This window comes from Streptosporangium pseudovulgare, assembly GCF_014648055.1.
Classification (GTDB): Bacteria; Actinomycetota; Actinomycetes; order Streptosporangiales; family Streptosporangiaceae; genus Streptosporangium; species Streptosporangium pseudovulgare.
The window spans coordinates 1-55,141 of the sequence record NZ_BMQJ01000029.1 but is presented as its reverse complement, the minus strand read 5'-3'; the positions used below and the strand labels follow the sequence as shown (position 1 = coordinate 55,141).

Annotated in this window: 52 protein-coding genes and 3 pseudogenes; 28 read left to right on the top strand and 27 right to left on the bottom strand. The window is 72.9% G+C overall.

The genetic code is table 11. From position 1 onward, the window contains the following. From IEZ10_RS35440 to IEZ10_RS35425, 4 genes and pseudogenes are all read right to left on the bottom strand, one after another. A pseudogene (locus tag IEZ10_RS35440) lies at positions 1 to 455 on the bottom strand (IS5 family transposase); the annotation flags it as partial. A gap of 45 nt (positions 456 to 500) precedes the next feature. Then, complete coding sequence (locus IEZ10_RS35435) at positions 501 to 1,001, bottom strand: pentapeptide repeat-containing protein (RefSeq protein ID WP_189250883.1); 501 nt, start codon at positions 999 to 1,001, stop codon at positions 501 to 503. A 136-nt stretch (positions 1,002 to 1,137) separates the two neighbouring features. After that, entirely contained in the window at positions 1,138 to 2,772 is a 1,635-nt protein-coding gene (gene ltrA, locus IEZ10_RS35430) for a group II intron reverse transcriptase/maturase (protein ID WP_189250882.1), read from the bottom strand. A 67-nt stretch (positions 2,773 to 2,839) separates the two neighbouring features. Continuing rightward, the gene (locus IEZ10_RS35425; RefSeq protein WP_189250881.1) at positions 2,840 to 4,309 is read right to left on the bottom strand and encodes a VCBS repeat-containing protein; all 1,470 of its coding nucleotides are present in this window, start codon (positions 4,307 to 4,309) and stop codon (positions 2,840 to 2,842) included. 3 nt (positions 4,310 to 4,312) lie between these two features. Between IEZ10_RS35425 and IEZ10_RS39575 the strand changes: the two genes are divergently transcribed. The 6 genes and pseudogenes from IEZ10_RS39575 to IEZ10_RS35410 all read left to right on the top strand — a co-directional run bounded on the left by IEZ10_RS39575 (position 4,313) and on the right by IEZ10_RS35410 (position 8,759). Continuing rightward, positions 4,313 to 4,573, top strand: coding sequence for a DUF6223 family protein (locus IEZ10_RS39575; protein WP_229811975.1), 261 nt, complete (start codon positions 4,313 to 4,315; stop codon positions 4,571 to 4,573). A gap of 238 nt (positions 4,574 to 4,811) precedes the next feature. Beyond that, positions 4,812 to 5,342 (top strand): hypothetical protein, encoded by a 531-nt coding sequence (locus tag IEZ10_RS35420; protein ID WP_189250880.1) that lies wholly within the window; start codon positions 4,812 to 4,814, stop codon positions 5,340 to 5,342. 115 nt (positions 5,343 to 5,457) lie between these two features. Beyond that, positions 5,458 to 6,561: a DUF4158 domain-containing protein gene (locus tag IEZ10_RS39570; RefSeq protein WP_229811974.1), complete on the top strand. Its 1,104-nt coding sequence runs from the start codon at positions 5,458 to 5,460 to the stop codon at positions 6,559 to 6,561. Positions 6,562 to 6,721: 160 nt separating this feature from the next. Continuing rightward, a pseudogene (locus tag IEZ10_RS39565) lies at positions 6,722 to 7,606 on the top strand (Tn3 family transposase); the annotation flags it as partial. A gap of 16 nt (positions 7,607 to 7,622) precedes the next feature. Further along, complete coding sequence (locus IEZ10_RS39560) at positions 7,623 to 8,114, top strand: Tn3 family transposase (protein WP_308426335.1); 492 nt, start codon at positions 7,623 to 7,625, stop codon at positions 8,112 to 8,114. Between the two features lie 78 nt (positions 8,115 to 8,192). After that, a complete protein-coding gene (locus tag IEZ10_RS35410) occupies positions 8,193 to 8,759 on the top strand; it encodes a hypothetical protein (RefSeq protein ID WP_189250879.1) in 567 nt (188 codons plus the stop codon). A gap of 90 nt (positions 8,760 to 8,849) precedes the next feature. Here IEZ10_RS35410 and IEZ10_RS35405 read toward each other — a convergent pair whose 3' ends face one another. The 4 genes from IEZ10_RS35405 to IEZ10_RS35390 form a co-directional block, all read right to left on the bottom strand. Next, a complete protein-coding gene (locus IEZ10_RS35405) occupies positions 8,850 to 9,995 on the bottom strand; it encodes a hypothetical protein (protein ID WP_189250878.1) in 1,146 nt (381 codons plus the stop codon). Between the two features lie 308 nt (positions 9,996 to 10,303). Continuing rightward, positions 10,304 to 11,482, bottom strand: a complete 1,179-nt coding sequence (locus IEZ10_RS35400) for a carboxylate-amine ligase (RefSeq protein WP_229811973.1) — start codon at positions 11,480 to 11,482, stop codon at positions 10,304 to 10,306. A 367-nt stretch (positions 11,483 to 11,849) separates the two neighbouring features. Next, positions 11,850 to 12,623, bottom strand: a complete 774-nt coding sequence (locus IEZ10_RS35395) for an SDR family NAD(P)-dependent oxidoreductase (RefSeq protein ID WP_189250877.1) — start codon at positions 12,621 to 12,623, stop codon at positions 11,850 to 11,852. Positions 12,624 to 12,727: 104 nt separating this feature from the next. Then, a complete protein-coding gene (locus tag IEZ10_RS35390) occupies positions 12,728 to 13,186 on the bottom strand; it encodes a MarR family winged helix-turn-helix transcriptional regulator (RefSeq protein WP_189250876.1) in 459 nt (152 codons plus the stop codon). A 114-nt stretch (positions 13,187 to 13,300) separates the two neighbouring features. Here IEZ10_RS35390 and IEZ10_RS35385 point away from each other — a divergent pair, with 114 nt between their 5' ends. The 5 genes from IEZ10_RS35385 (at position 13,301) to IEZ10_RS35365 (ending at position 20,833) form a co-directional block, all read left to right on the top strand. Beyond that, on the top strand, positions 13,301 to 16,561 hold the full coding sequence (locus IEZ10_RS35385) for an efflux RND transporter permease subunit (protein WP_189250875.1): 3,261 nt from the start codon (positions 13,301 to 13,303) through the stop codon (positions 16,559 to 16,561). Positions 16,562 to 16,757: 196 nt separating this feature from the next. Then, on the top strand, positions 16,758 to 18,188 hold the full coding sequence (purB, locus tag IEZ10_RS35380; protein ID WP_189250874.1) for an adenylosuccinate lyase: 1,431 nt from the start codon (positions 16,758 to 16,760) through the stop codon (positions 18,186 to 18,188). Continuing rightward, the gene (locus IEZ10_RS35375) at positions 18,185 to 18,967 is read left to right on the top strand and encodes a GNAT family N-acetyltransferase (protein WP_229811972.1); all 783 of its coding nucleotides are present in this window, start codon (positions 18,185 to 18,187) and stop codon (positions 18,965 to 18,967) included. Before purB ends, IEZ10_RS35375 begins: the two co-directional genes overlap by 4 nt. A 254-nt stretch (positions 18,968 to 19,221) precedes the next feature. Continuing rightward, positions 19,222 to 20,247, top strand: coding sequence for a DUF4037 domain-containing protein (locus tag IEZ10_RS35370; protein ID WP_229811971.1), 1,026 nt, complete (start codon positions 19,222 to 19,224; stop codon positions 20,245 to 20,247). Positions 20,248 to 20,485: 238 nt separating this feature from the next. Beyond that, positions 20,486 to 20,833 (top strand): hypothetical protein, encoded by a 348-nt coding sequence (locus tag IEZ10_RS35365; protein WP_189250873.1) that lies wholly within the window; start codon positions 20,486 to 20,488, stop codon positions 20,831 to 20,833. 146 nt (positions 20,834 to 20,979) lie between these two features. On the opposite strand, the gene IEZ10_RS35360 is transcribed toward IEZ10_RS35365, so the two are convergent. Then, positions 20,980 to 22,095: a tyrosine-type recombinase/integrase gene (locus IEZ10_RS35360; RefSeq protein WP_229811970.1), complete on the bottom strand. Its 1,116-nt coding sequence runs from the start codon at positions 22,093 to 22,095 to the stop codon at positions 20,980 to 20,982. Positions 22,096 to 22,411: 316 nt separating this feature from the next. Between IEZ10_RS35360 and IEZ10_RS35355 the strand changes: the two genes are divergently transcribed. Continuing rightward, on the top strand, positions 22,412 to 22,879 hold the full coding sequence (locus IEZ10_RS35355) for a hypothetical protein (RefSeq protein WP_189250872.1): 468 nt from the start codon (positions 22,412 to 22,414) through the stop codon (positions 22,877 to 22,879). A 72-nt stretch (positions 22,880 to 22,951) separates the two neighbouring features. Here the strand turns inward: IEZ10_RS35355 and IEZ10_RS35350 are convergent, their stop codons facing one another. From IEZ10_RS35350 to IEZ10_RS35340, 3 genes are all read right to left on the bottom strand, one after another. Beyond that, positions 22,952 to 23,425, bottom strand: a complete 474-nt coding sequence (locus tag IEZ10_RS35350; protein WP_189250871.1) for a hypothetical protein — start codon at positions 23,423 to 23,425, stop codon at positions 22,952 to 22,954. 181 nt (positions 23,426 to 23,606) lie between these two features. Continuing rightward, entirely contained in the window at positions 23,607 to 24,536 is a 930-nt protein-coding gene (locus IEZ10_RS35345) for a glycoside hydrolase family protein (RefSeq protein ID WP_189250870.1), read from the bottom strand. 286 nt (positions 24,537 to 24,822) lie between these two features. Continuing rightward, complete coding sequence (locus IEZ10_RS35340) at positions 24,823 to 25,776, bottom strand: helix-turn-helix domain-containing protein (protein WP_444545405.1); 954 nt, start codon at positions 25,774 to 25,776, stop codon at positions 24,823 to 24,825. Positions 25,777 to 26,691: 915 nt separating this feature from the next. On the opposite strand from IEZ10_RS35340, the gene IEZ10_RS35335 reads away from it, so the two are divergent. After that, positions 26,692 to 27,684 (top strand): tyrosine-type recombinase/integrase, encoded by a 993-nt coding sequence (locus IEZ10_RS35335; protein ID WP_229811969.1) that lies wholly within the window; start codon positions 26,692 to 26,694, stop codon positions 27,682 to 27,684. Between the two features lie 170 nt (positions 27,685 to 27,854). On the opposite strand, the gene IEZ10_RS35330 is transcribed toward IEZ10_RS35335, so the two are convergent. From IEZ10_RS35330 to IEZ10_RS39550, 4 genes are all read right to left on the bottom strand, one after another. Beyond that, complete coding sequence (locus IEZ10_RS35330) at positions 27,855 to 28,145, bottom strand: hypothetical protein (RefSeq protein WP_189250867.1); 291 nt, start codon at positions 28,143 to 28,145, stop codon at positions 27,855 to 27,857. Positions 28,146 to 28,713: 568 nt separating this feature from the next. Continuing rightward, a complete protein-coding gene (locus IEZ10_RS35325; RefSeq protein WP_189250866.1) occupies positions 28,714 to 29,031 on the bottom strand; it encodes a DUF952 domain-containing protein in 318 nt (105 codons plus the stop codon). Further along, positions 29,028 to 29,606 (bottom strand): GNAT family N-acetyltransferase, encoded by a 579-nt coding sequence (locus tag IEZ10_RS35320; RefSeq protein ID WP_189250865.1) that lies wholly within the window; start codon positions 29,604 to 29,606, stop codon positions 29,028 to 29,030. The genes IEZ10_RS35325 and IEZ10_RS35320 overlap by 4 nt, the downstream gene beginning before the upstream one ends. Before the next feature lie 85 nt (positions 29,607 to 29,691). Further along, positions 29,692 to 30,147 (bottom strand): MmyB family transcriptional regulator, encoded by a 456-nt coding sequence (locus IEZ10_RS39550; protein ID WP_229811968.1) that lies wholly within the window; start codon positions 30,145 to 30,147, stop codon positions 29,692 to 29,694. On the opposite strand from IEZ10_RS39550, the gene IEZ10_RS35310 reads away from it, so the two are divergent. After that, the gene (locus IEZ10_RS35310) at positions 30,140 to 31,195 is read left to right on the top strand and encodes an MFS transporter (RefSeq protein WP_229811967.1); all 1,056 of its coding nucleotides are present in this window, start codon (positions 30,140 to 30,142) and stop codon (positions 31,193 to 31,195) included. The two genes, IEZ10_RS39550 and IEZ10_RS35310, sit on opposite strands and share 8 nt — an antisense overlap. 148 nt (positions 31,196 to 31,343) lie before the next feature. After that, positions 31,344 to 32,195 (top strand): radical SAM protein, encoded by an 852-nt coding sequence (locus tag IEZ10_RS40160; RefSeq protein WP_373287451.1) that lies wholly within the window; start codon positions 31,344 to 31,346, stop codon positions 32,193 to 32,195. 108 nt (positions 32,196 to 32,303) lie between these two features. Here the strand turns inward: IEZ10_RS40160 and IEZ10_RS35300 are convergent, their stop codons facing one another. Both IEZ10_RS35300 and IEZ10_RS35295 read right to left on the bottom strand, forming a co-directional pair. Next, positions 32,304 to 33,833: a S9 family peptidase gene (locus tag IEZ10_RS35300; RefSeq protein WP_229811966.1), complete on the bottom strand. Its 1,530-nt coding sequence runs from the start codon at positions 33,831 to 33,833 to the stop codon at positions 32,304 to 32,306. A gap of 491 nt (positions 33,834 to 34,324) precedes the next feature. Beyond that, positions 34,325 to 35,548, bottom strand: a complete 1,224-nt coding sequence (locus IEZ10_RS35295) for a L,D-transpeptidase (RefSeq protein WP_189250860.1) — start codon at positions 35,546 to 35,548, stop codon at positions 34,325 to 34,327. Between the two features lie 256 nt (positions 35,549 to 35,804). Between IEZ10_RS35295 and IEZ10_RS35290 the strand changes: the two genes are divergently transcribed. The 3 genes from IEZ10_RS35290 to IEZ10_RS35280 are packed head-to-tail and all read left to right on the top strand — an operon-like array spanning position 35,805 to position 38,929. Further along, the gene (locus tag IEZ10_RS35290) at positions 35,805 to 37,544 is read left to right on the top strand and encodes a PP2C family protein-serine/threonine phosphatase (RefSeq protein ID WP_189250859.1); all 1,740 of its coding nucleotides are present in this window, start codon (positions 35,805 to 35,807) and stop codon (positions 37,542 to 37,544) included. After that, on the top strand, positions 37,541 to 38,596 hold the full coding sequence (locus IEZ10_RS35285; protein WP_189250858.1) for a cobalamin B12-binding domain-containing protein: 1,056 nt from the start codon (positions 37,541 to 37,543) through the stop codon (positions 38,594 to 38,596). The genes IEZ10_RS35290 and IEZ10_RS35285 overlap by 4 nt, the downstream gene beginning before the upstream one ends. Before the next feature lie 6 nt (positions 38,597 to 38,602). Then, a complete protein-coding gene (locus IEZ10_RS35280; RefSeq protein ID WP_189250857.1) occupies positions 38,603 to 38,929 on the top strand; it encodes an STAS domain-containing protein in 327 nt (108 codons plus the stop codon). A 108-nt stretch (positions 38,930 to 39,037) separates the two neighbouring features. Here the strand turns inward: IEZ10_RS35280 and IEZ10_RS35275 are convergent, their stop codons facing one another. After that, positions 39,038 to 39,568, bottom strand: a complete 531-nt coding sequence (locus IEZ10_RS35275; protein ID WP_189250856.1) for a hypothetical protein — start codon at positions 39,566 to 39,568, stop codon at positions 39,038 to 39,040. Positions 39,569 to 39,631: 63 nt separating this feature from the next. Between IEZ10_RS35275 and IEZ10_RS35270 the strand changes: the two genes are divergently transcribed. Next, positions 39,632 to 40,072 carry a MarR family winged helix-turn-helix transcriptional regulator gene (locus IEZ10_RS35270; protein ID WP_189250855.1) on the top strand — a complete coding sequence of 147 codons (441 nt, stop codon included), beginning with the start codon at positions 39,632 to 39,634 and terminating at the stop codon, positions 40,070 to 40,072. 90 nt (positions 40,073 to 40,162) lie between these two features. On the opposite strand, the gene IEZ10_RS35265 is transcribed toward IEZ10_RS35270, so the two are convergent. Next, positions 40,163 to 40,909 carry a MerR family transcriptional regulator gene (locus tag IEZ10_RS35265; RefSeq protein WP_189250854.1) on the bottom strand — a complete coding sequence of 249 codons (747 nt, stop codon included), beginning with the start codon at positions 40,907 to 40,909 and terminating at the stop codon, positions 40,163 to 40,165. Positions 40,910 to 40,995: 86 nt separating this feature from the next. On the opposite strand from IEZ10_RS35265, the gene IEZ10_RS35260 reads away from it, so the two are divergent. The 3 genes from IEZ10_RS35260 (at position 40,996) to IEZ10_RS35250 (ending at position 43,221) form a co-directional block, all read left to right on the top strand. Continuing rightward, complete coding sequence (locus tag IEZ10_RS35260) at positions 40,996 to 41,487, top strand: DUF6194 family protein (protein ID WP_189250853.1); 492 nt, start codon at positions 40,996 to 40,998, stop codon at positions 41,485 to 41,487. A gap of 140 nt (positions 41,488 to 41,627) precedes the next feature. Next, a complete protein-coding gene (locus tag IEZ10_RS35255) occupies positions 41,628 to 42,392 on the top strand; it encodes a GNAT family N-acetyltransferase (protein ID WP_189250852.1) in 765 nt (254 codons plus the stop codon). Positions 42,393 to 42,453: 61 nt separating this feature from the next. Beyond that, the gene (locus tag IEZ10_RS35250; RefSeq protein ID WP_373287452.1) at positions 42,454 to 43,221 is read left to right on the top strand and encodes an ArsR/SmtB family transcription factor; all 768 of its coding nucleotides are present in this window, start codon (positions 42,454 to 42,456) and stop codon (positions 43,219 to 43,221) included. A 108-nt stretch (positions 43,222 to 43,329) separates the two neighbouring features. On the opposite strand, the gene IEZ10_RS35245 is transcribed toward IEZ10_RS35250, so the two are convergent. Next, positions 43,330 to 44,337, bottom strand: coding sequence for an NAD(P)/FAD-dependent oxidoreductase (locus IEZ10_RS35245; RefSeq protein ID WP_189250850.1), 1,008 nt, complete (start codon positions 44,335 to 44,337; stop codon positions 43,330 to 43,332). A gap of 97 nt (positions 44,338 to 44,434) precedes the next feature. Between IEZ10_RS35245 and IEZ10_RS35240 the strand changes: the two genes are divergently transcribed. After that, a complete protein-coding gene (locus IEZ10_RS35240; RefSeq protein WP_189250849.1) occupies positions 44,435 to 45,076 on the top strand; it encodes a helix-turn-helix domain-containing protein in 642 nt (213 codons plus the stop codon). A gap of 62 nt (positions 45,077 to 45,138) precedes the next feature. Beyond that, a complete protein-coding gene (locus IEZ10_RS35235; RefSeq protein WP_189250848.1) occupies positions 45,139 to 45,441 on the top strand; it encodes a YciI family protein in 303 nt (100 codons plus the stop codon). Positions 45,442 to 45,545: 104 nt separating this feature from the next. Here IEZ10_RS35235 and IEZ10_RS35230 read toward each other — a convergent pair whose 3' ends face one another. Continuing rightward, positions 45,546 to 46,511, bottom strand: coding sequence for an MFS transporter (locus tag IEZ10_RS35230; protein ID WP_229811964.1), 966 nt, complete (start codon positions 46,509 to 46,511; stop codon positions 45,546 to 45,548). After that, on the bottom strand, positions 46,403 to 46,753 hold the full coding sequence (locus IEZ10_RS39540) for a hypothetical protein (protein ID WP_229811963.1): 351 nt from the start codon (positions 46,751 to 46,753) through the stop codon (positions 46,403 to 46,405). Before IEZ10_RS39540 ends, IEZ10_RS35230 begins: the two co-directional genes overlap by 109 nt. 62 nt (positions 46,754 to 46,815) lie before the next feature. On the opposite strand from IEZ10_RS39540, the gene IEZ10_RS35225 reads away from it, so the two are divergent. Then, positions 46,816 to 47,712, top strand: a complete 897-nt coding sequence (locus IEZ10_RS35225) for a LysR family transcriptional regulator (RefSeq protein ID WP_308426334.1) — start codon at positions 46,816 to 46,818, stop codon at positions 47,710 to 47,712. A gap of 130 nt (positions 47,713 to 47,842) precedes the next feature. Then, complete coding sequence (locus IEZ10_RS35220) at positions 47,843 to 48,229, top strand: YybH family protein (RefSeq protein ID WP_189250847.1); 387 nt, start codon at positions 47,843 to 47,845, stop codon at positions 48,227 to 48,229. Positions 48,230 to 48,232: 3 nt separating this feature from the next. On the opposite strand, the gene recD2 is transcribed toward IEZ10_RS35220, so the two are convergent. Together recD2 and IEZ10_RS35210 are read right to left on the bottom strand one after the other, a co-directional pair. Next, on the bottom strand, positions 48,233 to 50,452 hold the full coding sequence (recD2, locus tag IEZ10_RS35215) for an SF1B family DNA helicase RecD2 (protein WP_189250846.1): 2,220 nt from the start codon (positions 50,450 to 50,452) through the stop codon (positions 48,233 to 48,235). A 188-nt stretch (positions 50,453 to 50,640) separates the two neighbouring features. Continuing rightward, positions 50,641 to 51,309: a TetR/AcrR family transcriptional regulator gene (locus tag IEZ10_RS35210; protein ID WP_189250845.1), complete on the bottom strand. Its 669-nt coding sequence runs from the start codon at positions 51,307 to 51,309 to the stop codon at positions 50,641 to 50,643. A 219-nt stretch (positions 51,310 to 51,528) separates the two neighbouring features. Between IEZ10_RS35210 and IEZ10_RS35205 the strand changes: the two genes are divergently transcribed. Further along, positions 51,529 to 52,179, top strand: coding sequence for a CatB-related O-acetyltransferase (locus tag IEZ10_RS35205; protein ID WP_189250844.1), 651 nt, complete (start codon positions 51,529 to 51,531; stop codon positions 52,177 to 52,179). A gap of 181 nt (positions 52,180 to 52,360) precedes the next feature. Continuing rightward, the gene (locus tag IEZ10_RS35200) at positions 52,361 to 53,665 is read left to right on the top strand and encodes an erythromycin esterase family protein (protein ID WP_189250843.1); all 1,305 of its coding nucleotides are present in this window, start codon (positions 52,361 to 52,363) and stop codon (positions 53,663 to 53,665) included. Positions 53,666 to 53,733: 68 nt separating this feature from the next. Here the strand turns inward: IEZ10_RS35200 and IEZ10_RS35195 are convergent, their stop codons facing one another. Together IEZ10_RS35195 and IEZ10_RS35190 are read right to left on the bottom strand one after the other, a co-directional pair. Next, positions 53,734 to 54,462 (bottom strand): hypothetical protein, encoded by a 729-nt coding sequence (locus IEZ10_RS35195; RefSeq protein WP_189250842.1) that lies wholly within the window; start codon positions 54,460 to 54,462, stop codon positions 53,734 to 53,736. 217 nt (positions 54,463 to 54,679) lie between these two features. Next, positions 54,680 to 55,141 (bottom strand): annotated as a pseudogene (locus IEZ10_RS35190) (hypothetical protein); the annotation flags it as partial.

Here is a 55,141-nt window from a genome sequence, read left to right as displayed (position 1 = left end):
GGTTGCCGCCGGTCAGGATCACCGCCAAAGGGATGCCGGTGGCATCGACGATCAGATGGTGCCTGCTGCCGGATCGTCCCCGGTCGACCGGGGACGGCCCGGTCCGCGCCCCCCCCTTTTAGGGCTCTGATGTGGGAGGAGTCCGCCGAGGCCCGGGAGAGGTCGATCGCGTCCGCCGCCCTGAGCCTGGCCAGGAGCACCTCGTGCAGGCGCTGCCAGGCCCCGGCCTTGTGCCACTCGTTCAGCCGCCGCCGGCACGTCATGCCCGAGCCGTACCCCGGTTCCTGCGGCGGATGCTCCCACGCGATGCCGGTGTGCAGCACGAACAGGATGCCCTGCAGCGCCAGGCGGTCATCCGGACGCTTTCGCCCTGGCCGGCGGGCTCGCCGCTGGTGTTTGGGCAACAGCGGCTCGATGATCGCCCACAGTTCGTCACCGACCTCCCACGGCTTCAGCCGCGCCAACCCGCTCACCCCTCCCGCTGCCGTTACAGCGAGAGATCAAACCACAACGGAGATCATTCTGTTAGGAGCTATTAGCCGCCACCCGTCCGGCCACGCATGATTGGCTGCTGGATCGACCACCACAGCCGCGCCGAGCTGGGCAGTCTTGTGGAAGGTCGCCCCGGTGAACCAGGCGCTCTCGAAGGTCGCCTTGTTGAACCAGGCATTCTCGGTGAAGGTTGCCTCGGCGAGCCAGGCGCTCCCGCTGAAGGTCGCCTTATTGAAGATGGCCTCGGTGACATGGCCATTCGTCATGGAGAAGTCGATGAGGGTGGCGCCGCTCAGATTCAGGCCCATCCCCTCCCAGAAGGTCGGTGCGGCCGGGAGGGTGGAGCGCTGGTCCGCGGGGCGGTCGTCGCGCAGGCGGGCGGTCAGGATGCTCTGAGCGGTCAACCGCACCTGCAACTCGCCCTCCCGGTCGCCGTCCTTCTGCTGCGGCACAGGTTCGGAGGGCAGGGGGATGCCGACGCGGGCGGCCCGGTAGCGGCGCCGGGCCACCTGCAACGCCTCCTTGCGGTTCTGTCCGGGATCGGGGGTAGGTGCTGGTTCGGGCGGAGCGTGTCGGGTAGCCGGGACGCATTACTGCGCCCCGGCCCCCTCAGAACCGGACGTGCGGCTTGGCACCGCATCCGGCTCAAGCAAGCCGCGAGGGCGTTGCGGGTTGACGTGAAATTTCTCTGCGATGTCGGGCGTGTAGCCGTTGGTTGCAGGAGGTGTGCACCAAGCGGGTTCTGTCACCGTCCTGGCCGCTGCGGCCCTGGTGTGTCAGGTAGTCAGCGGCAATGGCCCTGCGCGCCGTGCCCAACCACCATCTCTCCCACTCGTGCGGGGATTGGGGTGGTTGGTCTGTGGTGAGCAGGTGGTCTCCGTAGAGCGGGCAGCGTCCCTTCTGCCTGTCGAGCAGGCGGAGGTTATAGCTGTCCAGCGGCGGTGTGACCCGCCGCCTGCGGGAGACCCAGTAGTCGATCAGGTCGGGGTCATCCGGAGATGATCGTCCCGTGACCACCTGGTGCCGAACGATGTCGGTCCAGCAGAACTTGACCAGGTAGAACGGTCGGCCGGTCCGGTCGAGCCGGTCGCGGGCGCCGAACACCCAGCGGTCGTTCCTGAACTTGTTGAACCTGCCGAAGTAGCGGCGGATGATCCATCTCTTCGACTTGGTGGGGTGGCTGCGCTTGGCCCATTTGTAGAGCAGTTTCCAGGCGTAGTGGTCCAGCGAGGCGAAGATCTCGCTGGACACCACCCCTCGGTAGTAGGCGGCCCAGCCACGGGTGATGGGGCTGAGCTTGGTTATCACCCTGGCGGCGTTGCCTCCGCGCAATGCGCGGACCTCGGCCGCCAGCCGTTCCCGGATCCGCTTGACGGCCGCTGGGCTGGGTTTGATCAGCAGCTTGCCGTTCGGGTAACGGCGGACATTGAACCCCAGAAAATCGAATCCCTCGGTGAGGTGGACGATCTGGGTCTTGTCCTCGTTGAAGGCCAGCCCCCGAGGAGCCAGCCAGCGCGCGAGGTTGTCCTTGACCTGCTGGGCCTGCCGCTGGCTGTGGCAGCACACCACCAGGTCGTCTGCGTATCTCACCAGCACCGGGGAAGTGCGCCGCGTCTTGCCCGCCCAAGAGACGGACTCGTAGTAGCGCACTCCTGCGGCTGTCTCCAGTCCATGAAGGGCGACGTTCATCAGCAACGGGCTGATCACCCCACCTTGAGGAGTGCCCTCCTCGGCGGAGGCGAATGACCCGTTCTCGATCACGCCAGCCCTCAGCCAGTCCCGGATCATCCCCTTCGCGGGGAACGACCCGAGCGCGGCCAGCAGGGCGTCGTGAGAGATCCTGTCGAAGGCCGCCGACAGGTCGGCGTCCAGGATCCACACTCGCCTGTTGGCTCCTCTGAGGGTGACGTGTAACGCGCCGATCGCGTCCGCGCAGCTCCGGCCCGGTCGAAATCCATACGGCTTCGGCTCGAACCGGGCCTCCCATTCAGGTTCCAGCGCGTTGCGAACCCTTGCCTGATGGCAGCGGTCCATGATCACTGGAATGCCGAGCGGACGCTGCCGCCCGTTGGACTTGGGGACATACACCCGTCGGACGGGCAGGGGATCCCAGGTGGCCCGGCTGTGGTGGACCTGCCGTGCCGTCTTCATCCGCTCGATCGAGGTCAGCGCGACCTCGCCGTCGATCCCCGCCGTCCGACGTCCCACGTTGCGCTGCGCGACCTGCCGCACGCTGATCAGCGTGTTCGACCAGGACGGGCCCCACTCGGGTCCGTGCAACCAGCCCCAGAGTAACTCTCTGCAATAAGAGTTTACGTTCCATCCCCGGCGCCGCTCTTACAGGGCGTTAGTTCAACGGGTAGCCGAAGTCGTCGCCTCGTTGCTCGGGGGTGACGTGGACGGGGGCGCTGCGTCCAGATGGTGAGTACACGGACACGGCCCCGTAAGCGGCGGCGAGGAGTTCGGCGGCGGCGTCGCCGTCGAGGTCTATCAGGGACACGGCCTGGCCGAATCCCGCCGTGTTGGGGTCGGAGATGCCGACGGTCTCGGGGACGAGCACCTGGGCATCCCGGGCCGACAGGCCGCCGCGTCGGCCACGCAGGATGTAGACGGCCCCGGTATCTCCACCGCCGCCGACAGCGACGTCGCTGTACCCGTCGGCGTCGACATCGCCGACGGCAACGGATGAGCCGAAGCCGCCAGCGACATCCGTGGTCTTGGGCATGCCCGGAGAGCCTGGCCCCAGCAACCGCCGCTCGGCCAGCCCGCCAGCCGAGCCTCTGCTGATGTAGATCTGGCCTCCCGAGTCCTCGGCGTCTGCGTAGGAATTGCCCGCGATCACGTCGCCGAAGCCGTCGCCGTCGATGTCGCCGATCGCCACGGCGCCCACGCCCCAGCCGGGGAAAATGCCGGGCACACGGCCCGCCAGGCCGGTCGGCGAGCCACGGTACACCACGCCCGTTCCCTCTTCGGCTGGATCGCCCACCGAATAGGCCACAGCGAGGTCGACGAAGCCGTCGCCGGTGACGTCTCCGGTCGCGAACGAGCCGACGTAGGCGGCCTCTGACAGGACGGTCTTCCAGCTTGCCCGTCCCTTCCTGATGCCGTGGCCGCCATAGGTCACCCACACCCTGGTGTCGTCCGTCACGACCAGATCCTGGTATCCGTCCTTGTTGAAGTCTCCGGCGGCCGTCAGGAGGTTGAGCCACCCGGCCGCCGGCGGCTGCGTCACGGTGACCGGTGTGCCGGAGAGCCCATCGGCGGTGCCGAAGACGATGGTCAGCTGGTGGTTGGTGCGAAGTTCCTGCGGGGCGGCGGGGTCATTCGCCACCGGTACAACGATCGCCAGGTCGGCGTATCCATCTCGGTCGAAGTCGCCGGAGGCGAGACTCAGGGTTTCGTCATCTGTGCGGGGTGCCACGACGCCGGTGGAAACGATCTCGCGTTTGGTGGTGGTGAGGCCGTCGGCGGAGCCGTACAGCACCTCGGCCCGCAGGATCAGCGCTTTGCCGTCCGCCGTGGCCTGAGGGGCTCCGACGACCAGATCGGGGTAGCCATCGCCGTTGTAGTCATGCGCGGCCCGAACCTTGCGGGCAGCCGCGACGACGCTCGCCGCGGGAGGGACGACGGCGGTGAAGGGCGTGACGCTCGGTGGCGGAGCCGAGGTGGCAGCATCCGCCGGCGTCGGGGTCGTGACCGGGGGTGGCGTTGTGACCGGGGGCGGCGTCGGGGCGGGCGTGGGCATCGCGCTGCATGCCACGGCGGCGAATCCGGCGAGGAGGCAGATTGCGAGTTTTCCCGAAACGGGGGAACGCATCCGATGATCATAGTTCGGCCCGAGCCAGGGGACGTCATCCGGTGCGTTGCCGGGTATCTCAGAGAGGCGGCGGCGACTGACGGTGGTCTCGGCACCGGCAACGGAGTATTCGAGGGGCCTTGGTCCTGGTGCTTGGGCCTCATCGGTGCGGTCCTCGGCGGGCTGGCTCTGACCCGCTCCCGCCGCACTCAGCCGGAGCGGCTGACCGCCGCGCACACAAGCGCGCGATCGAGGCCTCATGACCTCCGACCGCGTGTTTCATAAGCGGCCGCCTGTAAAACGGCCGCCATCGCCCAGCGCGTGCTGGGCTTCCTCTGTTTCATAGGTCGGTGCAAAACGCTGGATGTGTGAAACGTACCCATGAAACGATCTCGGGGTGAGCGACGACGACTTCGCGCGTGTGGAGGCCCACGCCAAGACCAGCACCGATCCCGATGCGGCGGGCGCGGCGGCTCGATGACTTCGCCCGTTGCCCCGGCCCGCCCACTCCAGGCAGGCAAAGATGGGATACATGCCGGAGCCGAGCGAGTCGATCCAGCCGGTGTATGAGCCGGTGTATGAAGTGGTGAAGGTCGTCCGCCTGCCCGTGCCCAACGAGATCCGCGAACCGGACTGCATGATCGGCCCGAAGGTCTGGGTCAGGCGGCGGATCCGCCGCCTGGCTCCCTGGCTCGTGCCCCGCCAGGCCCCACGTGCGTGCTGCTGGCACCACCAGGTGGACTGGCGCCAGGCCGCAGGGGCGGCCATTCGTCTGGTCCGCCAGGCCCAAGCCGCCGGCCTGCACGGCGAACGCATCAGCGACTACGCCGTCGAACGCCTTGACGAGCAAGGTCTCGGCAACCGGGAACAGGACGCGGTCCTCGCCCTGGCCTGCACCGGAGGAATCGAGCCGAACACCGAACCCAACGCCGAATGGCGCTACTTCGAGGGGCAACACCGCGTGGCGGCCCAGCTCGACCAGGGGGTGCGACAGACCGTCGTGCAACGGCGGGAGCCGTTCGCCCCCGCCACCGGCCTGCCGATCCGGCAGTAGCGATCCGGCAGTACACCGGGTGCCGTTAACGAACGTGTCACCAGCCGCCACAAGCTCGCGGAGGCTTCGTCGTTCCGACTTCGTGTCCTGCTCATGTCCGGCATGATGCCTGGCCATGAGCCGCGAGCCGACGGGCATGGACGAGCTGGTCGATCACTGGACGGTCCTCGACGATGAGCGGGACCTGGTGCTGGAGAAGCGCGGTGGAGCCCAGCGGCTCGGATTCGCGCTGGTGCTGAAGTTCTACACGCGGCACGGCCGGTTCCCGCGCGGCCGGGCGGAGTTCTCCGACGAGGTGGTCGAGTTCGTCGCCCGTCAGGTCAAGGTGTCCGGGGCGGAGTTCGGCCTGTACGAGTGGGCAGGCCGGACGATCGAGCGGCACCGCGGTCAGATACGCGCCCACCTGGGGTTTCGTGAGTGCTCGGTGGCGGACGCGGACAAGTTCACGGTCTGGCTGACCACCGACATCGCCCACGCGGAGCGCAATGCGGATCGGGTCCGCGAAGAGCTGCTGAAGCGGCTGCGGGAGGAGTCCGTCGAGCCGCCGACTGCGGACCGGGTGACGCGGATGGTGCGCTCGGCCCTGCACAACGCGGAGGAGAACTGGTTCCTCACCGTCTGGGAACGCGTACCGGACGCCGTCCGCGGCCGGGTCCTGGCCCTGGTCGGGGAGGAGTCTGAGATGGCCGCCGCACCGGGGGACGAGGAGGACGGCGACGAGGAGTCGGTGCTGGCGCTGGTGAAGTCGCTGCCGGGGAACGTGAGTCTGGAGTCGATGCTGAGAGAGATCCGCAAGCTGCGGGCGATTCGCGCGGTGGGCCTTCCTACGGGGCTGTTCGCGGACACCGCGCCGAAGGTGCTGGCCGGCTGGCGGCAGCAGGCTGTGGTCGAGTCCCCGTCGCATCTGCGCCGCAGATCCCCGCAGTCGCGGTTGACGCTGCTGGCCGCGCTGCTCGTGGAGCGGGAGCGGGAGGTGACCGACACGCTGGTGGATCTGCTCCGGCAACACCGCCCATCAGCCGGTGATCGACGCGCTGGCGCTGATCAACCGGTATGCGCGGGCGGGGAACACCACCTACTACCCCCTCGGCGAGCAGGTCCCGGAGCATCAGGGCACGACGGGGCAGTGGGCGGAGGTGGTGTTCAAGGAGGACACCCGGGGCCGGCGGCGGGTGGTGCGGGTGGTCTTCGAGGTCGTGACCTTCCAGGCTCTGCGTGAGCAGTTGCGGTGCAAGGAGATCTGGGTGGCGAGCGCAGGCCGGTGGCGCGACCCGGACGAGGATCTGCCGAGGGATTTCGAGGCCCGTCGCGCCGAGCACTACGGCGAGCTGCGCAAGCCGCTGAATCCGCGCGAGTTCGTGGACCAGCTGCGCGAGGAGATGACCGCCGAGCTGATGGTGCTCGACGAGGAGATCGGCGGGCTGGATTGGGTGGACATCACCGAGCGCAAGACGGGCGCGATCCGCTTCAGCGCCCCCGGACCGCAGGAGGAGCCGCGGAACTTGCGCAAGGTCAAGGCGGGGGTGGGCCGACGCTGGCAGGCCGTGCCGCTGATCGACATCCTCAAGGAGGCGATTTTGCGCACGGGCTGCCTGCACAAGGTCGCCGCCCTGTCCGGGGGTGGGACGCTGGACGCCCAGGTGCTGGCCGAGCGGCTGATGCTGGCGATCTACGCCTACGGCATGAACACAGGGATCCGCCAGGTCATCGGCGTGGACAGCGGCCACAGCGAGGAGGAGGTGCGCTACGCGCGCCGGCGCTACCTGACATTGGATGCCGCACGGCTGATCGCTACCGAGATCGCCAACGCCACCTTCGCCGCCCGCGACGCCGGATTGTGGGGCCAGAGCTCGACGGCGGTGGCGTCGGATTCGACGCACTTCCGCTCCTGGGACCAGAACCTGTTCACCGAGTGGCACTCGCGCTACGGCGGGCGGGGGATCCTGGTCTACTGGCACGTGGAGCTGGGCTCGGTCGTGGTGCACTGCCAGACGCTGAAGGCCTCCGCCTCCGAGGTCGCGGCGATGGTGGAGGGCGCGATCCGGCACGGCACCACGATGAGGTTGGAAGGCAACTATGTGGATTCGCACGGCCAGTCGGAGATCGGGTTCGGCATCACCCGTTTGTTGAACATCGAACTGCTACCGCGGATCAAGCAGATCAACCACGTGCGCCTGTACCGGCCGGTCGCCGGGGACGCCGACCGGTTCCCGAACCTGCGCGCGGCCATGACCCGGCCGATCCGCTGGGACGTGATCGAGAACAACTACGACCAAGGTCATCAAGTACGCCACCGCGATCCGCACCGGCAGCGCCTCCACCGAGGCGATCCTTTCCCGCTTCACCCGCGCGGCCTCTCACCCCGCCTACCAGGCCATGCTGGAGATCGGCCGCGCCCAGCGCACCCGGTTCGTCGCCCGCTACCTGCGAGATCGGGACCTGCAGCGCGAGATCGAGGAGGGCCTGAACGTGGTGGAGGCGTGGAACCGCGCCAACGCGGTGATCTACTACGGCAAGGGCGGGGAGATCTCCACGAACAACCGGGAGGAGGTCGAGATGGCCGCCATGTGCCTGCGCATCCTCCAGGCATCGATCGTCTACCTGAACACCCTGATGCTCCAGGACGTCCTGGCGGAGCCCCGCTGGTCCGAGGTGCTCGCCCCCGCCGACCGCCGCGGCTTGACCCCGCTCTTCTGGAGTCACATTCGCCCCTACGGTGAGGTTCGCCTCGATCTCGCCTCGCGCCTGGTCATCGGCGACGGTCCCAGCTGACGCCCCGTGAGCGTCCTGCCCGTCCCGACCCGCGAAATCCGCTCGCCCAGGTCGGAGTGCCACTGCCAGGATGCCCCGGTGAGTACCGCGTCGCTCCTGACCTCCGACAGCTACGAACGACTCGTCGTCGGCCTGCGTGGACGAACCATCGTCGCGGTCGACTACTTCGTGCTGATGGGCGGCGACGAGGGCGCCGATCCCGACGAGTGGGACTACGACGCGTGGCACGAGCCCACGATGGGCGTCGAGCTGACCATGGACGACGGCGGAGCCTACTCGGCGGTGTGGGGCAGCACGTTCGACTACTACGGGGTCGAGCTCTACCCGGCGCCCATGCGCGGCTTCCTCTGCCGCATCGACGAACCGGGCGGGTCGGCGCGAGTCGCGGTCGCGGAGCACCCCCTCTGGGCCGGGATTCTCTCCGCCCCGATCGAGTCGTGCCGCGTCCAGTGGTGCGGCGAGGAGCACGGCGCCCCGACTCCGGTGCCGGAGGCCATCCACGTGCGGACCGCCGCTGGTCAGGTGTGGATCGCTGTCGGCCGCTCGGCTACGTACGAGCCTGACGGGCCGTTCCACCTGGGCACCGACGATGTGCTCGTCATCTTCGACACGGACGTCGCCGAGCGCGCCGGGCTCGGAGTCTGATCAAGGCCCCAGAGCGGGCTCGCGGGGCCGAATCCGAGCTGACGGGCCGTGGGACGATGATCCGGGCACGTTGCTTGGACCGTCGGTGGCTCAGCCGTCGAATTTGGTCCAGGGGATTCCGAGCCGCCCCAGCGGCCGCAGAACACTGCGATGTACCGCGCCGACCCACACTGAGGTGTTCCCGTGGCACTGGTCCGTCGTCTCGGCGATCACGCCGGATGCGACGTAGAAGCGTGTGGAGTCGTTCGGCCAGCGCCAGGGCTCCCACAGCACCGGAGTCAGCGCGGCTGCCAGCGTGTCGACGTACTCAGCGGCCAAATCGGTGCGCAGGGCCTTGTAGGGGGCGTTCATCATGGCCTCATACAAAGCGAACTGGAGCAGGAAGCCGCTCATCGGCTGGTGCTCGCGGCGCGGCTCGTACCCGTCCTGGTCGATCCATACCTCAGGGTCGGGGCGCGATGGATCGAACAACCAGGTGAAGCCGCCCTGGTTCTCGTCTCCGAAGGCGATCAGGCCGTCGTGCGCCTCCCGCCAAGCGTGTGGAGGCCGCAGCCGGTTCTGAACGCCGAGCAGCGCAGGACGGTGTCGGGCCAGCCGGTAGAACACGGCAAGCGGTTCAGGAACATCCCATGGTGCCGCGGCGAAGTCGCCGAGGTCCTGGCCGGCCTCGGGGATCCAACCCTCGACGAACCGCGTCAGCGCTTCGAGCGGGCTGGCGGTCATACACGTGAGCCAGTCCAGGTTCGGCAATGTCTCGGGTTCGGCGGGCGGCCTGACCCGGTCCAGGAGCTCCGGGGTCAGTTCCGGCTCTATCGTCAGGGCGGCGTAGTCCAGACACCCGTTCGTGTATCCGGCCTGCCCGGGCTTGCCGACTCCCAGGTATACGCAGCCTTCCGGCAGTCGGGTCAGCAGGTGGACTGGCCGTGCTTCCGGACGCCGGCTCCAGCTCCAGCTCCATCCGGGAGAGTTCGGGGGATGTCCGAACAGGCGGACGCCAACGTCGTTGACGAATGGTCCGTGAAGGTGGAACCGGCGGCTGTTCCACACGCCGCTCACGTCGAGCCCGTCCCGCGGGTCCGCGATGATCACTGTTGCAGCGTCGCCGAGCAGGACGGAGGCGCCGTCGGTCTCGCAGCCGATGACGTTGTCGCCGGCCAGGCGTATCGCGGCGCCCTCGGTGAGGAGATCATTCGGATTCAGGGGCACGCGACGGACCCTACCGCCGTTGCGGATCATCTCGCTGATGAGATCAGCGTCCGAGGACCAGCCCCTGTGTGTGGTGCTGGGGTACACCCCAGCACCACACACAGGGGCTGCCGAGAACGCGTCAGAATAAAGTCCGATGCCGGATTCTCTGACACATGTCGGCTGGGATCTGAGGAGCTATCCGGACATCCGTACGGCGGAAGGGGCTCCCGGCCTTGATCGTCTCCTATGGCGGCTGGTGACACGTTCGTTAACGGCATCCCGTGATGGGCGGCGGCCTGACCCGGGGCGGCCTGACCCGGCCGCCCCGGTGAGAGCCGCTCCGCCGGACGGCGGGGTCAGCCGGCCAGCGGCGCGGTCTGCCGGCTCAGCGCCGTCACGACGTCGGCGAAGCTGCCGCGCTCGGCGAAGGCGGCCCGCTGCCGGGCGGCCCCCGAGCCCGTCTCGCGCAGCCGGGAGAGGTGGTCCACGACCATGTCGGTGTCGCCTGCGGCCGACAGGGCGGGGCGGACGCGTTCCAGGAGCTGCTCGGCCAGCCGCCAGGCCGGCACCAGGGTGGCCGAGGTCAGCTCCAGGCCCTGGCCCTCCAGGCCGTCGCGGGCGGCCCGCCAGTAGGCGGCGTGCAGGAGCGGCTCGTGCGGCCGGGGCGCGGGCACCCCGGCGCGGACGTCGCCCAGCACGGTCGTCACCAGGGCGCGCACGAGGGCGGCGAAGGCGACCGACTCCTCCACCGTGGGGCACACGTCGCCCACCCGCACCTCGACGGTGGGCAGGTGGTGGGAGGGGCGGGCCAGCCAGTACACCATGGCCTCGTCCAGGATGGCGCCCGAGCCGATGAGGGCCTGCAGGGTGGCGGTGTAGTCGGCGGCGGTGTCGAAGTAGGGCGGCAGCTCGGCGCTGGGCCAGCGGGAGAAGGCCATCGCCCGCCAGCTGCCGTAGCGGCTGTCGGCACCGCCGGTGAAGGGGGAGTTGACGGTCAGCGTCAGCAGGGTGGGCAGCCAGGGCCGCAGGTGGTTGCAGACCTGGACGGCCTCCTCCCGGTCGGGCACCTCGACGTGGACGTGACAGCCGCAGCAGTTCTCGCCGCGGGCCATGGCGCCGTACTCGTGGGCCATCCACTTGTAGCGGGGGTTGTCGGTGAGGCGGGCGCCGCTGGCGGAGTGCTCCAGCGGCGCCGAGCCGGAGGCGATCAGGCGGCACCCGGCGTCGCGGGCCGCGCGGGCCAGTTCGGTGCGCAGGTCGGTCAGCTCGGCGCGCAGCAGGCCGAGGTCGGTGTGGGGGTTGGAGGCGATCTCGACCTGGCAGGCGGTGAACTCCCGCTGGGTGAGCTCGCGCTGCCGGGGCCGTACGGTCGCCAGGACGGCCGAGGCGCGCGGGGCGGTCTGCCCGGTGTCGGGATCCATGAGGAAGAACTCCTCCTCCACGCCGACGGGCAGGACGGCGGGGGAGGAGGGGGGCTGCGTCCGGGGCGCCGTGTCCGGGCCGGCGGGTGAGTCGATGCTTCCTTGCTGGGCCACCGTGTCTCTTTTCTGGTATCGGTTCCCCGGGTGGCCGGGTCGGGGTCCCGGCCGCCCGGGGGGATGGTTCGGTCCGTGGGCGGGCGCGGCGCCGTACGGTCCCGCGGGGCCCGGGGCCGCGCGTGGCGGTGGGGGCGGGCGGGGCGGTATGGCGCTGAGCTGCGCGGAGACCGCTGCCCGCCAGCGGGCGTCTCACACCTCGCGGTGGCCGGGCGGCACGTCCGCCCGGTCCGGAGCATTTATTGATCTACTTCGTAAAGCAGCTCTGATCAGTGAAAATCCCAAGAGAACACCAAAAACAGACAACGACGGGGTGAAGCCGCGCCGCCGCGGGAGGCGGGGCGCCCCGGGCGGGCTCGGTGCGGGCTCAGTACGAGGAGAAGCCGCCGTCGACGCAGATGGACTGGCCGGTGATGTGGGCGCCGGCGGGGGAGGCGAGGAGGACGGCGATGCCGGCGTAGTCGGCCGGGACGGCGTTGCGGCGGTTCATGGTGCGGGCGGCGAGGGCTTCGACGCGGCCGGGGATTGCCTGGGCGGGGAGGGTGAGGGGGGTCAGGGTGAAGCCGGGGATGAGGGTGTTGACGCAGACGCCGTGCGGGGACCAGGCCTCGGCCTGAGAGCGGGTGAGGCCGGTGACGGCGGTTTTGGCGATGCCGTAGGCGCCGCTGTCGCCGAAGGCTCTGAGGGACTGCTGGGAGCCGAGGTTGATGATGCGGCCCCAGCCGCGGGCGGCCATGCGGGGGCCGAAGAAGCGGCCCAGGAGGTAGGGGGCGGTGAGGTTGACGGCGAGGGTGTGGTCGTAGTCGTGGGCGGTGAGGTCGTCGAGGGGGCGGCGGATGTTGTTGGCGGCGTTGTTGACGAGGATGTCGATGTCGCCGTGGGAGGCGGTGGCCTGCCGGCACAGGTCGTCGATGGCGGAGGGGTCGGCGAGGTCGGCGGGGATCGCGGTGGTGTGGACGCCGAGGGCGGTGAGGCGTTCGGCGGCCTGGGTGAGGGGGCCGGGGCGGCGGGCGGTGATGACGAGGGAGGCGCCGGCTCGGCCGAGGGCTTCGGCGATGGCGTGGCCTATGCCGGAGGCGGCGCCGGTGACGAGGGCGGTGCGGCCGGTGAGGGAGAAGAGGGTTTCCAGGTAGGCGGGCATGGTTCTCTTCCGGGCGGCGGGTCGGGCGGGGTGGTGGCGGTGCGGCGGGGGCCGGGGCCGGGGGTGAGGCGGCGGAAGGGCCGGGGGCGGCCGGGGTGCGGGGGTCAGTTGCCGGTGGCCAGGGCGCGGGCGGCGCTGTGGAGTTTGGCCAGGACGGTGGCCAGGTCGTGGAGGGTGGGGGTGTCCAGGCGCTGCAGGAGGCGGTGGAAGTCGGCGAGGCCCGCGTCGGCGATCTGCTCGGTGAGGGCGCGGCCGCGGGGGGTGAGCTGGATGCGGCGCACGCGGCGGTCGTGGGGGTCTTCGCGGCGGGTGACCAGGCCGTGGGCGACGAGGCGGTCGACGATGCCGGTGACGGTGGCCAGGCCGACGCCGAGGTGATGGGCGAGGTCCTGACCGGAGGCGGAGTCCTGGCAGGACAGGAGGAGGACGACCTTCAGCTGACGCATGGTGAGGTTGGAGTCGAACAGGGGGGAGTGGTGCTGCCGGGTGATCAGGCGGCCCAGGTCACGCTGGGTGGCGCTGATGCGGTCGATCAGCTGGTCGCGTTCGTCGTTCACGTGCACCTCTCGCTTCCTGAGAAGGTTATCAGGAACATCGGGTGTGACTGAATATTCGCCTGAGGCTAAGTGTTAGTGTGGGGCGGAATTCCCTGTGACGTCCCCTAGGAGTCGGCCCCCATGACCGCCCTGGCCAGGTTGAGCCTCGCCAACCGCAGCCTCGTGATCCTGATCGCGGTCGTGCTGAGCGCGTTCGGCGCTTTCGCGATCCCGTCGTTGAAGCAGCAGTTGCTGCCGTCGTTGTCGTTTCCCGGGGCGTTCGTGGTCGCCTCCTACCCGGGGGCGTCCCCGGAGATCGTGGAGGAACAGGTCACCGCGCCCGTCGAGGACGCCTTCCAGGGCCTCGCCGGGGTGGAGGAGGTGACGTCCACCTCCCGGGAGGGGTCGGCGCAGGTGCAGGTGGCGTTCGCCTACGGCACCGACATCGACGACTCGGTCGCCAAGATGCAGCAGGCGCTGTCGCGGATCTCGGCGCGGCTGCCGGAGGGCGTGGATCCGCAGGTCATCTCCGGCGGCACCGACGACATCCCGGTGATGACGCTGGCGGTGGGCACCGGCGGGGACGAGCAGGCGATGGCCGAGCGGCTGGAGCGGCTGGTGGTGCCGCAGCTGCAGGGCATCGCCGGGGTGCGGCAGGCGACGGTGACCGGTACGCGCAAGGAGACGGTGGTCATCACCCCCGATCCGGTGAAGCTGGCGGCGCGGGGGATCGCGGCGACCGCGATCGCCGACGCGCTGCGGGCCAACGGCCAGCCGGTCCCGGCGGGCAGCCTGGTGGCCGACGGCAGGTCGCTGACGGTGCAGGTGGGCCGGCGGATCTCCTCGATCGAGGATCTGCGGGACCTGTATCTGGCGCCGGCCGTCGCGCCGCAGCAGGCGCAGCCGCAGGGCCGTACGGCTGTCCCCCCGGGCGCGCAGGGTACGCAGGGCGGCGCGCAGGGTGCGCGGGGTGCGGTGGCGGCTCCGCCCCGGCCCCAGCCGGTCCGGCTGGGGGATGTGGCGACGGTGGAGACGGCGCTCGCGTCGGCGACGTCGCTGACGCGCACCGGCGGCGAGCCGAGCCTGGGGGTGTCGGTCACGATGACGCCCGACGGCAACGCGGTGGCGATCTCGCACGCGGTGCGGGAGAAGATCCCGGAGCTGGTCCGCGCGGTCGGTGACGCCTCGGCGATCACGGTGGTGTTCGACCAGGCCCCCTACGTGGAGCGCTCGATCGAGGACCTGACGACCGAGGGTCTTCTGGGCCTGGCGTTCGCCGTCGTGGTGATCCTGGTGTTCCTGCTGTCGGTGCGTTCGACGCTGGTGACGGCGGTGTCGATCCCGCTGTCGGTGGTGATCGCGCTGATCGCGCTGTGGCTGGGGGACTACTCGCTGAACCTGCTGACGCTGGGCGCGTTGACGATCGCGGTCGGCCGGGTGGTGGACGACTCGATCGTGGTGCTGGAGAACATCAAGCGGCACCTGGAGTACGGCGAGGCCAAGGGTGAGGCGGTGCTGGCCGCGGTGCGGGAGGTCAGCGGCGCGGTGACGGCCTCGACGCTGACGACGGTCGCGGTGTTCGTGCCGATCGCGGTGGTCGGCGGCATGGTGGGGCAGCTGTTCGCGCCGTTCGCGGTGACGGTCACGGTGGCGCTGCTGGCGTCGCTGCTGGTGTCGCTGACGGCGGTGCCGGTGCTGGCCTACTGGTTCCTCAAGACGCCGAAGGCCGATCCGCAGCGGATGCGGCGGCTGCGGGAGGAGGCCGAGGCCAAGGAGCTGCGCAGCCCGTTGCAGCGGGCCTATCTGCCGGTGCTGCGGTTCGCCACCGGGCATCGCCTCATCACCCTGGCGGTGGGTGTGGTGGTGTTCGCCCTCACGATGGGTCTTGCGGGGCGGCTGGAGACGAACTTCCTGAGCGCCTCGGGCGGGGACGCGGTGTCGGTGAGCCAGAAGATGCCGGCCGGTACCGACCTGGCCACCACCGACGCGGCGGCCAAGAAGGTGGAGAAGGTCATCACCTCCCTGCCGCAGGTGGCGTCGTATCAGGTGACGGTCGGCTCCGGCGGTGGTTTCTTCGGCGGTTCCGGCGGGTCGGGTGACAGCGCCTCGTACTCGATGACGCTGCGCGAGGACGCCGACGCCGAGGCGGTGCAGGAGACGCTGCGGCAGCGGCTGGCCGGGCTCGACGGTGTCGGGGACGTCACGGTCGGCGCGTCGCAGGGCGGCATGGGCGGCTCGGCGGACCAGCTGAAGGTGATCGTGCAGGCGCCCGACACCGAGGCGCTGCGGGCCGCGGCGGAGCAGGTGCGCAAGGCCATGGCGGATCTGCCGCAGCTGCGGGACGTCTCCTCCAACCTGCAGGCCGGCGGTGAGCGCGTCGAGGTGCGGGTGGACCGCAAGAAGGCCGCGGCGCGCGGGCTGAGTGAGATGCAGATCGGCCAGCTGGTGGCGCAGCGGTTCCGCGGCGCGCCGATGGGTCAGGTCACGGTGGAGAGCCGCAGTGAGGATGTGATCCTGCGTTCCGGGGACGCTCCGGAGGATCTCAAGGAGATCGGTGCGCTGAAGCTGCCGACGGCCACGGGTGTGGTGAAGCTGTCGGACGTGGCCGAGGTGGTGCGGGCCGCCGGTCCGACGCAGGTCACCCGGATCGACTCCAAGCGCAGCGCCACGGTGTCGGGTACGGCCACCGGCCAGGACGTCGGCGCGGTGACGGCGGCGCTGAACGAGCGGCTGGAGAAGCTGACGCTGCCGGCGGGCGCGCAGTGGAGCCTGGGCGGGGTCAGCGCCGACCAGGAGGAGGCGTTCGGTCAGCTGGGCCTGGCGATGCTCGCGGCGATCGCGATCGTCTTCATGATCATGGTGGCGACGTTCCGGAGTTTCGCCCAGCCGCTGATCCTGCTGGTGTCGGTGCCGTTCGCCGCGACCGGCGCGATCGGGCTGCTGGTGGCGACCGGCACGCCGATGGGGGTGCCGGCGTTGATCGGCATGCTGATGCTGATCGGCATCGTGGTGACCAACGCGATCGTGCTGATCGACCTGATCAACCAGTACCGCGCCCAGGGCATGGGCGTCACGGAGGCGGTCGTCGAGGGTGGGCGGCGCAGGCTGCGGCCGATCCTGATGACGGCGGTGGCGACGGTGTTCGCGCTGGTGCCGATGGCGCTGGGCCTGACCGGGTCGGGCGGGTTCATCTCCCAGCCGCTGGCGATCGTCGTGATCGGCGGGCTGGTGTCGTCGACGATCCTGACGCTGGTCCTGGTGCCGACGCTGTACGTGATGCTGGAGGGGGCCAAGGAGCGGCTGCGCCGCCGCCGCGGCGGCGGTGACGGCGATGGTGGCGGCCGGGGTGGGCTGAAGGTCTACGACGCCGCGGGCCTGCAGCCGGCCACCCGGGAGGGCTGAGCGGTCCTTCCCTCAAGGGGTCCCGGCGCCGGGGCCCCTTGAGGTTCTCCTCACCGCGCGCCGCCGTACCCCCCCTTTTCGAGGGGTGCGGCGGCGCGCGGTGTTCCACGTGGTGGGCGGGCGGTGCGGCGGCGGCGGGCGTGAAGGGTGGGGGAGCCGCCGGGCGGTGCGGCGGGGGCCAATACACTGGGGCATCGTGACTGCGAAGCCGCCCATTCCCGATGTCCTGGCCGCCCGTTACGCCTCGCCGCAGCTGGTGCGGCTGTGGTCCCCCGAGTACAAGGTGGTGGCCGAACGGCGCCTGTGGCTGGCGGTGCTGTCGGCGCAGGCCCGCCTCGGCGTCGCCGTGCCGCCCGGTGTCGTGGCCGACTACGAGAAGGTCGCCGAGCGGGTGGACCTGGACTCCATCGCCGCCCGTGAGCGGCTGACCCGCCACGACGTCAAGGCCCGCATCGAGGAGTTCAACGCCCTGGCCGGGCATGAGCACGTCCACAAGGGCATGACGTCCCGTGACCTGACCGAGAACGTCGAGCAGCTGCAGATCCGCGACAGCCTGCTCCTGGTGCGTGACCGGTGCGTGGCGCTGCTGGCGGCGCTGGCGGCGCGGGCCGCCGAGCACGCGACGACGGTGATGGCGGGCCGCTCCCACAACGTCGCCGCGCAGGCCACCACGCTGGGCAAGCGGTTCGCCTCGGCGGCCGAGGAGCTGCTGGTGGCGTTCGACCGGCTGGAGGAGCTGATCGGCCGCTACCCGCTGCGGGGCGTCAAGGGCCCGGTCGGCACCGCCCAGGACATGCTGGACCTTCTGGGCGGCGACCGGGAGAAGCTGGCGCTGCTGGAGGAGGCCGTCGCCTCCCACCTGGGGTTCTCCCGCCGCTTCGCGAGCGTGGGGCAGGTGTATCCGCGCTCCCTGGACTACGAGGTGCTCACCGCGCTGGTGCAGCTGGCCGCCGCGCCGTCCTCGCTGGCCAGGACGATCCGGCTGATGGCCGGGCACGAGCTGGTCACCGAGGGTTTCGCGCCGGGGCAGGTGGGCTCCTCGGCGATGCCACACAAGATGAACACCCGTTCCTGCGAACGCGTCAACGGCCTGACCGTCGTTCTGCGGGGATACGCCTCCATGGCCGCCGAGCTGGCCGGTGACCAGTGGAACGAGGGCGACGTGTCCTGCTCGGTGGTGCGGCGGGTGGCGCTGCCGGACGCGTTCTTCGCCTTCGACGGCCTGGCCGAGACGATGCTGACGGTGCTGGGGGAGTTCGGCGCGTTCGAGGCGGTCATCGCCGCCGAGCTCGACCGCTACCTGCCGTTCCTGGCGACGACCAGGATGCTGATGGCGGCGGTGCGGGCCGGGATGGGCCGCGAGAGCGCCCACGAGGTGATCAAGGAGCACGCGGTGGCGGCGGCGCTGGCCATGCGCGAGCAGGGCGGCGCCAACGAGCTGCTGGAGCGCCTGGGCGCCGATGAGCGCTTCCCGCTGGACGCGCCGCGGCTGCGGGAGCTGCTGGCCGAGCGGATCGCGTTCACCGGCGCCGCCGCCGAGCAGGTCGGCTCGGTCGTCGGCCGGATCGAGGAGATCGTCGCCCGTCACCCGCAGGCCGCCGCCTACCGGCCCGGCGCGATCCTGTGACCGCGGCCGGTGAGACGACCGGCATCGCCACCGAGCTGACCCGCGCCGCCGACGTCCTGGGCGCCTGCGGCTCCGACGCGCTGCTGCTGTGGGCGGCCCAGGGCGTGCGCCCGGGGGTGCGGGCCTGGACGTACGGGCAGGCGCTGGCGGTGGCCTGCCCGGACCTCAACCGGCGTGACCGGATGGCGGTGCGGGGTCCCGCGCCGCAGGTCGCCGCCCTGGTGCGGTCCCTGGCCCCGCGGCTGGGGCCGCAGTGGCGGCTGCTGGGCGAGTGGCCGCTGATGCGGGAGCTGGCGCGCCTTTCGGGGGTGGAGCCGGTGGGTTTCGAGTGGATGGACACCGACCGGCCGCCCCTGCCCGCCACCGGCGACGGTGACGGTGACGGTGGTGATGGTGGGGTGCGGTGGCTGGACGACGCCGACGCCGAGGTCGGCGCGCTGCTTCGGGAGGCCTCACCGTCGGCGTGGGCCACGCCCGGCGTCGCCGGCGTCCGCCGCTGGGCGGGCCTGCGGGACGGCTCGGGCCGCCTGATCGCCACCGCCGCCGACGCCTGGTCCTGCCCGCAGGTGGGATTCGTCGCCGGTGTGGCCACCGCTCCGGCGCACCGCGGCCGCGGCCACGCCGAACGGGTGTGCCGGTTCGTCCTGGCGGAACTGGTCGCCGCCTGCGGCCGCGGCGCGCTGATGGTCGACAGCGACAACCCGACCGCCATCGGCGTCTACGAGCGGCTCGGCCTGCGACGCCGTACGGTGGCCGCCTCCGCCCTGACCGGCGGCTGACCCGCCCGGGGAAAGGGGTCCGGCCGGTCAGGAGGGGCCGGGAGTTCGTGGCCGTACGCCAGGGGCCGGGGATCCTCGCCGCCGCCGGGCCCGAGCGCCATCTCCCGTCGGCCGTCCGGGGCGCCCGCGCGGCGGTGAGGGCGTGGCGTGCCCTCCGGCCCGGCGGGAGCACGGCGGGCCGGGGGAGCGCGGGGACGGGGAGGCGAGGGGAAAACCCGGTGCGGCCGGCACCGCGAAACGGCAGAGTAGACGAAATGATGTTCGACTTCGTTCCCGGGTTGCCGCTTTCCCGTGGCTTCTACGAGCAGATCGCCGGCCCCGCGCTGGCGGGCGTGCCGCACGCCGCGGCCCTGCTGGGGGAGGGCTCGGAGGTCCTGTCCTTCGACACCCCCGCCTCGGCCGGTCCGCGGGACGGAGTCCGGCTGGTGGTGCTCACCGGCCCCGGCCGGAGCGAACCGGTGCGCACCACGCTGCGCCGCGCCCTGCCGCCCTCCTACGGAGGCCGCCCCGTCACCCTCGGCGCCGGCGGCGTGGAGGTCGCCGAGACGGGGGCCTGGCTCGTGGCGCGGCTCGGTTTCGACCCGCTGCGGCCCATCGGAGTGCTGGACTGGCTGGCCGTCCCCTGGCAGCGGCTGGCCGGAACCTGCGGCGGGGAGGTCTTCCGCGACGACGCCGGTCTGCTGGGGCGCGCCCGCCAGGCGCTGCGCCGGTATCCGCCCGACGTGGAGCGTTACGTGCTGGCCGCCCAGTGGCGGCGCCTGGCCGCGGGGTACGGCCACGCCGCCCGCTGCTCGGAGGTCGGCGACGAGCTGGGAGCGGCGGCGCTCACCGCGGGCCTGGCGCGCGACCTGATGCGCCTGGCGCTGCTGACGCGGCGGCGCTGGCCACCGTACGACAGGTGGCTGGGCAGCGCGTTCGCCCGGCTGCCGGGCGCGGCCGAGACCGCCGACGCGCTGGCGGCGGCGCTGGCCACCGGAGACCGGTCCCTGCGGCGGGACCACCTGCGGCGGGCCTGGCGTCAGGTCGCGGCCCTGCGTGAACGTTCACCCGCCGCGCCGCCCGGCGCCGCAACGGCCGCCGGCGCCGCAACGGCCGCCGGGCGGCGCTCACCGGCCGAGGAGGCCGAAGGACTCGCCGAGACGTTCACCGCCGCGATCACCGACCCGCGGGTGCGGGCGCTGCCGCCCGGCGGGTCGATCGACCAGCTCACCGCCTCGGCCGAGGTGCTCACCGACCCGGCCCGGTGCCGGGCGCTGACCCGGGCCGCCCTGGGACTGTGACCTGGCGGACCCCCGCGAACCCGGCGAGCCCCCGCGCGGGTTTTCGCCCCGGCGCCCGCGGCGGACCCCCGGCGGGGTACGGCCGTGCCGGACCGCCCCCGGACCGCCCCCGGACCGCCCCCGGGCGGGGCCCGGTGACCTCGGACGCCCGTCACACCGCCACCCCGGCGACGGAAACCAGGAAAAACAGTAAAATCATGGGCCCATGCCGCTGGGTGCGCCCCAGAGGGAAGGAGCGATGAACGACCACACCGCCGCATCCCTTCCACCACCCGGCCCAGACCCCGGCCCCGTGGCCGCCGCCCCGGCCGCCGGACCCGCCGAACGCATCGCCGCCCTGCTGCTGGACCGCGCCCACCCGCGCCCCCACCACCCCGGAACACCCGAAGACCCGCGCCGCCCCGCCGGGCTCACCCACCAGACGCTGCACCACCTCACCGGACTCGTCGCCCAGGCCCGCCCCGGCACCGACGCCGCCTTCATCGTCCACACCCTCATCGCCCTGCTGGAAAGCGACACCGCCGGCGCACTGACCGGCGCCCATGACCGCTCACTGCGCGACCTCGTCGGCGAACTGCTGGCCTGACCCGCACCCCTCAGGGGGAACGGCGGACGGCGGGACTCCATATCCACCCCCCGGCCGGCCCGGCCGCGCCGGAGCCGCCGGCGGCCCCACGCACGAGGAACACCCGCCCCCGTGGGCACGTCAACCGGTCGGCGGCGGCCCGCCGGTCACGCCTCCGGGCCCGACGCGGGCTCCGCCGCCGCTTCCGCCCCGGAACCCGCCGCGGAAGCGGCGGCCGCGGGGGCCGGGGGAGCGGCCGCGGACCCCGACCCGCGGCCGGGCGGACGCAGCAGCGGATGGGACCGCATCGCCACCTCCAGCTCCCCGGGCAGCTCATCGCGGTAGCGGCCCAGCGTCGCCAGGTCACTGTGCCCCAGCACCCGCCGCACCGCGTCCATGTCCACCGCGTCGGCCAGAAGATGCGTGGCGGTGGTGTGGCGCAACCCGTGCGGCGTCACCGACCGGCGCCGGTCGGCCTCCACCCACCGCTGCACCCGGTCGATCACCGCCTGCACGTCCCCCCGCGCCAGCCGCCGCCCCCGCCACGACAGCAGCAGAGCCTTCTCCGGCGTCGCGGGACGGCCCCGCACCAGATAGCCGTCCAGCACCTCCGCCACATCGGCCGGCAGCGGCACATCCCGCGTCCTGCCGCCCTTGCCGAAGATCCGCCAGTACCGCACACCGTCATTGGTGTAGAAGTCCTCCACGTTGGCGCGCACCAGCTCCGACACCCGCGGCCCCACCGCGGTCAAAAGCAGCACGATCAGCGCGTCACGCATCTCGGTGCGCTGGTCGCGCCGCGCCCGCCGTACCGCCTGACCGGCGGCCGGCTCGGCCGCCTCCTGCCCGGGCGTCCCCAGCCGGCGGGCCGCGCCGACCAGCCCCTGGGCCTGCTCACGCGTCAGCGCCCGCCGCTGCGCCGGAAGCCCCCCGCGTTCCCTGGCCGTCACCGTCGACGACGTCATCGGGTCGACCTGCACCCACCCCGCCAGCGCCGCGTGCTTGAAGAACGCCGACACCGACCGGCGGAACCGCGCCTGGGAGGAGGCCGACTGCAGGCGGCCGTCCGGCTCGGCGCGCCGCCCGTCCGGCTTGCGGGCGAAGGCCAGAAGCACCGCGTCCACGTCCTCACCCGTCAGGTCGTCCAGCACCACCTCCTCACCCGTCAGGCGCACGAACGTGACGACGTCGCGCGCGTACACCTCCGCCGTCGCCGGTGACAGCGCACCCGTCGACGTCTTGGCCCGGATCAGCTCCACATACCGATCGGCCGACTCTTGCACGGTGAGACGATTCAGCTCCGCTGGCCGCATGGTCTTCGCAGGCACCCTTCCTCGATCACCACTGACCGTACCGGCCGGCGCCGACAACCGCCCCCGCCTTCGCCCACCGGCGGCCGCACCCCGGCGGAGACCCACGGAGAAGACCCACCGGAGAAGGCTCCGACGGGCAGGAGAGCCCACCTTCCCCGGCGGCCCCCGTCACAGTCCGCCCCTCCTGGCCGCCCGGAGGAAGGCGGGGAGGGACGGGCGGGGGGAGTCGGAGCGGCTCGCCCCGGCACCCTCCTCGCCGTCCCGGCGCCGGGCGTACGATCACGCCATGGCGAACCTCGGGCCCACCGAACTGATCATCTTCGTCGCGCTGCTCGCGGTACTGGCCGCGTTCCTCATCGGGGTGATCCGCCGGGGCACCCGCGGCTCCGTCACGTCGGCACCCCGGCCGCGCCTCGACCCCGCCGAACTGCACCGCCAGGCCACCGGCCTGATCACCGCGGGCAAGACCATCCAGGCCGTCAAACTCGTCCGCGAGCAGACCGGCCTCGGCCTGGCCGACGCCAAACGCTACACCGACGACCTCGCCGCGGGGCGCCCGCCGTACCGCGCCCCCCTCCACCCCGGCCCCGCCGCGCCCGGCCCGATCGCCGCCCCGCAGCCCGCGGCCGACCTGGCCACCCGCGTCCGCCACCTCAAGGCCGCCGGCCGCGCCGAGCAGGCGGTGTTCCTCGTCAGAGGAGAGACCGGCATGGACGAGGCCGACGCCAAGCGCTTCGTCGACTCCCTCGACTGACTCGGCCCCGCACCGTCCTGACCGCCTCGGGCGCTTTCCCGCACGGCCCGGCCACCCGGACTCCGGGAGGCGTCAGGCGTAGGCCTGAACGGCCACGGCCGGTTCGGCCGCCGCGCCGCCCGTGGCGACCACGACCGCCGACGGGGGAGTGCGCTCACCCACGTCCTCGGCGCGGATCGCCAGCACCGCCGCCGGACTGCCCAGGTCACCGTAACGCGCCGCCACCGCCCGCGTGATCACCTTCCGGGCGTGGGCGGCCACCTCCCGCGCCGTCGCCCGCATCCCCGGCACCGACAGATGACCGATCAGCGCCGCGAACCGCAGCTCACCGGCCGCAGCCGGCACCGCACCCGGGCCGCCCGGACGCGGCGGATCCAGCCAGAACACCCCGCCCCGCAGGAACCCCTCATGTGAAACCCCCTCCTCGCAGATGAGGGTGCGCACCGCGTCGGCCACGACGCGGCCGAACTCCGCCAGGTCGGTATCCGGCGGCAGATCGGTGGTGACCAGCAACGGCACTGTCGGCGAATTCAGCGGCTCCGGCATCGATGCAGCGTCCCTTCCCGTGAGACGGCTCATGGTAGGACGCGCCACCGACAATCTCGCCGAGCCACGCCAGCCCCGGCGGCCGGGAGAGCCTGCGCTTCGGCCCGGGAGCCCGAAGGGAGGCCCTCCGGAGGGGAGCGCGGGACGCCGCGGAGGACCCGCGGCACAGCCGTGAGACCGGTCACGTCACAGGGACCCGCACCGGTTCGGTGCGCAGCTCGTGGCTGTCGTCGGGCAGCCGGGCCTCGTAGAAGATCCGGTGGGAGCCGTCCGGAAGGGCGAGCACGTCGAGATAGCGGACGTCCGCGACGGGCGGGCCGTCCACCGGCGCCAGCAGCGGCGCGCCGCCGGCGCCGCCCCGGGGGGGTTCGCCGGTGCCGGCCGGCGTCGCCAGCCCGGTGCGTTCGCGCCAGTTCTCCGCCGCCGAGGCGCGGCCGTCGTAGCAGGCACGGCCGTCGGGCAGGACGCTGGTCAGCCGGGCGCCGCGGGCGTCCCACGAGCCGGGCCGGCCGGTGAGGACGGTGCCGTGCCATCGCCAGCGCAGCCCGTCACGGCTGGTGGCGTACGCGGTGCTCATGCGGTCCTCGGCGCCCGGCACCTCCAGCGGGTGGCAGCAGATCCAGGCCCGCCATTCCCCGCCGTCGTACCGGATCACCGGGTCCTTGACACCGGTACGGGCGTCGCCGGTGAAGACCGGCCACACCTCCGCCTCGGCCAGGCCCTCCGGGGACACGGCCTCCACGACCCCGATCCACCAGTGCCTGGTGCCGGGCGTGGCGCAGCTGACGTACAACCGCCACCGGCCGGACGGGGTGCGCACCAGGGCGGGGCGCTCCACCATCGCCGCGCCGAAGCGGCCGCGCGGCAGGACCGCGACAGTGGTGAAGCGCTCGCCGTCGGGGGAGCGGGCCACGACGTTGTGGTCCTCGCCGTCGTCACGTACGCGGTAGGCCAGGACGAACGTGCCGTCGGCGTCGAGTGCGGCGCTCGGCGCGCCGGCCCAGCGCTGCGGGCCGGCGCCGGGCGCGGGAACGGCGACCGCGTGGCACTCCTTTCCCGGCAGGGGGAAGGACGGCGCGGGCCGGGGGCGGCGGTGTGTGCTCGATGTCATGGTCTTGAGTCTGTGCGGGAGAGAGGACCACAGGGCAGTGGCAGTACTGCTCATATACGGGAATTTCCTGCCATACTCCTTTCCTGTCGGCCACCGGCTCCGCAGGCATGTGCCGTACCGTCCGGCCGTGAACGACCGGCGCGCACGGCCCGGCGGACCCGGCTGACCGGCGCCGGGCGGGCCGCATCGCCGGACCGGCCCGATGACCGGCCGAGGCCGCCCGTGGGGGAGCGGACGATCCCCCACGGCGCGGCGCGGCACGTCCCGCATTCGCGCGGCCGGCCGGTCACGGGGTACGGCGGAAGGCGCGGCGGTAGACCGCGGGGGCGACACCGCGGCGGGCCGCGAAGTGATGCCGCAGGGTGTCGGCGCCACCGAACCCGGCCCGGACGGCCACGGCGTCCACCCCCAGATCGGTGGTCTCCAGCAGCTCCTCGGCGAACCGGAGCCTTCGTTCGAGCAGCCAGCGGTGCGGGGTGGTGCCCGTCAGCGCCTTGAACCGCCTGGCGAACGTGCGCGGCGACATGGCCGCGCGCGCCGCCAGCGCCTCCACCGTCAGCGGCCGGTCCAGGTGCTCCAGAATCCAGTCGAGCAGCTCCGACAGCTCGTACGGGGTGCGCTGCGGCGGTACGGGCGCCTCCACGTACTGGGCCTGCCCGCCGGCGCGATGGGCAGGCACGACCAGGCGCCGGGCCAGGGCGTTGGCCGTGGCGGCCCCGTACTCCAGCCGCATGAGGTGCAGGCAGGCGTCGATCCCGGCCGCGGCTCCGGCGCTGCTGAGCACCGGGCCGTCCTCGACGTACAGGATGGCGGGGTCGACACTGACCCGGGGGTGACGGCGGGCGAGCAGTTCGGCGAACTGCCAGTGCGTGGTGGCACGCCTGCCGTCGAGCAGCCCGGCGGCGGCCGGCAGGAACGCGCCCGTGCAGACGGTCAGCACCCTGGCGCCACGCCCGGCGGCCTCCCGCAGGGCCGCCAGCAGCGGCTCGGCGACGGGCGCGTCGAGCTGCGGCCAGGCGGGGACGACCACGAGGTCCGCGTCGGCGAGGCGGTCCAGCCCATGCTCGACCTGGACGGCGAACCCCGAGGTCGTGGGGATCACGCCGGGCTCCGGCGCGCAGACCGCGAAGTCGTGGACGGGCAATCCGTCATCGGTGCGATCCAGGCCGAACACCTGGCAGGCGATCCCGAGCTCGAACGCGGCGACTCTGTCTCCGACCACGGCCACGACCCTGCGAATCACGAACGCCAGTATGGCGGGAAATTCCCGCATGCCGGCATCGCTGCCACTGACGTGCGACGCGGGCGGCGGGGCCGCCCGGCACACCCGTGTGTGGAAGGCCGGTCGGTGTGCCGGTTATACCGGACAGAATTCAGCTTCTGTCCGGTATAAGATCTTATGTCCGTTTTAATGGTGTGCCGGGTGCTGGAAGACCGGCCGTGGCGGCGAGGGGACCGGGGGCGCCGCAGGGCTCCCGGAACGGCCGCCCGCCTCATGCCGGCATGCCGGCTGCCGGCTTCCACGGCCGCCCGGTCTGGTGGGTCGGGCGGGTCTGCCTGCTCGCCGTCCCGCCTGCCATGACCGTCCCGGCCGGCGGGAAGCGCGCGCCCCGCGTCCGATGATCGTTTCACGCCCGGCGGTCAGGCCGGGTGCCTGGGGCCGGGTGCGCATGGCGACGCGGGGCCGGCGTCGGGTGCGGTCCGCGCGGTGGCCGGTACGGAGCCGGTGCGGGATCGGGTGCCGGCGCACCCGGCCGTTCCTGGCGCGCGGCGGCATCCGGTCCTGCCCGGTGCGGCGGTACGGAAGGCGCGGCACGGGTCTTTTGCCCGACGGGTCTTTTGTGCGGTCGCCGCTTCGGCTGTCGTGTCCCGGCGTCGCGCGCCGTGTTCTTGTCGGCGTCGGTGTTCGTCTCAGTGTCGGTGTCGGTGTTCGCCTCGGTGCTCGCCGCCGATTTCACTAGGGATGCGGGCGGGTGTGCGGTGCCGGGCGGCTGGTGGATGGTGCGTCGGCGGGTGTCCGTGGTGGGCTTGTTTCGGGGTGTCGGCTGTGGTTGCCGGTGTGCTTGATGCATAATCGCACTTATGCATCATTTGTGGGTGGTCCCCTGTCATGGGACGGGGGTGTGTGATGGGCGCCGGTGAGGCGGGTGGGCCGATGAGCGTGCGTGAGGCGGCCGAGGAGTTCTTGTTCGCGTTGCGGGTCAAGAAGCTGTCGGCGCACACGATCGCCGGGTACGCCCGGGATCTGCGTGCGGTGGCGGAGCTGGCGGCCGCTCAGGCGGGGTGCGCGCCGGGTGAGCTCGAGGTGGGTGGTCTGTCGGGGCGGCTGGTGCGGACGGCGTTCGCCGAGTTCGCCGGGCCGCGGTCGGCGGCGAGTGTGAACCGGGCCTGGAGCGCCTGGAACCAGTTTTTGACGTTCTGTGTGGCCGAGGGGCTGGTGGAGGGCAATCCGATGGCGGCGGTCCCCCGGCCGCGGCAGCCGGCCAAGGCGCCCAAGCCGTTGCTGGGTGATGGGGATGCGTCGGGGATGCTGCTGGAGCGGATCGCGGCGGGGGCGCGTAAGGCTCGGGATCCGTGGGTGGAGCGGGATCTGGTGGTGCTGGCGCTGGCGCTGGTGACGGGGATGCGGTCGGCGGAGCTTTTGGGGTTGACGCTGGGGTCGGTGGGTGGTTCGGCCGGGGATCGGCGGGTGCAGGTGGTGGGCAAGGGCGGGCGGACGCGTTCGCTGCCGATCGAGGCGCCGGTGGAGTTGCTGATCGAGCGGTATCTGGAGAGCCGGATGCGGCGTTTCGGGCTGGCCGCGCTCCCCCGGTCGGCGCCGCTGCTGGTGGACAATCGCAACGAGGCGTTGCGGCGGGGTGGGCTGCAGTATCTGGTGCGGCAGTGCTACCGGTATGCGGGGGTGCATGATCGGGTGCAGCGGGGGACGCTGGTGCATGCGTTGCGGCATGAGTTCGCCACGCGGCTGGCCGAGCGGGGGGCTTCGGCGCATGAGCTGATGGAGTTGCTGGGGCATGCCTCGATCGTGACGGGTCAGGCGTATGTGGCTTCCACGGCGCGTGAGGTGCGGCGGGCGGCGCGGGGCAATCCGGCGTACGGGGTGCTGGAGCGGCTGGCCGATGCCGATGGGGAGCGGCGGGGGTCGTAGGGCGGTGGGGGCCGGTGACGGTGTGTCGGGGGCGGGCGGGGGTTTGCGGGCCTGTCCCCTCCCCTGCGTCCTGGCTCTGTGGGGCGGGTGGCGGGGGCGAGCCGGGCCGGGGTGCGGTGCTCCGCTCCCCCGCCCCTGGCCTGTGCCCTGTCCTGCCGGGGTGCGGTGCGTCAGATGGCGGGGGGTGCGGGGGGTGCGGGGGGTGCGGGGCGGAGTTTCCTGACCAGGCGGGTGGCGGCGCGGTGGCTGAGGCCGGTTTCGCCGCGGACGAGGAAGACGGCCTGGTCGAACTGGTCGGTGGCTTTGAGTTCGAGGGCTCGGGCGAGGAGTTCGGGGCTGAGGCCGCCGTGCAGCAGGGCGTTGCGGGGGCGCTGGGCGATGCGGACGGCCCAGATGATGAGGGCGATGGCGATGATGGCGGCCAGGATCGTCACGGCCAGGATGAGCAGCGGATCCGACATGGGTGTCCTTTGCGGATGGGTCGCCGGGGGCGGGGGTTTTCCGGGGGGTGAGGGACGGGGTCGGTTTTGCGGGTGGGTGACCGGGGTGGGGGTTCTGTCCTTTCGGGTTTCCGGGAGGTTCTGTCACGGCTCGGGTTGGTGGCTGTGCAGTCTCTTATTCACGCGCGCGGGCTGGTCAAACGTTTCGGGGACTTCACCGCGGTCGATGGGATCGATCCGGATGTGGCGCCGGGTGAGGCGTTCGGTTCCCTGGGTCCCGGCGGGGCGGGGAAGCCACCGGCGACGAGGCCGGGCGGCTGGGTGACCGGCCGGTGGTGGTGACGGCGGGTCTGACGTTGGCGGTGCGGCGCATCCGGCGGACGCTGTGCGTGTGAGGCGTGCCGGGGTGTGGTGGGCGTCTTGCGTGTGGGGCCTCCCGTCGGCGGGAGGCGCCCGGGAGGGCGGCGGCGGGGTCGCGGTCCTCCCGGGCGGGGGCCGGGGTGCCCGTCTGTGTCCGCCCCTGTCGCGTCCCTGACCTGCGGCGGACGGGGGCGACCGCGGCGGCGCCGCGGGCCGCGTGGGGCCGGGGTCAGGGACGGGTGTAGGGGGTGGCGGAGACGACCGCGGTGAGCGGCAGTGGCCCGTACAGGTGGGGGAAGGCCTCCTGCGCGCCGGCGGGGATCTCCAGGCGGACGTCCAGGCCGGTGGGGTCGATGGTCAGCAGCACCAGGGGGTCGGTGACGTCGCGGTAGTAGCGGCGGGCGACGGCGTGCAGCTGGTCGTGGTCGGCGCAGGCGTGGATGAAGCCTTCCTCCTCCAGGGTGCGGCCGAGGGTGGAGATGCGGTACTCCCCCGCTTCCCGGGCGGCGTCCCAGTCGGCGGCCAGGGCCAGGTGCAGGATGGTCATCGTGGTTCCTTCGTCAGGGGGTGGGCGTCCCACTCGCGGCGCAGCATCGCGTAGATCACCTCGTCGGTCCATTCGCCTTTGACGAACTCGTTTTCCACCAGGTGGGCTTCGCGGCGCATGCCCAGGCGTTCCAGCACGCGGGCCGAGGCGTGGTTGCGGCCGTCGAGGCGGCCGGTGATGCGGTGCAGGCCCAGCTCTTCGAAGCCCAGGCGCAGGAGCGGGCGGGCGGCTTCGGTGGCGTAGCCGTTGCCGTGGTGGCCGGGGTGGAAGCTGTAGCCGATCTCGCCGCTTCGGTGGGTGCGGCTGTGCCAGAACAGGGTGACGTCGCCGATGAGTTCACCGGTGGCGGTCAGCTGCACCGCAAGAGAGAGGGCCTGGCCTTCGTCGGTCAGTGCGGCGGAGGTGATCTTCTTGGCCAGGGCGGCGCGGGTCTGTTCCAGGTCGTGGGGTTCCCCGTACAGGTAGCGGGCGACTTCGGGCAGGCGGTGGATGGCGTGCAGGGGGTGCAGGTCGTCTTCGGTGAAGGGGCGCAGGGTGAGGCGGTCGGTGCGCAGGGGGTGGGAGGGGTTGAGCATCCGCTCAGCGTAGGGGGCCGCCGGTGGGCCGGGCCAGCCGATTACCGTCCCGCGGCGGGGTGTGTCCGGTGGAGGCCGGTGTGTTTCAGCGGGGCTGGTCGGCGGGGTGTGTTTCGCGGGGGCGGGTGGCGGCCAGGCTGGCGAGGAGTTTGAGCCGGTCTTCGGAGGTGGTGCCGGGTTCGGCGGTGTAGATGGTGAGGTCGTACGCGGTCTGGTCGATCATGGGCAGGTCGAGGGACTGGTAGGTCAGTTCCAGGTCGCCGACCTGGGGGTGCCACAGTCGTTTGGTGCCGTCGTGGTGGATGCGCACGTTGTGGGCGGCCCATTGGCGGCGGAATTCGGTGCTGAGGATGGACAGTTCGCCGACGAGTTCGCGCAGGGCCCGGTCGTGGGGCTCGCGGCCGGCTTCGGCGCGCAGCAGTGCGGCGGTGGCGACGGCGGCGGCGTCCCAGTCGGGGAAGAACCGGTGGGCGCCGGGGTCGAGGAAGATGTAGCGGGCGAGGTTGGCGTGGCCGTGCTGGGCGGTGGTGGGGATGATCATCGGGGCGCCGTTGATGGCGATGCTGACGTTGCGGCTGCCCAGGCGGTTGACGCTGATGCTCGCCTTGGGTGTGTTCGCGGTCGGGCATCTCGTCGTCGCGGTCGGTTCCGGGTTCGCGGTGCTGCTGGGGGCGCGGTTCGTGACGGCGCTGGCGGCCGGGGCGTTCTGGGCGGTGGCCAATGTGGCCGCCGGTCGTGCCGCGGGTCCCGCGGCGGGTTCCCGCGCTCTGGGGCTGGTGGGTGCCGGAGGCATGCTCGCCAATGTCGTCGGGGTGCCGCTCGGCGCGTTCGCCGGGCAGCTGGTGGGCTGGCGGGGCCCGTTCTGGGTGCTCGCGGTCCTGGCGGTGGCGGCTGCCGGGCTGATCGCCCGTACCGTTCCGCATGGCGGCGGTGATCGTCAGGTGGTGTCGGTGCGGGCGGAGGCGGCGGCTTTGCGGTCGGGTCGTCTGTGGCTGGTGCTGGCGGCGTGTGCGACCACGACCGGCGGGGTGCTGGCGGCTTACTCCTACATCGCGCCGTTGCTGACCGGCCGGGCCGGTGTCGCGGCCGGGTTCGTGCCGCTGGTGCTCGTCGGTTTCGGCGCCGGGGCCGTGCGAGTTCTGCGGGAGGGTCTGCACACCTCCTGTATCCATCCGGAGGCCGGTTTCTGGGACGGTGAGCCGGGAGAGGGCGGCCGGGCCGAAGCGGTTCGTGTGCCGCTTGCCGACGGCACCTTGGTCAAGCTGCCCGTCGCGCCCGCAGTACGAGGACGCGCCGATCGGTATGGGCGGTCTGTTCCGTCCCGATCTGCGTTTGGCCGGCGGGCCTGCGCCGGTTCGCGCCTACATCGAGGAGTCGATGCCCGGCATTCTGAACGGCGTCATCGAGTCGGGGAAGGTCTTCGATGCCGTCACCTGCCTCGATGGTGTCCCGGCCGGTTATCGGGACATGGTCGGCCGCAGGAGCCTCAAGGTTCTCGTCAGGCCCTGGTCTGCGGGGCGTGGTCCGGTCTCCCGGGAGGCCTGTCCGCGTTCCTGCGGGGTGGGTGCGGGCGGGCGGTCCGGGGGTGACTTGCGGGTGGCGTCGAATGCGTGTTCCACTGATCGGATGCGATGGGAGGCGCCCGCGTTGCTGGAGGAGCCGCCGCGGGGCGGGCCGCGGATCGAGCGCACCGCCGTCCGGCGTGTCCTTGGGGATCTGACGTGTTATGAGGCTCCGGTGCGCAGCGCGTTGGAGCGTTCGGGTGGTGGGTGGTCGCTGAGCCCGTATCGGGGGTGTGAGCTGGGGTGCCGGTACTGCGCGGCGCGGGGTGCGCATCGGCGGCTGGGGCTGGATGCGGGGGTGGGGTTCGACTCGGCGGTGGTGGTGCGGCCGGACATCGGGCGGCGGCTGCGGGTGGAGCTGGCGTCGCGGTGGGACGGCGAGCATGTGAGTGTGGGGCTGGGCGGTGACTGCTACCAGCGGGCCGAGGAGGTCTACCGGTTGATGCCGCAGGTGGTGGCGGCGTTGCGGGAGGCGGGGGCGCCGTTCACGGTGTTCACCAAGAGCCCGTTGGTGCTGCGGGACGCCGAGCTTCTGGCGGGGGCGCCGGGGGCGGGGGTGGTGGTGTCGATCGCGTTCGTCGATGAGCAGGTGCGGCGGTGGGCGGAGCCGGGGGCGCCCAGTGCGCAGAAGCGGCTGGAGCTGGTGGCGGAGCTGGGTGAGCGGGGGGTGGCGTGCGGGGTGGCGATGGCGCCGGTGCTGCCGTTGGTGACCGATTCGGCGGATCAGCTGGCGGCGACGGTGCGGCGGGTGGCGGGGGCGGGGGCGGTGAGTGTGGAGCCGCGGGTGCTGCGGCTGCCGCGGGGGGCGCGGGAGTGGTATCTGGCGTGGCTGGGTGAGCGTCATCCGCGGCTGGTGGAGCGGTACGGCGAGCTGTACGCCCAGGGTGCGGACGCCGAGGAGGGGTATGTGCGGGCGGTGACGGCTCAGGTGCTGCAGCTGGCGGCCCGTTACGGGCTGGGGGCTGAGCGGCCGGAGCAGCCGTTGCCGCTGGCGCTGCCCGGGCATCGGCAGTTGCCGTTGCTGTGAGGCGCGGGGCGTCGGTTTGGGGTGCCGGTGGGGAACGGGTCGTGGGGCTCGAGTGGATATGGCGCACTCCCTGATACGCGTCGGCGGGCTGGTCCGGCATTGGAATGATCAGGGCCTGTTCAGGCGGCTGAACCACGTTCTGGTACGGCGTAGCAGGTCGATGCGGTGGTTTCGTTCGATGATGTTGTGGCCTTCGCGGGGGTAGACGATGAACTCGTGCTCGACGTCGAATCTGCGCAGGGCGCGGTGGAGGAACTCCGCCTGGCTGAGCGGGACGTTGGTGTCCTGTGCGCCGTGAACGATCAGGACCGGGGTTCGGATCTTGGAGGCGTGGGAGATGGGGCTCCGCTCGTCATGTGGGTGCGGGCCCACGCCTTCCCAGCCGGTGCTGCCGCCGTGCTCCGCCTCGAACGCGCCGAGTTCGCCGGTCGCGGCGAGCATGCCCCAGTCGCTGATGCCTGCGCCCACGAGCGCCGCTTTGAAGCGGCCGGTCTGGCCGACCGCCCAGGCGGCGAGGTATCCGCCGTGGCTCCAGCCGCCGATGCCCAGCCTTTCCGGGTCGGCCACCCCCTGCTCGATCAGCAGGTCGATGCCGGTGAGAAGATCGTGCCACTCCTCACGGCCGAGGATGCCGTTCGTCGCGAAGGCGTGGCCGTGGCCTTCGCCGCCTCGTGGATTGGGGAGGAAAACGGCGTGGCCGTCGGCGGCGAGCCACTGCGCGGGCTCGTGGTAGTGCAGGAGCAGTTGGTCGGCCCAGCGTCCATAAGGCCCGCCGTGCACGATCGTGACCAGTGAGAACGGGCCGTCCTCGCGGGACCTGCCGGGCGGCAGGACGAGCAGGCCGTCCAGTTCCAGCCCGTCTTTCGCGCGGTAGGAAAGGCGTTCCTGGGCGCCCCACTCGATGGCCCGCAGTTCGGGTGCGGTGTCGCTGCGCCGTACCAGCGGGCCTTGGACGGGACCCGCGAAGACCGATCGTGCCTCGTGCGCCTCACTCCTGGCCACCGCGACCGTCGTGCCGTCCGCGCTGGCCGTCAGCCATGACGCCAGCCCTCGGAGGGGCAGAACCTCGACGAACCTTCGTGTGGCCGGGTCGAGGCGATGGATCGCGGAGTCCAGCCCGTCCGCGACCAGAGCCAGCCCGCCGGAGGCCAGGTTGAGCGGGCAGACCGGCAGGCCTTCGGTGAGGTTGCGGTGCTCTTCGTCTGCCGGCGCGACATCCAGTACGGCGTTCCCGCCGGCGATGCCGGGCGGTGTCTTTGCGATATAGGACATGTGCCACCCGTCCGTGCCCTCCCACCAGGTGAGTGAGCGCGCCGAGACGGCCGCCGCGCCCAGTTCTCGCGTGTCGCCGGTGGTCGGGTCGAACAGGTGCAGGCGTGGCGTCAGTTCGCCCGGGTCGGGGTCGGCCGACTCCTGTGTGAGTACGGCGAGCATCCCGCCGCCGGGCCGCTCGGCGACCTCGATCACATGCCGTCTCTGGAAGACCTCTGGGGTTTCGACCGCGCCGCTCCGCAGGTCGAGCAGCCGCAGCCGGTCATGGTTCGCGGCTTCGCTCCACACCCACGGGTCGCTCTCGCCGGGGTCCGGTGAGAGCACGACCACGGTGCAGGGGTCGGCGAGTGGCAGGTAGGTGCTCACCTCGCCTTTCCATGACCTGCGGTCGCCCCCTTCGGGGCGTTCCCGGTGCAGCTGGGTTTCCGTCCGGAAGTAGACGTACCGCGAGTCAGCCGACCATTTGGGGTCGGTTCCTTCTCCCAGCTCCCTCGGTGGCGCGTCCCCGTCCGCCCTCGTCACCCAGACCGTCCTGCCGGGCATCACGCCGTATGCCACCCACCGCCCATCCGGCGAAACCACCGGAATGACGGGCATCCGAGCGTCGACCACCATCTCTTCGGTCAGCATCGTCCGATGCTCGCACATGACTCCGGCACCCACTCGGTGATCTTCGTTGTGCGGACCGCCCTGGGGTGCCGGGTCCGCTGTCGTGGCGTGCCGGAGACGCGAGGGGGAAGCCGGGGAGGGCGGGAAAGGGCCGGGGCCCCGCGCCGCCGGTGCGGCGGCGCGGGGCCCCGATGGGTGGTCCTTCTCCCCCGCCTTCCGGCGGGGTGTTTTCGCGGGAGGGGCGGGGGTCAGCTGTCGGCGCCGGTCAGGGCGCTGCCCTTCTTCCACTGGCTGAACGGCATCTGCCAGAAGCCCCAGCCGTTGTTCCATTCCAGTTTGCGGTTGGTGCCGGTGATGGTGATGACGTCTCCGCGCTGGACCTGGTCGTAGAACCACTTGGCCTGGTCGGGGCGGGCGTTGATGCAGCCGTGGCTGACGTTCTGGCGGCCCTGGGCCCAGACGTTGTTGAGGGCGTGGACGTATTCGCCGCTGTTGGAGAACCGCACCGCGTGGTTGATCATGAGGTCGTAGTAGCCGGGGTCGCCCTTCTTGCGGCCCGGGGAGATCATGCGTTCGGGGTTGGCCTTGCCCATGGTCAGGTGGACGCCGCTGGTGGTGGTGTATTCGCGGGTGCTGGCGTTGCCGGCGCTGATGAGCATGGTCTTGACGACCTTGCCGTCGCGTTTGACGACCATCTTGTGGGTGCGGGTGTTGACGATGGAGGTCTGGGCCGCGCCGATCCGGATGGTCTTGGTCATGTCCTCGACGCCGTAGGCGTCCTTGCCGCTCTGGACGCCGGTGAGGTTGGCGGTGAAGGTGACCTTCTGGTGCGGTTGCCAGAATTTCGCGGTGCGGTAGATGACGGTGGTGTCGCTGGTCCAGCGCCAGGCGCCCTGGGAGGGTTTCTCCGATTCGACGTGCAGGGCTTTTTCCACCGCGGCCTTGTTGGTGACCGGGTTGTTGAAGGTCACGATGATGGGGGCGCCGACGCCGACCTTTTCGCCCTTGACGGCGGGGGTGACGTCGGCGACCTTCAGCTCGACCTGGGGTTTGCGGGTGGTGAAGCTGCTCTGCGCGGTGGTGCCGCCGGCGGCGCGGGCCGAGACGGTGTAGGCGGTGGACGGCTTCAGTGCCCGCTTCGACACCCATTTGGTGCGTCCGGCGTCGAAGGCGCCTTCAACGGGTTCGCCGTCGCTTTCGGCGGTGACCTGTTCGAGGGGGCCGCCGGCGGCGGTGACGACGATCCTCTTGTTCGGGGCGACGGTGTCGCTGCCCTGTTGCGGGCTGATCTTTATGGTGGCTCCGGAGGGTGCTTCCTTGGCGGGTGCCTTCTGCCCCTCGGCGGCGGGGTCGCTCGCCGCCGGTCCGCCGGAGCAGGAGGTCGCCAGTAGGGCGGCGGTCGTCACGGCCAGGGCGGCCAGTGGTGTCCGGAGGGTGCGGCGTTCCACGTCTAGCACAACTTTCTCCCCCATAGCAGCAAGGTGCGTTCAAAACTTTAATAGGTGATGCGTAGTCCGGCTGCCTGGTTCAACCGAGTTCGGTCACGTTTACGTCACTTTGTGGAGTCAATGTCGTGCCGACAGGGGGTCAGGAGGTCCATGGAGAGCGGCGGGGGGCCGCGTCCGGCGGTGGGACGGCCGGTGGCGGTGGCGGGCGGCGGCCGGCGGGCCCGCCGGGCCGATGCGGAGGATAGGGTGGTTTGACCGATCGATTCGGAGGGTCTGGGTGATGACCACAGCTCGGTCCGCCGGCCAGGGCACCCGCTCCGGAGGTGGTGAGGCCCCCGCCGGCCTGCACGGTGAGGTCCGGGGCGGCTCCCACGGCGGCCTGCGCGCCGGTCTGTGTGATGATCCGCCGGACGGTTTCCAGGACGACGCGGCGCGGGTGCCGGATGAGGCGCTGCTGCGCGCCGTCGTGGACGCCTGCGGCGAGGGGGTGGTGCTGTGCGACGCCGGGCAGGTGGTGGCGCGCAACGCCGCGGCGGCGCGGATGCTGCCGGCCGCGCGGCCGGGCACGGCCGCCGCCTCCGCCGGGGAGGCGTTGTCCGATCCCGGCCACCCCGAGGGTGAGAGCCGCGAGGTCGCCGTCGCCGGGCGGCGGCTGCTGGTGCGGCGCGAGTCGTTCGGGACCCGCCACCGCGCCTGGTACCTGAGGGACGTCACCGCCGAGCACGCCCGTACCGAGGCTCTGCTGGCCGAGCGGCGGCGCACCGGTTTCCTGCTGGAGGCCGGGCGGCGCCTGGCCTCCTCGCTCAACCCGCGCCGCTGCGCCCGCGCCGCGGTGGAGCTGGCCTGCCCGTTCCTGGCCGACGCCGCCATGGTGGTGCTTCCTCCCGCCGCGCGGCGCCAGGCGCCCTGGCTGCGGTCGGTGCCGGGCCGGCCGGTCATGCAGGAGGGCGTCATCGGCCCGGCCGAGGTCGCCCAGGTGCCGGGCCTGACCGAGGCGCTGGCCGGTTTCCCGCCGGTGCCCAGCCGCTGGCTGGATCCGGCGCAGGTGCCGGAGTGGCTGCTGCCGGAGGGGTTCGGTGTCGCCGCCCATCTGCTGGTCACCCCGCTGCCGGGCAACGGCGTCCCGGCCGGGGCGCTGGTCCTGGCCCGCGGTGCGGGCGGTGAGCCGTTCGATGAGGAGACCGAGACGCTGGTGCGGGTCTTCGCCTCCCGGGCGGGCGCGGCGATCTCGGCGGCGGCGCTGTACCAGGAGCAGGGTGAGACGAACGCGATCCTGACCGGCGGGCTGCTGCCGCCGCGTCTGCCGCAGCCGGCGGGCGCGGAGCTGGCCGGGTCGCTGCGCGCGGCCCAGCAGACCAGCCTGGTCGGCGGTGACTTCTACGACGTCTGCCTGCCCGGCGGTGAGGCCGCCGGAGGTGAGGCGGGCGGTGAGGCGCTGCTGGTGCTGGGGGACGTGTGCGGCAAGGGGGCGCGGGCGGCGGTGCTGGCCGGGCAGGTGCGCCAGTCGCTGCGGGCGCTGCTGCTGCTGGAGCGCCGGCCGGGGCGGCTGGTGGCGCTGCTGAACCGCTGCCTGCTGGCCTCCGCGGTGCCCAACTCCTTCGTCACGCTGGTGCTGGGCTCCCTGGCGGCCGCCGCCGGCGGCGGGGTGCGGCTGGAGCTGGTGGTGGCCGGGCATCCGCCGCCCCTGGTGCTGCGCGCCGACGGCACGGTCGAGGAGGTCGCCTCCCGCGGTTCGATGCTGGGGGCGATGAGGGAGGTGGTGCTGGAGCCGGTCACCGTCGAGCTGGCTCCGGCGGAGGTGTGCCTGTTCTACAGCGACGGCATCACCGAGGCCTTCGGCGGCCCGTCGGGCCGGGAGATGTACGGCGGCGCCCGGCTGAAGACGGCGCTGGCCGGGTGCGCGGGCATGCCCGCCTCCGCCGTGGTGGAGCGGCTGGAGCAGCTGAGCACCGAGTGGCTGGCCGGGCGGGTCCAGGACGACCGGGCCCTGCTGGCCGTACGAGCGAAAGGGGTCCGATGAGCGTCGCCGCCCTCTCCCCCGGTCTGCGGGCCGCGGGTGAGCGTTATTTCGACCGCATCGGCCACGCCGATGAGTTCGGCGCGGTGGATGTGGTGCTGGAGCTGCTGGAGGCCGGGATGCCGGCCGAGCGGCTGCTGCTGGACCTCATCGCCCCGGCCCAGCGGCGGGTGGGTGAGCTGTGGGCGGCCAACGACTGGTCGGTGGCGCGTGAGCACGCCGCCACGGCCGTCAGCGAGCGGGCCGTGGCGGCCGTGGTCGCGCGGGTGCGGCCCCGCCCCCACCTGGGGCGCGTCACGGTGGCCTGCACCGACGGGGAGTACCACGCGCTGCCGACCCGGCTGCTGGCGGAGGTGCTGCGGCTGCGCGGCTGGCACGTCGACTTCCTGGGAGCCTCGGTGCCGGGCCCGCACCTGATCACCCATCTGCACCAGACGGGGCCGGACGCGGTGGCGCTGGGGTGCGCGCTGGCGTTGCGGCTGCCGCGGGCGCACGCCATGATCAGCGCCTGCCAGGCGGTGGGTGTGCCGGTGCTGGCCGGTGGGGCGGGGTTCGGCGGTGACGGCCGGTTCGCGCGGCTGCTGGGCGCCGACGCCTGGGCTCCCAGCGCCGACGCCGCCGCCGATCTGCTGGCCGAGGGGGGTCTGCCGTCCTTCCCCTCCCCCGCCGCGGCGCCGGCCCACCTCGATGACGAGGAGTACACGCATCTGACGCGGCGGCGGCCGCTGCTGCTGCAGACGGCGATGGGCGCGCTCGGCGCCGCGTTCCCTGCGATGGCGTCCTACAGCCCGGCGCAGCTGGAGGCCACCGCCGAGGACCTGGGTCACATCCTGGACTTCCTGGGCGCGGCCCTGTACGTCGACGACGAGGAGCTGTTCTCGGAGTTCGTGTCCTGGACGGCCGGGGTGCTGCGGGCCCGGGGGGTGCCGCAGCGGGCGCTGGGCGGCGGATTGCGCCTCTTCCACGGCGAGCTGCGAGACTTTCCCCGGGCCCGCCGCATCCTGCAGTGCGGTATCGCCGCCGCGGACGGCGGCCACAGCGAGTTGGAGAACTGACACCAGATGCTCGAGAAGACCCCGCTGCGTACCGAGGTGCGAAGCTGCGAGCCGGGCACCGTGTTGCTGGTGCTCACCGGTGACCTGGACTACGACACCGCGGCCGAACTGGTCGCCGCGGCGCAGGAGGTGCTGGGCGGCGGGGTGAGCCGGCTCGATCTGGATCTGTCGGGGCTGGACTTCGTCGACTCCTCCGGCCTGGCCGCTTTGATCAACGTCTACAACGTCGCGCGCGAGCAGGAGGCGGGCCTGCGGATCGTCGCGCTGACGTCGTATCTGCGGCATCTGTTCCAGGTGACGGCGCTGGACCACATCTTCGAGCTGCCCGCCTGACACCCCTCTTTTCGCGGTGGGATGCTTGGTCGTTGCGGGTGATGCGCCCGCCGGGTGACGCGCGGGCCCGGTGGCGAGGGCTCGCCGGGTCGTGGGGGGTGGCGCGCGTCAGGCCGGCGCCGGGCCGGCCGGTGCCGCCGGGCGCCCGGGATCGTCGCGGTGGAAAATCGCCAGGAGGGCGAACCAGACCAGGATCATGATTCCGGCCGGGCGCAGGAATCCCTCGGCGAGAAGGGTGCCGGCGAAGGAGTAGCCGGCGAGCCAGACGCCGGTGACGACGCCGGCCACGCGGACCGGCCAGGAACGGCTGACCAGGGAGCTCGCCACGATCCAGACGCCGGCGAGGACGTGGCCGCCGAGCCGGACCGCCCAGGCCGTGTCGTACTCGACCGCGTTGATCATCAGGATGCCGGCGAGGACGTCGAGCGTCACCCAGCCGTAGCCCGCGGCTTTGGCCCAGGGGGCGGCCTCCAGGCGCGATACCAGGAAGAGGATCGAGAGGTGGAAGAAGACGCCCAGGTATTCTCCCCACGCCACGTCCGGGTCCGTGAAGAAGGCGATCACGGCGGGGAGGAACAGCAGGAGGGGCAGTAGCGCCACCAGGCGCAGGCTGGCGTAGTGCCGCCGGGGATCGAGCATCGGATACGTCCTTGTACGTCGAGTTGTCCGGTCGGGTCGAACACTAGGAAGAGAAGTGTTGATATGTCAACAGTTGGGTCGGGTGAGGGGACGGAGCTGTGGCTGCGGTGGAAACGCGCCTACGAGACGGTCCGCACCGCCGTCATCGCCGAGACCACCGCGGCCTCCGGCGTCTCCGAGCCGGAGCTGAGCGTCCTGGCCTGCCTGCACGAGTCCGGCGGTAGCCTGCGGCAGAACGCCCTCGCCGCCGTCCTCGGCTGGGACCGGACACGGCTGTCGCACCTGCTGACCCGGATGGCCGACCGCGGCTACGTGGCCCGCGGCAAGGTCGCTAACGGGGTGGAGGTCGCGCTGTGCCCCGAAGGCAGGCACGTGATCGACGCGACGTTGCCGGCACTGGAGGCGGCCACCCGGCGTCACCTGCTGGACCGGCTCGGCCCGGACGGCGCCAGGACGCTCAAGGCCCTCGCCGATCGCCTCCTGCCCGGCGAAGGGGGCGGCTGAGGCCTCCGGGACCTCGGCCGGGGGCTCCTGCGTCCTCACAGGTCATCGGCGTATCCGCCCGCGGCTCGCCATGGCCTCGTTACGGCCTCGTTACGGCGAGGATCCGCAGAGCGGGTCCTGGGCGGCCCCGGCGCCGCCCGGGGCCGGGGCGGCCGGCGGGAGCAGGGCGCTGAGGGCGGCCGAGCCGTCCAGCAGGGCCCGGGAGCGGGCGGTGATGGCGGCGTCCCTGGCGGCCAGCGCGGCGGCGACGTCCCCCTGGCGGCGGGCGTGCCGCAGGTGCGGCATGAGGTCACGGAGGGGCGCGACGCGGTGGCCGGCGGCGCGCAGCTGGTGGACGATCCGGGCGTCGCGCACCTGGGCGGGGGTGTATCGCCGGGTTCCGCGGACGCCGTCGCGGTCGGGCACGACGAGGCCTTCGGCGTCCCAGTGCCGCAGCGTCGAGGGGCGCACGCCGAGGGCGGCGGCCAGTTCGGAGACGCTCATCGCGTCGGAGGGGCGCACCTCGCCGATCGGCTCGCCGTGGATCGCCCGGGCGGCCTCCTCGGCCTGCCGCAGCCGCGTGCGTTCGGCGTCGAGCCGGGCGTGGGCGGCGTCCAGCAGGGCCAGCACGTGCGAGGCGGGCAGACGGTGGGCGGCCCGGAGGATCTCTTTGGCCTCGGTGGGGCCCACGCCCGCGGCCAGGGCCCGGTAGGCCAGCGCGCAGTGCAGGTGGACGCCGGTGTAGCGGCGGTGGCCGGTGGCCGAACGCTGCGCCGGCGGCAGCACGCCGTCGCGTTCGAGGTTGCGCACCTGCTGGACGGAGTAGCCGGATCGCCGCGCGACGTCGACGGTGCGCATGCCCTGTGATTTGCGACCTGGCACCCTGAATCCCCTGAGTGTCCGCTGGAAAGTCTCCACAAGCACTTTAATGTGACGCTTGAGGCATGACCATGGATGAGATCATCGGTTTCGCAGGCGGCCTCGACGGCGTGCTGGCCCTCCGCCCGGCGCCCGGCGACGGCACGCCGGAGCTCGCCTGGGGGGATGCGTTCTTCTACTACTCCCCCGACGGCGTCGTGCCGACGACGACCCAGCCGTTCGCGACGATCGTGACGAAGAACTATCCCGATGACGAGACCTCCCGCCTGGAGCGGCCGGGCGCCTTCCGGGTGAACGTCGCCGCCGGCCGGGAGGCGTTCACCCGCTGGACCGGGCACGCACCCCGCGAGACGGCCACCGCCGGGGACGGGGACGGGGCGGCCTGCGGCGGGGGTGACACCGACGACACCGTGATCGCCCACCCCGTCTACGGCCCCCAGGGCTGGCTGGCGGTGGTCAACCCGGGCCCGCGTACCGCCGAGGCGGTCCGCGAGCTGCTGGCGGAGGCCCACCGGCTGGCCCGCGCGCGGTATGAGCGGCGCGCCGAGGCGGGGTGAGACGACATGATCGCCTGTTTTCGGGCGCTCTCTCCACCTGGCCGACGACGAGCCCTGTGCCCGTAGGATGGCCGGCTGGACCTGACCGCCGTCCGGCGGGCCGGCGTCAACCCCGTACGACACGGAAGAGGCACAGCACCATGGCGAGCCGGGACGTCACCGTACTCGACGATCCGGTGGGCGCGTCACTGCGCGGTCACCACGCCCATCTCGCCCGCCGGCTCGGCAAGGCCGTCACCTACCAGCCGGGGGTCGCGACCTTCTCCGCGGTGACCGCCGATCCGGATCCGCAGGAGTGGGCCGACCTCGCCCGGCTGCTCGGCCGGGGCGAGCTCGCCGACATGTTCAGCGGTGCGGCGGCGCCGCCGCCGGACTGGGAGCCGGTCTTCGTCCTCGAAGGCCGCCAGATGACCTGGTCCGGCGGCGACCGGCCCGGTCCGGATGAGGCCGTCGACGCCGTGGTGATCGGCGGCGGCCCCGCCGGGCCGAACGGCGCGCGCCTTCCCGCCGGGACCGGCGCCGGTGTGGTGGAGCTGGGCGCCGGCAGCGTGCCCGAGATGCTGGGCCTCGTCGCGCGGACCCGGCCGGGGCCGTTCTGGCCGCGCACCCGCGAACTCGGCACCTATCTCGGCGTCCGGGACAACGGCACCCTGGTGGCGATGGCGGGTGAGCGCCTGCGGCCACCGGGATGGACCGAGATCAGCGCCGTCTGCACCGCCCCCGAGGCACGCGGGCGAGGACACGCCGCCCACCTGGTCGGTGCGCTCGTCACGCGGATCCTGGCGCGTGGCGAACGTCCCTTTCTGCACGTGGCCGAGGCGAACACCGGCGCGATCGCCCTGTACGAGCGGCTCGGCTTCGAGACCCGCAGGCCCGTGACCTTCCGGGGGTTCCGCACTCCGTGACGGCCTGCGGCGCCCGATGGGGCGGATCCTTCGGCGGCGGCCGAAGCATCGCGGGGCCATGATGGAGGTCATGACCGCCACCGACACCGCCACCGGCTCCGTTCCGCTCGCCGCGCTGGCCGCCCTGCTCGCCGATCCCACCCGGGCGAGGTTCTGCCTGATGTTGCTGGACGGTCGGGCCTGGACGGCCGGGGAGCTGGCCCGCGGCGCCGGGGTGGCCGCCTCCACCGCCAGCGAGCACCTGTCGCGGCTGGTGGCCGGGGGGCTGCTGACCGAGGAGCGCCAGGGCCGCCACCGCTACCTGCGGCTGGCCGACGCCCGGGTGGCCCAGCTGGTGGAGGACCTGGCCGCCCACGCCGGCGGTGAGCCGCGGCCGGCGACGCTGCGGGCCTCGGCGGCGGCGCGGGCGATGGCCGAGGCCCGCACCTGCTATGACCATCTGGCCGGGCGGCTGGGGGTGGCCGTCACCGACGCGCTCACCGCGCGGGGCCTGCTGCGCCAGGACGCCGGGTTCGCCCTCAGCGAGGAGGGGCTGGAGTGGTTCGCGACCCGTCTGGCGGTGCCGCTGCCCGCGCCCGGGCGGCGGCCGCTGGCCCGGCCGTGCCTGGACTGGACCGAGCGGCGCCACCACCTGGCCGGGGCCGCCGGGGCCGCGTTGTGCTCGGCGCTGCTGCAGCGCGGCTGGGTCGTGCGGATCGGCTCGGGGCGGGCGCTGCGGGTCACCGACGGCGGGCGGCGGGCGCTGGCGGAGCTGCTGGGGCTGGACGCGGGCGCCGACGCGGACTCGGGTGTGGGACGGGCGCGGATGCGGGCCGGGCGCGGGCGGTGAGCGCCTGAGCGGTGAGGCGGCCCGGGGAGACGGGCTCGCCCCGGGAAGGCCGGGCGCGGCGGCCGGGGGCGGGGCCCCGGCCGCGGGCGGCGGCACGCCGGGCCGCGCTCACGCGGCGGTGGCGCCGGCGCGGGCGGCGGCCAGGGCCGTATCGGCGTCGGCGGCCGCCAGGTCGGCGTTGATGTGCGCGCCGGCCAGGGCGCCGGCCGCGGCGGACGTGCCGACCTGCGCCATCGGGTCGGTGGCGTTGCCCGCCACCCACACCCCCGGCACGGAGGTGCTTCCCGCGAGACCGGTGGCGATGCGGCGGCCCATGCCGTGGGGCAGGTCCTCCATCGCCAGCCCCAGTCCGGTCAGGCCGTCGGTGCGGGCCAGCGGGGTGGTGGCCACCGCGATCACGCGGCGGGGCACGAGCCGCCCGTCGGTGAGCCGTACGCCCGTGACGCCCTCCTCGGTGGAGGTGATCTCCGCGACGGGGGTGTCGATGACGGTGATGCCGCGGGCGGCGAAGCGCGCCCCGGTCTGCTCGTCCAGGCCGGTGCCGCGGGTGAAGTACACCAGGTCGCCGGTCAGCTGCCGGAACAGCAGTGCCTGGTGGGCGGAGGCGGGGCCGATGGCCAGGACACCGATGGGCTCATCGCGCACCTCCCAGCCGTGGCAGTAGGGGCAGTGCACCACGCCGCCTCCCCAGTGCCGGGCCAGGCCGGGGATGTCGGGCAGCCGGTCCCGCACGCCGGTGGCGATCAGCAGCCGGCGTGCGCGCAGGACGCGGCCGCCGGCCAGGGTGACGGTGAACCGGGGGTCGCCCCCGGCGGGGGCGGCGGGGGCGGCGGAGACCACCTCGCCGGTGGCGACGCGTCCGCCGTAGCGGCGCACTTCCGCCCGGCCGGTGCGCAGCAGCTCCGCCGGCGGGGTGCCGTCCAGGCCGAGCAGGCCGTGCACGCCCTCGGCGGGCGCGTTGCGGGGTGCGCCGCCGTCGATCACGATGACCGAGCGGCGGGAGCGGGCGAGCATCAGCGCGCCGTTCAGCCCGGCGGGGCCGCCGCCGATCACCACGGCGTCGACGGTCTCATCGGGCAGGTCGTCGCTTGTGCGCTCGGCGGTCGTCGAGGTCATGGACGTGGCCTTTCTCATGGTCGGCGGACCTCACGGGTGGAGGTCCGGTGGTGACGACGCTAGGCGGGCTTTGCGTCTAAGGCATAGGGTCTTGCCTATGGAGCAAGACGATGACGGGCTGGACGGCCTGGTGCGCAAACGGATCCGTGCCCTGCGCGTGTCGCACGGCTGGTCCCTGGACGATCTGGCCGCCCGGGCCCGGCTCAGCCCTTCCACGATCAGCCGGATCGAGAACGGCCGGCGTCGCCTCGCCCTGGACCAGCTCGTCACACTGGCCCGGGCGCTGGACACCTCCCTGGACCAGCTGGTCGAGACGGCCGGCGAGGACGTCGTCAGCAACCCGGTGCGTGATGCGGGCCATCGGCTGATGCGCTGGACGGTGCGCGCCGATCCCGGCGTCACCGTCCTGCGCCAGCGCCTGGTGGACCCGCCGCCGCGGGACCTGTCGCGGCTGCGCGCCCACCCGGGCCGGGAATGGTTCGTCGTCCTGTCCGGCGCCGTGACCCTGCTCCTGGGCGAGCGCCGTTTCCGGGTGGAGGCCGACCAGGCCGCGGAGTTCCCCACGATGCTCCCGCACGCCATCGGCGCCGCCGGCGGCCCGGCCGAGATCCTGGGGATCTTCGACCGCGACGCCCGCCGCGGTCACCAGGACCGTCGGTCGGTGATCCCCGTCGAGGAGGACCAGGGCGCCATCGGCGTGGCCTCCGCCCGGGTCCGGCTCCGCGGCCCCGTCCCGTGACGTCTCCCTTCCCGATCGAAATCGGGGGGCGCCCTTCCCGTCTCACCTGGCATAATCCGGGCATGTTCGTTGTCACAGTGACCTACACGGCACCGCTGAAGGACGTGGATCGGTGGCGGCCGGCCCACGGCGAATGGCTGAACGATCTCATCGCCCGGCGGCTGCTCCTGGTGGCCGGACGCCGGGTGCCCCTGGTCGGTGGCGTCTATCTCATGGCCGACATGCCCGCCGAAGAACTCGCCCAGATCCTGGCCACCGATCCGTACGTCCTCAACGACGTCGCCACGCACGACGTCGTGGAATTCACACCGCTACTCGTGGCGGACGGCCTGGAGAGCCTCCGGGGCGCTCCGCTCAAGAACTGAACCGTCGAAGCCATGAGCCCCCATCGGGCACTGATCGGGATCACGGGACACGCTCCAGAGCAAAGGCCGAGGGCGGTCCGCGGGTTCCCCGGCCCCGGTGCCGATCAGTGGTGCTTCGCCCGGAGGCGTTCCAGGACCCACAGGGTGAGGGCCGCGGCCGACAGGGTGCCGCCGAGCAGGCTCACCCCGCTCCAGCCGGCGTGGGTCCAGGCGAGGGAGGCCAGGGGCGGGCCGGCGGCGCCGCCGAGGAAGAACGCGGTCATGAGGGCGGAGTTGAGCCGGTTGCGGCTCTCCGGGGCGAGCGCGTAGATCACGTTCTGGCCGGCGTTCAGCAGCGCCTGCTGGGCCACGGTGAACAGCACGACCCCGGCGATGAGCGGGACCGGTGAGAGCGTCCCGGCGGCGATCAGCGGCCACGACAGCGTCAGGAGCGCGGCGGCGATCCCGCTGACCTGCTGCACCCGTCCGCGGTCGGCCAGCCGGCCCGCGATCGGCGTGGCGAGGGCCCCGGCGATGCCGGCCAGGCCGAGTGCGCCGACGGCCGCCTCGTGCCAGCCGTACGGCGGGCCGGTCAGCAGGAACGTCAGCGCCGTCCACAGCGCGCTGAACGCGGCGAACGACAGCGCGCCGATGCCGGCCCGCCACCGCGGCAGCGGCTCGTGGCGGAACATCGCCAGCGTCGAGCCGAGCAGCGCCGGATAGGACAGTCCGAGGGGGGTGTGCAGGCGGGGCAGGAACCGCCGCAGCAGGACGGCGGCGGCCGCGACGAGGATCGCGTTCAGCCAGTAGATCGTCCGCCAGCCGCCGAGCGCGGACACCGTGCCCGCCGCGGTGCGGGCCAGCAGGCCGCCGAGCAGCAGGCCCGTCATGACCGTGCCCACGACGCGGCCGCGCTCGCCGGGTGCGGCGAGGGTGGCGGCGTAGGGGACCACGACCTGCGCGGCCACCGAGGTGAGCGCGGTCAGCGCGGTGCCGGCCAGCAGCAGCGCGCCGCTCTGCGCGGAGGCGGACACCAGCAGGAACACCGAGGTGGCGGCGAGCAGGCCGACGCTGAGGCGGCGGCGTTCCACCAGGTCGCCCAGGGGACCAGGAGGATCAGGCCGAGGGCGTAGCCGCCCTGCGCGGCGGTCACGATCAGCGCGGCCATGGCGGTGCTCAGCTCCAGCTGCCGGCCGATCACCTCCAGCAGGGGCTGGGCGAAGTGGTTGCCGGCGACCGCGAGGCCGGTGGCCGCCGACATCAAAAGCAGCGGCCCGCGCCGCAGCCGGGCGGGGGCCGCGGCGGCGGGGGTGCGCCGCAGGGTCTGCGTCATGGGTCAGGGGTGCGCCGGCCCGGATCAATGAGTCCAACACATGATTTTCATCATGATCGATCGTGGTGCATGATGGATGGGTGGAGCTGCAGCAGCTGAGGTATGTCGTCGCGGTCGCCGAGATCGGCAACTTCACCCGGGCGGCCGAGCGCTGTCATGTGGTGCAGTCGGCGCTCAGCCACCAGGTCGCCGCTCTGGAGCGGGAGCTGGGCGTCCGGCTGTTCGAGCGGACCAGCCGGCGCGTGCGGCTGACGCCGGCCGGAGAGGCGTTCCTGCCCGGGGCGCGGGCGTGCCTGGAGGCCGCCGAGCGGGCGCGGGCCGACGTCGCGGCGGCGAGCGGGGAGATCCGCGGGCGGCTCGCCGTCGGCGCCATCCCCACGGTCGCGGCCGTCGACCTGCCGGCCGCGTTGCGGGACTACCGCCGGCGCCACCCGCGGGTGCGGATCACGCTCGTCTCGGCGGGCAGCGAGGAGCTCGTCGAGCAGGTCCGGCGGGGCGGCCTCGATGTGGCGTTCCTCGGCCTGCCGCCCCGCGCGCAGCCGAAGGGGGTGCGAAGCCGCCGGCTCGGCACGGGCGAGCTGGTGGCCGTGGTCGCGCCGGACCACCCCCTGGCGCACGGCGAGACGGACCTGCGCGGCCTGGCCGATGAGCCGTTCGTCGACTTCCGCGCCGGCCACGCCGGGCGGCTGCAGTCGGATGAGGCGTTCGCGGCCGCGGGGGTGCGGCGCGAGGTGCCGTTCGAGGTGTCGTCGGCCGAGTTCATGGTGGACCTGGTACGGCAGGGCCTGGGGGTGGGCATGCTGCCGGCCGCGTACGCGCCGCGTTTTCCCGGCCTGGGCGTCGTCCGGCTTCGCGACGCCCCCACCCGGGCCGAGCACCTGATCTGGGACGACCGGCCCTCCCCCGCGGCCGCGGCGTTCCTGGAGCTGGTCGGCGCCGGGGACGAGGAGAGGAGCTGATCGGGCGGTGAGGCCCGCCGGTCCCCTCCCGGGCCGCCGCCGAGGAGAGGAGCTGATCAGGCGGTGGGGCCGCCGATCCCCTCCCGGGCCGCCGTCACCGCTTCGGAGGGGATCGGACATAATCGCGCGTATGGATCATGTTGCGGCGCGGAAGTTCGTGGACGGCTGGGTGGCGGCGTGGAACGCCCATGACCTGGATGCGCTGCTGGCTCACTTCGCGGAGGACGTGACGTTCCGTTCGCCGGTCGCGGCGCAGCTCCTCGGCGGCGACGGGGTCATCCGCGGCAAGGCGGCGCTGCGCGCCTACTGGGCGGAGGGGCTGCGGCGCATCCCCGGCCTGCGCTTCGAGGTCATCGATTCCTACGTCGGCGTCGACTGCCTGGTCATCAACTACCGCAACCAGAAGGGCGGCCTGGTCAACGAGGTGCTGATCTTCGACGGCCCGCTGGTGGCCGAGGGGTACGGGACGTATCCCGGCGGCGACGCCGACCCCGCCGGCGCGGAACCGGCGGGCTGAGGCTCAGGCCGGGCGCAGCCGGTGGGTGAGGCTGGTGTGGCGGCGGCCGGCGCCGCGGGTGCGCACCGCCTGGCCCAGCGCGCGGCGCGAGCCGACGATGACGACGAGCTTCTTGGCCCGGGTGATGGCGGTGTAGAGCAGGTTGCGCTGCAGCATCATCCAGGCGCTGGTGGCCAGCGGGACGACCACGGCCGGGTACTCGCTGCCCTGGGAGCGGTGGATGGAGACGGCGTAGGCGTGGGCGAGCTCGTCGAGCTCGTCGAAGGCGTACTCGACGTGCTCGTCCTCGTCCGTCAGCACGGTCATCCTGTGGTCGTCGGGGCGGATGTCGACGACCGTGCCGACGGTGCCGTTGAACACTCCCGCGGTGCCCTTGTCGTAGTTGTTGCGCAGCTGGGTGACCTTGTCGCCGACGCGGAAGACGCGGCCGCCGTAGCGGCGCTCCGGCATGCCCTCGCGGGAGGGGGTCAGGGCCTCCTGCAGGAGGGCGTTGAGGTTGCCCGCGCCGGCGGCGCCGCGGTGCATGGGCGCCAGGACCTGCACGTCGCGGCGCGGGTCCAGGCCGAAGCGGCGCCGGATGCGGTTGGCCACCACGTCCACGGTCAGTGCCGCGATCTCCTCGGCCTCCTCGCAGGGGAACAGGAAGAAGTCGCCCATGCCCTCCAGGGCGGGCATCAGGCCGGAGTTGACCCGGTGGGCGTTGGTGACCACGCCCGACTCCTGGGCCTGGCGGAAGATGTGGGTCAGCCGCACCCGGGGCACGACGTTCTCGTCGGCGGCCAGGAGGTCGCGCAGCACCTCGCCGGCGCCGACGGAGGGCAGCTGGTCGACGTCGCCGACGAACAGAAGGTGGGTGCCGGGGGCGACGGCCTTGACGAGCTTGTTGGCCAGCAGCAGGTCCAGCATGGAGGCCTCGTCGACGACGACGAGGTCGGCGTCCAGGGGGTTGTCGCGGTCGAAGGTGGCGTCCCCGCCGGGGCGCAGCTGCAGCAGCCGGTGCACGGTGGTGGCCTCGTGCCCGGTCAGCTCCGACAGCCGTTTGGCGGCCCGGCCGGTGGGCGCGGCCAGGACGACCTTCGCCTTCTTGGCGCGGGCCAGGGTGACGATGGAGCGCACCGTGAAGCTCTTGCCGCAGCCGGGGCCGCCGGTCAGGACCGCGACCTTGTTCGTCAGGGCCAGCCGTACGGCGTGGGCCTGCTCGGGGGCCAGGTCGGCGCCGGTGCGTTTCGCCAGCCACTCCAGGGCGACGTCCCAGTCGACGCCGGCGAAGGCGCCGAGCCGGTCGGCGGAGGAGTTCAGCAGGGAGCGCAGCGAGGAGGCCAGCGACAGCTCGGCGCGGTGGAACGGCAGCAGGTACACCGCCGGGACGACGCCGTCGCCGGCGGGCACCTCCTCGCGGACCACGCCCTCCTCGCTGACGAGTTCCTCCAGGCAGGAGGCGGTCAGCTCGGCCGGCACCGCCAGGATCTTGACGGCGTCGGCGACGAGGTTGGGCGCCGGCAGGTAGCAGTGGCCGTCGTCGGCGGCCTGCGACAGGGTGTAGCGCAGGCCGGCCTTGACGCGTTCGGGGCTGTCGTGCGGGATGCCGACGGCCTGGGCGATGGTGTCGGCGGTCTTGAAGCCGATGCCCCACACGTCGTCGGCCAGCCGGTAGGGCTCGTTCCTGACGACGGAGATGGAGGCCTCGCCGTACTGCTTGAAGATGCGCACCGCGATGGAGGTGGAGACCCCGACGCCCTGCAGGAAGATCATCACCTCTTTGATGATCTTCTGTTCCTCCCAGGCGGCGCCGATCATCTTGGTGCGCTTGGGGCCCAGGCCCGGGACCTCCACCAGGCGCTCGGGGGTGGTCTCGATGACGGTGAGGGTCTCGGTGCCGAAGTGGTCGACGATGCGCTCGGCCATCTTCGGGCCGATGCCCTTGATCAGGCCGGAGCCGAGGTAGCGGCGGATGCCCTGGACGGTGGCCGGCAGCACGGTGGCGTAGGACCACACCTCGAACTGCCTGCCGTAGCGGGGGTGGGAGGTCCAGCGGCCGGTCAGGCGCAGCGACTCGCCGGGCTGGGCGCCCAGCAGCGGCCCGACCACGGTGAGCAGTTCGCTGCCGGAGCGTTCGGTGGCCACCCGGGCGATGGTGTAGCCGGTCTCCTCGTTGGCGTAGGTGATGCGCTCCAGGACCGCCGAGATCGACGTACCGGGGGCACCGCCCTTCTCCGGTTGCACGCCACCACCTCCAGCGTCGGATCGTCGGGCGCAAGTTTAGGCCAGCGGACCCCGATGCCGGCATGCTCACCCGGCGGCCGGTCCGCTCCCGGTCCGCTCCCGGCGCGGCCGTCGGCGGTGCGCGGGCGCCGCAGGGGGTTCCGCGGCCCCGCCTACCCCGCCTGCGGCGCCGGGGTGAAGGGGTCGCCTCAGGCGTCGCCGGCCGGCGGGGCTCCGGTGAAGGCGCCGGCGGCCGCGGCGAGGGCGGCGGTCCTGGCCGCCTGGCCGGGCAGGTGCGGGTCGGGTGGCGTGCGGAGGAGCACCAGCTGGTGGTACAGCGGCGCGGTGGCGGCGATGAGCAGCCGCCGGGCGTCGGTGCGCGGCGGAAGCTCGCCGCGCTCGGCGGCCCGGCCGACCATGGTCTCGCAGCGGGCGTAGCGGTCCTCCCACAGCCGCCGCTGGGCGTGGTCGGCCTTCTCCGAGCGGAACGAGGCGGCGATCAGGGCCGCCATGATCGGCGGTTGCGCGGTGAGGGCGTCCTGGATCTCGTGGTTCAGCGCCGCCAGGTCGCCTTCCAGGGAGCCGGTGTCGGGGGGCTGCCAGTCGTCCTCGCCCGCGGCGTCGAGGACGTCGGCGAGCAGGCCGCCGACGTCTCCCCAGCGCCGGTACACCGTCGCGCGGTGCACGCCGGCGCGCGCGGCGACGGCGTCCATGGTGAGGCCGTCGTAGCCGTGCTCGGCGAGCTCGGTGAGGACGGCGTCGAGCACCTGCGCGCGGATGCGGGCGGTACGGCCGCCGGGGCGGCGCCGGGCCGCCGGCGCCGCCCCGGCGGCCCGCGGGTCCTGCGGGTCCTGCAGTCGTGGCGCTGAGGGGGTCATCGCGTGGTCATCCGGTTTGCTCCGTGGGACGTCGGCATGCCAGTATCTTAATGCATCATTTGTCGCACTAATGGGGTCGCCGGTGTTCCTCCGGAGCGTCCGCCCGGCCGTGCGGCATCAGACGGTGCCCGGCCGCGCCCGAGCCCGCGGCACCGGCCTCCCGCGCCGGTGCCGCCGTCGCCCAGGTCCGCAGGACGGCCCGCAGGAAGGAGACGACTCATGACCCCACCCGTTCCCGCCGATCCGACCGTGGTGCACCCCATGCCCGGCCAGCCGCGCCTGGTGCTGCTGAAACCGCTCATCACCTCGCCGCTGATCGAGGTCGGGGAGTTCTCCTACTACGACGACCCCGACGACCCGGCCGCCTTCGAGACCCGCAACGTGCTCTACCACTACGGGCCGGAGAAGCTCATCATCGGCAGGTTCTGCGCTTTGGGCGAGGGGGTGCGGTTCATCATGAACGGCGCCAACCACCGCATGGACGGCCCCTCGACGTTCCCCTTCCCGATCATGGGCGGTTCCTGGGCCGGGCACTTCGACCTCATCACCGGCCTGCCCGGACGGGGCGACACCGTGGTGGGCAACGACGTCTGGTTCGGCTACCGGTCCACGGTGATGCCCGGCGTCCGCATCGGCCACGGCGCGATCATCGCCTCCGGCTCCGTCGTCGTCGACGACGTCCCCGACTACGGCATCGTCGGCGGCAACCCCGCCCGGCTCATCCGCCGCCGCCACGGCGACGCCGACATCGACCGCCTCCTGGCCCTGGCCTGGTGGGACTGGCCGCTGGAGCACATCACCCGGCACATCCGCACGATCATGTCCGGCACCGTCGACGACCTGGAGAACGCGGCGCCCGCGCAGGTGTGAGACGGCCCGCCGCCAGGGGGCGGCAGACCGTTCAACGGCCATGACAGGGACAACCGGCGGCCCGGTGCGGTCGGCGGCCTCACCGCCGCGCCGTCGAGCTCCGGCGGTGCCCTCACCCGCGGTGACCTGCGCTCCCACCCGTCATCGGGAATCACCCTCAACACCAGAATCGAGTTGTCCGATGCCTGCTTCGTCCCAACCCGGCCCGTTCGCCGACTGGCTTCGCGATCACGCCGCCCCGCTCACCCACCTCGACCCCGAGGCGCCGCTGGACGACCTGGAGCCGCTGCGCGAGCTCATCGGCGCCGCGCGCGTCGTCGCGATCGGGGAGAACTCCCACTTCATCACCGAGTTCGCACACCTGAGGCAGCGCATCCTGCGCTTCCTGGCCGAACGCTGCGGCTTCACCGTCCTGGCCTTCGAGTACGGCTTCAGCGAAGGCTTCCCCCTGGACGCCTGGGCCCAAGGCCAGGGCGCCGACGACGACCTGCCGGCCCAGCTCGCCACGGCCATCCCGGTCGGCGTCGAGGAGCCGCTGCGCTGGATGCGCCGGCACAACGCCACCGCCGCGCGACCGATGCGTTTCGCCGGGATCGACATCCCCGCCGCCGGCGGCTCCCTGCTGCCCGCCCTGGCACCCGTCGCCGGCTACCTACGCGACATCGACCCGGAGACGCTGCCGATACTCCAGGAGGCGATGCGGATCGCCGGCTCCTTCGCCGGAGCCTCCGCCGCCTCGGCCGCGCCGGCCTGGACCCGCCTGCCCGTCGCCGAGCAGGACGCCCTCAGTGCCGCCCTGACACGGCTGATCATCCGGTTCCGCTCCCTGGAGCCGCTGTACGTCTCCCGCGGCGACCGGCACGACTACGACGTGGCCCTGCGCCGCCTCGAAGCCGCCTGCCACGCCGACTACGGTTTCCGCGCCATGGCCGGCCTGTACGCCGGAGACGGCCTGACCGCCGACACCTCGGCCCGCGACGCCTACATGGCCGGATCACTCCTGTGGCACCTGGAACGCCTCGGCCCCGGGGCCCGCATCGTGCTGGCCGCCCACAACGCCCACATCCAAAAGACGCCGGTCTCCTTCGACGGCCGGCTCACCGGCCTGCCGATGGGCCAGCACCTGCACCACGCCCTCGGCGGCGACTACGTCGCCCTCGCCCTGACCAGCACCGCCGGGCACACCGCCGACATGCGCCCCGACGAGAACGCGCGCTTCGGCTTCGCCATCGAGGACACCGCGCTGCAGCCACCCGAGCCGGGCAGCATCGAGGCCGCCTTCGCCGACGCCGGACTCGGGCTGAGCATCGCCGACCTCCGCCGGATGCGCGCGCAGGCCCCCGACGGCGCCGGCCACTCCCCCGGCCCCGACCGTTACCGGATCCAGAGCGCCTACCTGCACACGCCCGTCCTGGAGGCGTTCGACGGCGTCCTCAACGTCCCGGTCTCCACCGTCGCCGGTGACGCCGGAGCCGGCGCACCCTGAGAACGACGGCCGGATCGGCGCGCTGAAACGCCGCGACCACCGGCGCCGGATCCGGTCACAGAGGCTGGTCACAGGGGACGCAGCGTCTCGCCGATCCGCTCCAGCAGACCCCGGCGGGCGGCGTCGTCGGTGCTCAGCGTCAGCACGCAGGTCCGGCCGCCGGACGCGGGCAGCAGGAGGCGCAGGCCGTGCAGCCGCACGCCGCCGACGGTGAAGACGTATCCGACGCGCGCCGCCCGTCCGCCGGCGACCGGCACCGTGCCGGCCCGCAGGACGCGTCCCCGCAGCGGCGCCAGCCGCCGTACGGCGTCGGCGAGCAGCTGCGCGGCGGAGGTGGTCGTGCCGGGCCGGCAGCGGGCGGTGAGGTTGGTGGCGAAGCGGTGCGGGGAGCGGCTCATGGAGGCGGGGTCGAACGCCCAGATCCCGTCGCGGGCCGCCACGGGCTCCAGCCCGTCCTGGGCCCGGTGGATCTGCTTGTCCGTCAGGCCCGCCCGGCTCAGGCGCCGCTCCAGGCCGCCTCCGGTGCTGTCGAGGGCGACCCAGGAGCGCGGCACGCCGAAGGTCAGGCCGTTTTCCGGCCCGCCGGCCCGCGCGAAGCCCCGCGGCAGGCCGCCTCCCCCGGCGCCGCCGTCCGGGGCCGGGGCGGCCGCGGTGCCCGCCGGGTTTCCGGGCGGGACGGCCGGGCCGCGTACGGGGGCCGGGGCGGTGCCCGCCGGACCGGCGGCGCAGCCCGCGCAGGCGGCGGCCGGCGCCAGGCACAGCGCGGCCGCGACGGCACGACGACGGTGACGCGTCACCTCCCCTCCTCTCCCCCGCTTCCCCGGGCCGTGTCCGGTCGCTTTCCGCCGGGTCCGCACTCGCCTGCCCTCCCCGCGCGGGGAGGACCGTGCGACCGGCCCGGGCCGGCACGGCCCCTTTCCCGCAGGTTAAGCGGCGCGCGGCGGCAGCGGCGGTTTCCGGCGCGGTGTGTCGCCGCGCCGTACCGCACCCGCCCGGAACCGGTTCCGGGCCCGTCTAGACGGGCCGGCCGGGTACGGCGGCCGGAGCCGCCGCCGGCGCCTTCGGCGGTCGGGGCACGGCCGGTTCCGGCAGGGTGCGGAACAGCAGCCAGCTCAGGACGGGCATCAGGATCAGCGGGGTCAGCGCCATGCGCAGGGAGGTGACGTCGGCCAGGTGGCCGATGAGGGGACCGGCCAGGCCGCCGGCGCTGACCGCCAGCCCCAGGGTGATCCCGCTCGCCGTGCCGACGTGCCGGGGCAGGTAGTCCTGGGCGAGAGTGACCTGCAGGGAGAACGGGACGTACAGGCCGACGGAGGCCAGCGCCACGAACAGGTGGCGGGCCAGCGCCGACAGTTTCACCTCCGGCACCGGGTCCACCCGCACCGCCCCGGCGCCCAAACCGCCGATCTCGGCCACCCGACGCAACTCCGCCACCATCACCCGGCCCGAGGCCCGCGTCGGCGCGGTACGTAGCCG

Coding starts and splice junctions, on each gene's coding strand:
- IEZ10_RS35425 (WP_189250881.1), bottom strand. CDS start 4,309: ATGCGTTCCCCCGTTTCGGGAAAACTCGCAATCTGCCTCCTCGCCGGA.
- IEZ10_RS39575 (WP_229811975.1), top strand. CDS start 4,313: ATGATCATAGTTCGGCCCGAGCCAGGGGACGTCATCCGGTGCGTTGCC.
- IEZ10_RS35420 (WP_189250880.1), top strand. CDS start 4,812: ATGGGATACATGCCGGAGCCGAGCGAGTCGATCCAGCCGGTGTATGAG.
- IEZ10_RS39570 (WP_229811974.1), top strand. CDS start 5,458: ATGAGCCGCGAGCCGACGGGCATGGACGAGCTGGTCGATCACTGGACG.
- IEZ10_RS35405 (WP_189250878.1), bottom strand. CDS start 9,995: ATGATCCGCAACGGCGGTAGGGTCCGTCGCGTGCCCCTGAATCCGAAT.
- IEZ10_RS35395 (WP_189250877.1), bottom strand. CDS start 12,623: ATGCCCGCCTACCTGGAAACCCTCTTCTCCCTCACCGGCCGCACCGCC.
- IEZ10_RS35385 (WP_189250875.1), top strand. CDS start 13,301: ATGACCGCCCTGGCCAGGTTGAGCCTCGCCAACCGCAGCCTCGTGATC.
- IEZ10_RS35370 (WP_229811971.1), top strand. CDS start 19,222: ATGATGTTCGACTTCGTTCCCGGGTTGCCGCTTTCCCGTGGCTTCTAC.
- IEZ10_RS35365 (WP_189250873.1), top strand. CDS start 20,486: ATGAACGACCACACCGCCGCATCCCTTCCACCACCCGGCCCAGACCCC.
- IEZ10_RS35355 (WP_189250872.1), top strand. CDS start 22,412: ATGGCGAACCTCGGGCCCACCGAACTGATCATCTTCGTCGCGCTGCTC.
- IEZ10_RS35350 (WP_189250871.1), bottom strand. CDS start 23,425: ATGCCGGAGCCGCTGAATTCGCCGACAGTGCCGTTGCTGGTCACCACC.
- IEZ10_RS35345 (WP_189250870.1), bottom strand. CDS start 24,536: ATGACATCGAGCACACACCGCCGCCCCCGGCCCGCGCCGTCCTTCCCC.
- IEZ10_RS35335 (WP_229811969.1), top strand. CDS start 26,692: ATGAGCGTGCGTGAGGCGGCCGAGGAGTTCTTGTTCGCGTTGCGGGTC.
- IEZ10_RS35330 (WP_189250867.1), bottom strand. CDS start 28,145: ATGTCGGATCCGCTGCTCATCCTGGCCGTGACGATCCTGGCCGCCATC.
- IEZ10_RS35325 (WP_189250866.1), bottom strand. CDS start 29,031: ATGACCATCCTGCACCTGGCCCTGGCCGCCGACTGGGACGCCGCCCGG.
- IEZ10_RS35320 (WP_189250865.1), bottom strand. CDS start 29,606: ATGCTCAACCCCTCCCACCCCCTGCGCACCGACCGCCTCACCCTGCGC.
- IEZ10_RS35310 (WP_229811967.1), top strand. CDS start 30,140: ATGATCATCGGGGCGCCGTTGATGGCGATGCTGACGTTGCGGCTGCCC.
- IEZ10_RS39550 (WP_229811968.1), bottom strand. CDS start 30,147: ATGATCATCCCCACCACCGCCCAGCACGGCCACGCCAACCTCGCCCGC.
- IEZ10_RS35295 (WP_189250860.1), bottom strand. CDS start 35,548: ATGGGGGAGAAAGTTGTGCTAGACGTGGAACGCCGCACCCTCCGGACA.
- IEZ10_RS35290 (WP_189250859.1), top strand. CDS start 35,805: ATGACCACAGCTCGGTCCGCCGGCCAGGGCACCCGCTCCGGAGGTGGT.
- IEZ10_RS35285 (WP_189250858.1), top strand. CDS start 37,541: ATGAGCGTCGCCGCCCTCTCCCCCGGTCTGCGGGCCGCGGGTGAGCGT.
- IEZ10_RS35280 (WP_189250857.1), top strand. CDS start 38,603: ATGCTCGAGAAGACCCCGCTGCGTACCGAGGTGCGAAGCTGCGAGCCG.
- IEZ10_RS35275 (WP_189250856.1), bottom strand. CDS start 39,568: ATGCTCGATCCCCGGCGGCACTACGCCAGCCTGCGCCTGGTGGCGCTA.
- IEZ10_RS35270 (WP_189250855.1), top strand. CDS start 39,632: ATGTCAACAGTTGGGTCGGGTGAGGGGACGGAGCTGTGGCTGCGGTGG.
- IEZ10_RS35265 (WP_189250854.1), bottom strand. CDS start 40,909: ATGCGCACCGTCGACGTCGCGCGGCGATCCGGCTACTCCGTCCAGCAG.
- IEZ10_RS35260 (WP_189250853.1), top strand. CDS start 40,996: ATGACCATGGATGAGATCATCGGTTTCGCAGGCGGCCTCGACGGCGTG.
- IEZ10_RS35255 (WP_189250852.1), top strand. CDS start 41,628: ATGGCGAGCCGGGACGTCACCGTACTCGACGATCCGGTGGGCGCGTCA.
- IEZ10_RS35250 (WP_373287452.1), top strand. CDS start 42,454: ATGGAGGTCATGACCGCCACCGACACCGCCACCGGCTCCGTTCCGCTC.
- IEZ10_RS35245 (WP_189250850.1), bottom strand. CDS start 44,337: ATGACCTCGACGACCGCCGAGCGCACAAGCGACGACCTGCCCGATGAG.
- IEZ10_RS35240 (WP_189250849.1), top strand. CDS start 44,435: ATGGAGCAAGACGATGACGGGCTGGACGGCCTGGTGCGCAAACGGATC.
- IEZ10_RS35235 (WP_189250848.1), top strand. CDS start 45,139: ATGTTCGTTGTCACAGTGACCTACACGGCACCGCTGAAGGACGTGGAT.
- IEZ10_RS39540 (WP_229811963.1), bottom strand. CDS start 46,753: ATGACGCAGACCCTGCGGCGCACCCCCGCCGCCGCGGCCCCCGCCCGG.
- IEZ10_RS35220 (WP_189250847.1), top strand. CDS start 47,843: ATGGATCATGTTGCGGCGCGGAAGTTCGTGGACGGCTGGGTGGCGGCG.
- IEZ10_RS35210 (WP_189250845.1), bottom strand. CDS start 51,309: ATGACCCCCTCAGCGCCACGACTGCAGGACCCGCAGGACCCGCGGGCC.
- IEZ10_RS35205 (WP_189250844.1), top strand. CDS start 51,529: ATGACCCCACCCGTTCCCGCCGATCCGACCGTGGTGCACCCCATGCCC.
- IEZ10_RS35200 (WP_189250843.1), top strand. CDS start 52,361: ATGCCTGCTTCGTCCCAACCCGGCCCGTTCGCCGACTGGCTTCGCGAT.